45 protein-coding genes (2 of these 45 cut by a window edge) are annotated in these 57,671 nt (G+C 71.9%); 22 read left to right on the top strand and 23 right to left on the bottom strand.

The annotated features are described in order from the left end of the window. The 3 genes from AB0D29_RS15680 to mce all read right to left on the bottom strand — a co-directional run. Positions 1–120 carry the 5' portion of a cellulose-binding protein gene (locus tag AB0D29_RS15680; RefSeq protein ID WP_030708181.1) on the bottom strand. 819 nt of this gene lie to the left of the window's left edge, so 120 of the gene's 939 nt are visible here — the first part of the coding sequence; the start codon lies at positions 118–120; its stop codon lies off the left edge, out of view. A 196-nt stretch (positions 121–316) separates the two neighbouring features. Beyond that, positions 317–4,873, bottom strand: a complete 4,557-nt coding sequence (gene scy, locus AB0D29_RS15675) for a polarized growth protein Scy (RefSeq protein WP_362854576.1) — start codon at positions 4,871–4,873, stop codon at positions 317–319. Between the two features lie 193 nt (positions 4,874–5,066). Next, on the bottom strand, positions 5,067–5,495 hold the full coding sequence (mce, locus tag AB0D29_RS15670) for a methylmalonyl-CoA epimerase (protein WP_008738238.1): 429 nt from the start codon (positions 5,493–5,495) through the stop codon (positions 5,067–5,069). Between the two features lie 135 nt (positions 5,496–5,630). Here mce and AB0D29_RS15665 point away from each other — a divergent pair, with 135 nt between their 5' ends. Further along, a complete protein-coding gene (locus AB0D29_RS15665; RefSeq protein WP_362854574.1) occupies positions 5,631–6,830 on the top strand; it encodes an acetyl-CoA C-acetyltransferase in 1,200 nt (399 codons plus the stop codon). An 86-nt stretch (positions 6,831–6,916) separates the two neighbouring features. Beyond that, the gene (meaB, locus tag AB0D29_RS15660; protein WP_030708186.1) at positions 6,917–7,879 is read left to right on the top strand and encodes a methylmalonyl Co-A mutase-associated GTPase MeaB; all 963 of its coding nucleotides are present in this window, start codon (positions 6,917–6,919) and stop codon (positions 7,877–7,879) included. A gap of 85 nt (positions 7,880–7,964) precedes the next feature. Here the strand turns inward: meaB and AB0D29_RS15655 are convergent, their stop codons facing one another. The 5 genes from AB0D29_RS15655 to AB0D29_RS15635 all read right to left on the bottom strand — a co-directional run bounded on the left by AB0D29_RS15655 (position 7,965) and on the right by AB0D29_RS15635 (position 11,345). Continuing rightward, complete coding sequence (locus AB0D29_RS15655) at positions 7,965–8,552, bottom strand: PepSY domain-containing protein (protein WP_362854572.1); 588 nt, start codon at positions 8,550–8,552, stop codon at positions 7,965–7,967. A gap of 121 nt (positions 8,553–8,673) precedes the next feature. Next, positions 8,674–9,177: a MarR family transcriptional regulator gene (locus AB0D29_RS15650; protein ID WP_362854713.1), complete on the bottom strand. Its 504-nt coding sequence runs from the start codon at positions 9,175–9,177 to the stop codon at positions 8,674–8,676. Positions 9,178–9,241: 64 nt separating this feature from the next. Continuing rightward, positions 9,242–10,045: an AIM24 family protein gene (locus AB0D29_RS15645; RefSeq protein WP_362854711.1), complete on the bottom strand. Its 804-nt coding sequence runs from the start codon at positions 10,043–10,045 to the stop codon at positions 9,242–9,244. Positions 10,046–10,056: 11 nt separating this feature from the next. Beyond that, positions 10,057–10,707, bottom strand: coding sequence for an AIM24 family protein (locus AB0D29_RS15640; protein ID WP_362854571.1), 651 nt, complete (start codon positions 10,705–10,707; stop codon positions 10,057–10,059). Then, on the bottom strand, positions 10,707–11,345 hold the full coding sequence (locus AB0D29_RS15635; RefSeq protein ID WP_030009698.1) for an AIM24 family protein: 639 nt from the start codon (positions 11,343–11,345) through the stop codon (positions 10,707–10,709). Before AB0D29_RS15635 ends, AB0D29_RS15640 begins: the two co-directional genes overlap by 1 nt. Positions 11,346–11,533: 188 nt before the next feature. Here AB0D29_RS15635 and AB0D29_RS15630 point away from each other — a divergent pair, with 188 nt between their 5' ends. After that, complete coding sequence (locus tag AB0D29_RS15630) at positions 11,534–11,878, top strand: DUF3817 domain-containing protein (protein WP_362854570.1); 345 nt, start codon at positions 11,534–11,536, stop codon at positions 11,876–11,878. Beyond that, positions 11,875–12,171, top strand: coding sequence for an MTH1187 family thiamine-binding protein (locus AB0D29_RS15625; RefSeq protein WP_362854568.1), 297 nt, complete (start codon positions 11,875–11,877; stop codon positions 12,169–12,171). The genes AB0D29_RS15630 and AB0D29_RS15625 overlap by 4 nt, the downstream gene beginning before the upstream one ends. Before the next feature lie 220 nt (positions 12,172–12,391). Here the strand turns inward: AB0D29_RS15625 and AB0D29_RS15620 are convergent, their stop codons facing one another. Further along, positions 12,392–13,411, bottom strand: coding sequence for a glycoside hydrolase family 6 protein (locus AB0D29_RS15620; protein WP_362854566.1), 1,020 nt, complete (start codon positions 13,409–13,411; stop codon positions 12,392–12,394). A gap of 71 nt (positions 13,412–13,482) precedes the next feature. Then, positions 13,483–14,481 (bottom strand): DUF5937 family protein, encoded by a 999-nt coding sequence (locus tag AB0D29_RS15615; protein ID WP_362854565.1) that lies wholly within the window; start codon positions 14,479–14,481, stop codon positions 13,483–13,485. 93 nt (positions 14,482–14,574) lie between these two features. On the opposite strand from AB0D29_RS15615, the gene AB0D29_RS15610 reads away from it, so the two are divergent. The 4 genes from AB0D29_RS15610 (at position 14,575) to AB0D29_RS15595 (ending at position 18,555) form a co-directional block, all read left to right on the top strand. Next, the gene (locus AB0D29_RS15610) at positions 14,575–15,831 is read left to right on the top strand and encodes an MFS transporter (protein ID WP_362854564.1); all 1,257 of its coding nucleotides are present in this window, start codon (positions 14,575–14,577) and stop codon (positions 15,829–15,831) included. Positions 15,832–15,852: 21 nt separating this feature from the next. After that, positions 15,853–16,362, top strand: coding sequence for a MarR family transcriptional regulator (locus AB0D29_RS15605; protein WP_351304292.1), 510 nt, complete (start codon positions 15,853–15,855; stop codon positions 16,360–16,362). A gap of 75 nt (positions 16,363–16,437) precedes the next feature. Next, positions 16,438–16,767 (top strand): DUF3817 domain-containing protein, encoded by a 330-nt coding sequence (locus tag AB0D29_RS15600; protein ID WP_030708204.1) that lies wholly within the window; start codon positions 16,438–16,440, stop codon positions 16,765–16,767. 87 nt (positions 16,768–16,854) lie between these two features. Beyond that, positions 16,855–18,555, top strand: a complete 1,701-nt coding sequence (locus AB0D29_RS15595; RefSeq protein WP_362854563.1) for a methylmalonyl-CoA mutase family protein — start codon at positions 16,855–16,857, stop codon at positions 18,553–18,555. Between the two features lie 72 nt (positions 18,556–18,627). Here the strand turns inward: AB0D29_RS15595 and AB0D29_RS15590 are convergent, their stop codons facing one another. After that, a complete protein-coding gene (locus AB0D29_RS15590; RefSeq protein WP_361754978.1) occupies positions 18,628–19,248 on the bottom strand; it encodes a TetR/AcrR family transcriptional regulator in 621 nt (206 codons plus the stop codon). A gap of 272 nt (positions 19,249–19,520) precedes the next feature. On the opposite strand from AB0D29_RS15590, the gene AB0D29_RS15585 reads away from it, so the two are divergent. The 4 genes from AB0D29_RS15585 to AB0D29_RS15570 all read left to right on the top strand — a co-directional run bounded on the left by AB0D29_RS15585 (position 19,521) and on the right by AB0D29_RS15570 (position 23,721). Further along, positions 19,521–20,525, top strand: coding sequence for a tetratricopeptide repeat protein (locus tag AB0D29_RS15585; RefSeq protein WP_362854562.1), 1,005 nt, complete (start codon positions 19,521–19,523; stop codon positions 20,523–20,525). 593 nt (positions 20,526–21,118) lie between these two features. Then, a complete protein-coding gene (locus tag AB0D29_RS15580; RefSeq protein ID WP_362800959.1) occupies positions 21,119–21,766 on the top strand; it encodes a DUF6230 family protein in 648 nt (215 codons plus the stop codon). Between the two features lie 109 nt (positions 21,767–21,875). Continuing rightward, entirely contained in the window at positions 21,876–22,454 is a 579-nt protein-coding gene (locus AB0D29_RS15575; protein ID WP_362854561.1) for a DUF6114 domain-containing protein, read from the top strand. Continuing rightward, positions 22,444–23,721: a hypothetical protein gene (locus AB0D29_RS15570; protein ID WP_362854560.1), complete on the top strand. Its 1,278-nt coding sequence runs from the start codon at positions 22,444–22,446 to the stop codon at positions 23,719–23,721. The genes AB0D29_RS15575 and AB0D29_RS15570 overlap by 11 nt, the downstream gene beginning before the upstream one ends. Before the next feature lie 137 nt (positions 23,722–23,858). On the opposite strand, the gene pyk is transcribed toward AB0D29_RS15570, so the two are convergent. From pyk to pta, 3 genes are all read right to left on the bottom strand, one after another. After that, a complete protein-coding gene (pyk, locus tag AB0D29_RS15565) occupies positions 23,859–25,292 on the bottom strand; it encodes a pyruvate kinase (protein ID WP_362854559.1) in 1,434 nt (477 codons plus the stop codon). Between the two features lie 61 nt (positions 25,293–25,353). Continuing rightward, positions 25,354–26,562 carry an acetate kinase gene (locus AB0D29_RS15560; RefSeq protein WP_362854558.1) on the bottom strand — a complete coding sequence of 403 codons (1,209 nt, stop codon included), beginning with the start codon at positions 26,560–26,562 and terminating at the stop codon, positions 25,354–25,356. Between the two features lie 58 nt (positions 26,563–26,620). Next, positions 26,621–28,711, bottom strand: coding sequence for a phosphate acetyltransferase (gene pta / locus AB0D29_RS15555; protein WP_362854557.1), 2,091 nt, complete (start codon positions 28,709–28,711; stop codon positions 26,621–26,623). Positions 28,712–28,935: 224 nt separating this feature from the next. Between pta and AB0D29_RS15550 the strand changes: the two genes are divergently transcribed. Together AB0D29_RS15550 and AB0D29_RS15545 are read left to right on the top strand one after the other, a co-directional pair. Next, positions 28,936–29,961, top strand: coding sequence for an ATP-dependent 6-phosphofructokinase (locus AB0D29_RS15550; RefSeq protein ID WP_362854556.1), 1,026 nt, complete (start codon positions 28,936–28,938; stop codon positions 29,959–29,961). A 240-nt stretch (positions 29,962–30,201) separates the two neighbouring features. Next, positions 30,202–32,220, top strand: coding sequence for a hypothetical protein (locus tag AB0D29_RS15545; protein ID WP_362854554.1), 2,019 nt, complete (start codon positions 30,202–30,204; stop codon positions 32,218–32,220). 26 nt (positions 32,221–32,246) lie between these two features. Here the strand turns inward: AB0D29_RS15545 and AB0D29_RS15540 are convergent, their stop codons facing one another. Then, positions 32,247–32,936, bottom strand: coding sequence for a helix-turn-helix transcriptional regulator (locus tag AB0D29_RS15540; protein ID WP_362854553.1), 690 nt, complete (start codon positions 32,934–32,936; stop codon positions 32,247–32,249). 330 nt (positions 32,937–33,266) lie between these two features. On the opposite strand from AB0D29_RS15540, the gene AB0D29_RS15535 reads away from it, so the two are divergent. Then, a complete protein-coding gene (locus tag AB0D29_RS15535; RefSeq protein WP_362854552.1) occupies positions 33,267–33,659 on the top strand; it encodes a MerR family transcriptional regulator in 393 nt (130 codons plus the stop codon). 13 nt (positions 33,660–33,672) lie between these two features. Next, positions 33,673–34,020 carry a thioredoxin domain-containing protein gene (locus tag AB0D29_RS15530; RefSeq protein ID WP_362854550.1) on the top strand — a complete coding sequence of 116 codons (348 nt, stop codon included), beginning with the start codon at positions 33,673–33,675 and terminating at the stop codon, positions 34,018–34,020. On the opposite strand, the gene glgB is transcribed toward AB0D29_RS15530, so the two are convergent. From glgB to AB0D29_RS15510, 4 genes are all read right to left on the bottom strand, one after another. Beyond that, complete coding sequence (glgB, locus tag AB0D29_RS15525; protein ID WP_362854548.1) at positions 34,010–36,298, bottom strand: 1,4-alpha-glucan branching enzyme; 2,289 nt, start codon at positions 36,296–36,298, stop codon at positions 34,010–34,012. The two genes, AB0D29_RS15530 and glgB, sit on opposite strands and share 11 nt — an antisense overlap. Next, positions 36,295–37,746 (bottom strand): maltokinase, encoded by a 1,452-nt coding sequence (locus AB0D29_RS15520; protein ID WP_362854547.1) that lies wholly within the window; start codon positions 37,744–37,746, stop codon positions 36,295–36,297. The genes glgB and AB0D29_RS15520 overlap by 4 nt, the downstream gene beginning before the upstream one ends. 155 nt (positions 37,747–37,901) lie before the next feature. After that, complete coding sequence (treS, locus tag AB0D29_RS15515) at positions 37,902–39,632, bottom strand: maltose alpha-D-glucosyltransferase (RefSeq protein WP_362854545.1); 1,731 nt, start codon at positions 39,630–39,632, stop codon at positions 37,902–37,904. After that, positions 39,629–41,623, bottom strand: a complete 1,995-nt coding sequence (locus tag AB0D29_RS15510) for an alpha-1,4-glucan--maltose-1-phosphate maltosyltransferase (protein ID WP_362854543.1) — start codon at positions 41,621–41,623, stop codon at positions 39,629–39,631. The genes treS and AB0D29_RS15510 overlap by 4 nt, the downstream gene beginning before the upstream one ends. Positions 41,624–42,259: 636 nt before the next feature. On the opposite strand from AB0D29_RS15510, the gene glgP reads away from it, so the two are divergent. Further along, on the top strand, positions 42,260–44,896 hold the full coding sequence (glgP, locus tag AB0D29_RS15505; RefSeq protein WP_362854541.1) for an alpha-glucan family phosphorylase: 2,637 nt from the start codon (positions 42,260–42,262) through the stop codon (positions 44,894–44,896). 19 nt (positions 44,897–44,915) lie between these two features. On the opposite strand, the gene AB0D29_RS15500 is transcribed toward glgP, so the two are convergent. Next, a complete protein-coding gene (locus AB0D29_RS15500; RefSeq protein WP_362854710.1) occupies positions 44,916–45,926 on the bottom strand; it encodes an AsnC family transcriptional regulator in 1,011 nt (336 codons plus the stop codon). Positions 45,927–46,062: 136 nt separating this feature from the next. Between AB0D29_RS15500 and AB0D29_RS15495 the strand changes: the two genes are divergently transcribed. Together AB0D29_RS15495 and AB0D29_RS15490 are read left to right on the top strand one after the other, a co-directional pair. Further along, entirely contained in the window at positions 46,063–47,613 is a 1,551-nt protein-coding gene (locus AB0D29_RS15495; protein ID WP_362854539.1) for a DHA2 family efflux MFS transporter permease subunit, read from the top strand. 172 nt (positions 47,614–47,785) lie between these two features. Beyond that, positions 47,786–48,562: a hypothetical protein gene (locus AB0D29_RS15490; RefSeq protein WP_362854538.1), complete on the top strand. Its 777-nt coding sequence runs from the start codon at positions 47,786–47,788 to the stop codon at positions 48,560–48,562. A gap of 62 nt (positions 48,563–48,624) precedes the next feature. On the opposite strand, the gene AB0D29_RS15485 is transcribed toward AB0D29_RS15490, so the two are convergent. Together AB0D29_RS15485 and AB0D29_RS15480 are read right to left on the bottom strand one after the other, a co-directional pair. Continuing rightward, the gene (locus AB0D29_RS15485) at positions 48,625–50,124 is read right to left on the bottom strand and encodes a nitronate monooxygenase (protein WP_362854537.1); all 1,500 of its coding nucleotides are present in this window, start codon (positions 50,122–50,124) and stop codon (positions 48,625–48,627) included. A 226-nt stretch (positions 50,125–50,350) separates the two neighbouring features. Next, on the bottom strand, positions 50,351–52,624 hold the full coding sequence (locus AB0D29_RS15480; RefSeq protein ID WP_362854535.1) for a M4 family metallopeptidase: 2,274 nt from the start codon (positions 52,622–52,624) through the stop codon (positions 50,351–50,353). A gap of 382 nt (positions 52,625–53,006) precedes the next feature. Here AB0D29_RS15480 and AB0D29_RS15475 point away from each other — a divergent pair, with 382 nt between their 5' ends. Next, complete coding sequence (locus AB0D29_RS15475) at positions 53,007–54,482, top strand: sugar transferase (protein ID WP_362854534.1); 1,476 nt, start codon at positions 53,007–53,009, stop codon at positions 54,480–54,482. A 30-nt stretch (positions 54,483–54,512) separates the two neighbouring features. Here the strand turns inward: AB0D29_RS15475 and AB0D29_RS15470 are convergent, their stop codons facing one another. Further along, positions 54,513–55,457 (bottom strand): GDP-L-fucose synthase, encoded by a 945-nt coding sequence (locus AB0D29_RS15470; RefSeq protein WP_362854533.1) that lies wholly within the window; start codon positions 55,455–55,457, stop codon positions 54,513–54,515. Between the two features lie 251 nt (positions 55,458–55,708). Here AB0D29_RS15470 and gmd point away from each other — a divergent pair, with 251 nt between their 5' ends. Both gmd and AB0D29_RS15460 read left to right on the top strand, forming a co-directional pair. Next, the gene (gene gmd, locus AB0D29_RS15465; protein ID WP_362854532.1) at positions 55,709–56,722 is read left to right on the top strand and encodes a GDP-mannose 4,6-dehydratase; all 1,014 of its coding nucleotides are present in this window, start codon (positions 55,709–55,711) and stop codon (positions 56,720–56,722) included. Between the two features lie 244 nt (positions 56,723–56,966). Then, positions 56,967–57,671, top strand: the 5' end (the start) of a protein-coding gene (locus tag AB0D29_RS15460) for a LamG-like jellyroll fold domain-containing protein (RefSeq protein ID WP_362854531.1). Its footprint extends 2,073 nt past the window's final position; only the first 705 of its 2,778 coding nucleotides appear in the window; it begins with the start codon at positions 56,967–56,969; its stop codon lies off the right edge, out of view.

Raw genomic sequence — 57,671 nt, 5'->3', positions numbered from 1 at the left:
GATACGTCCAAGGGCGCTGTCGCGGTCGGAGACCAGCTTGGTAATGCGGTCGTCCACCTGACCACGGTCGTAACCACGCCGCACGAGCTCGAAGCCGAAGGGGGAGGAAGTGTCGCTCATGGGGTTCCTGTCGAATGAGACCGATGAGGTGCTACGTGAGGTGTTAAGGGGAATCCTAGGCGCCCGAGCGGCGTGTCATCGAGTCAATCCGCGTTTGATCTGGACAATGACACCCCTTTTGAGTGGCAAGGCGACAGAATGCTTGTCACTCGTTCGCCTGAACCTCCATCAGGTGGACACATCCCCGTCGCGTTTGCTAGCCCTCTGACGTCTTGCCACCCGAACGAGTGGATCCTGCGGTCACGCCGGCCTTCACGCCCCCCGCGCCCTGGCCGCCGACCGTCGGCTTCCCGCCGCCCGAAGGCGCCTCGAATGATTCCAACGCCTCAAGAACGTCCTGGACACGGGAAATCTCCGCCTGAATGTCCTCGCGCCGACGCACCAGGACCTCCAGCTCACGGCGGCCCTCGTCGACGAGGCGTTCGGCTTCCGCCTTCGCCTCCGCGAGGGCGCTCTCGGCCTCCCGGGCCAGCTCCGCCTTCTTCTGCTCGGCCTCCTTGAGCAGGGCCTCCGCCTTGCGGACCGCCGCGATGCGCACCTTGCTCGCCTCGCTGCTCGCGTCCGACACCAGGGCCTTGGCCTTCGCCTCGGCCTCGACGCTCTGCTCGGTCGCCGCCCGCACCAGCTTGTCCACGCGCTCGCCGGCCGACTTCATCTGCTCGGCCGACTCCCGGCGGGCCCGCTCGTGCAGCTCCTCGACCTCGCCCTCGACGCGGCCGCGCAGCTCCTCCGCCCGCTCCCTTATGGCAGCGGCGTCCGTGCGCGCGCCGACCAGCAGCTCGTTCGCGTCCGTACGGGCCTTCTCCACCATGGAGTTGCCCTCGACGGTCGCCTCCGAGGTGATCCGCGCCGCCTCCTTGCGGGCCGCGTCGACCATCGCGTCGGCCTGCTCCTCGGCCGCCGTGGTGGCGGCGAGGGCCTGCTGCTGCGCGTCGCCCGTGAGCTTGTCGGCCTCCGCGGAAGCCTCCGTGATGAGCCGGTCGACCTGCTCCGCCGCCTCGCTGCGGCGCTTGTTGGCCGCCTCGCGGGCCTCGTCCAGCAGCCGCTCCGACTCCGTACGCGCCTCCGCGCGGATGCGCTCCGCCGCGGTCGCCGCCTCCGCCTTGACCCGCTCGGCCTCCGAGCGGGTACGGGTCGCGTGCTCCTGCGCCGAGGACAGCGCCTCCGACGCGTCCGCACGCAGCCGCTCGGCCTCGCCGGCCGCCTCGCCGACCGTGCGCTCGTTGTCCTTGCGGGTCCGCTCGGTGAGCTTCTCGGCCTCGGACGCGGCCTCGGCGATGAGCCGGTCCGCCTGCTCGGCCGCCTCGGTGCGCAACCGGTTCGCCTCGGCGCGCGCCTCGTCGAGCGTCTGCTCGGACTCCCGCTCCGCACTCGCCAGCGTCTCGTTGGCCGCGACCGTGACGCGGTCCGCCTCCGCGGTGGCCTCGCCGATGATCCGGCCGCCGTCCGCGCGGGCGTCGTCCAGGACCCGTGCCGCCTCGGCGCGCAGCCGCTCGGCTTCCGCCGCCGCCTCGCCGACCGTGGCCTCGTTGGCGGCCCGGGTCTCCTCGATGAGCCGGTCGCCCTCGGCGCGCGAGTCGAGAATGATCCTCGCGGCGTCGCGTTCGGCGCTCGCCAGGGTCTCCGCCGCCTGCGCCTTGAACCGTGCCGCGTCGGCGCCCAGCCGCTCGGCCTGCGCCGTCGCCTCGCCCACGGTGACCTCGTTGGCCGCCCGGGTCTCCTCGATGAGCCGGTCCGCTTCCGACGAGGCCTCGGTGATGAGCCGGTCGACCTGCTCCGCGGCCTCGGTCCGCAGCCGGTTGCCCTCGGCGCGGGCCTCGTCCAGGGTGCCGGCGGCCTCGACGCGGGCGGCCTCCGCCGCCTGCGCCGCCTCGGTCGTGATCCGCGAGGCCTCCGCCTCGGCCTCGGTGACCGTGGCCGCGTTCGCCGCGAGGGTCTCCTCGGTGAGCCGCTCGGCCTCCGCCGTCGCCTCGGCCGTGATCCGGGCGCCCTCGGCGCGCGCGGCCTCCAGGGACTCCGCCGCCTCGCCGCGGATGCGGTTCGCGTCGTCACGGGCATCGGCGCGGGTGCGCGCCGCGTCCCGCTCGGACGCGGCCAGCGCGTCCGTGGCCTCCGTACGAAGGCGCTGCGCGTACTCGGCGGTGTCGCCGCGCAGTTGCTCCGCCTCGGCGATGGCCTCGCCGACCGTCCGCTCCGCCAGCGCCTTCGCCGCGTCCGTCTCGGCCCGCGCCTCGCTGCGGATCCGGTTGGCGTCCTCGGTGGCCCGCTCCCGTTCCGCGTAGGCGTCGGAACGGACCCGGCCGGCCTCTTCCTCGGCCTCCGTCTTCGTACGCTCCGCCGCGTGCTCGGCGGCGTTGCGCAGCCCGGCGATCTCCTCCTCGGCCTGCTCGTGCAGACCGGCCACGGCGTCCCGCACCTGCTGGGCGGTGGCCTCCGCCGCCGACACCAGCTCCGACGCGCGGCGCTCGGCCTCCTCGGTCAGGCGGGCCGCCTCGGCCTGCGCCTCCTCCGAGCGGCGGCGGGCCGCCGCCAGCAGTTCCTCGCTCTGCTCGCGGGCCTGCGCCCGCTCCTGCTCCGCGTCGGTCCGGGCCGACGCCAGGGTCTCCTCGGACTCCCGGCGGCGCCGGGCGGCTTCCTCCTGCGCGGCGGCCAGGGCCTCCGCGGCCTCCTCGGCGACCCGCTCGGCCGCCGCCTTCGCCTCGGCGCGCAGCCGGTCCGCGGTCTCCTGCGCCTCCGAGCGCACCCGCTCCGCCTCGGCCTCGGCCTCGCCGCGCAGCCGTACGGCGACCTGCTCGGCCTCCGCGCGCACCCGCCCGGCGTCCTGCGCCGCTTCGGTGCGCAGCTGGTCGGCCTCCGCCTCGGACTGCGACTGCAGGGTGCGGATCCGCTCGGCCGCCTCGGCGCGCAGCCGGTCCGTCTCCTCCGCGGTCTCCCGGCGGATGTTCTCCGCCGCCCCGCGGGCATCGCGCAGCGTCTGCTCGGCCGTCGTCAGCCGGCTCTCGGCGTCGGTGTGCAGCCGTACGAGCTCCTCGTCGGCCTCCGCGCGCCGGGCGGCCACCGCCTGCTCGGTCTCCTCGCGCCGCGCGAGGGCGGCGGCGTCCGCCTCGGCCCGTACGGCCTCGGCGCGCTCCTCGGCCTCGTCGCGCAGCCGCTCGGCCTCGGCGCGGGTCCGCTCCAGGGTCTCCTCGGCCTGCTTGCGCAGGTTGCCGGCCCGCTCGACGGCCTCGGCGCGGACCCGCTCGCTCTCGGCGGTCGCCCCGCCGCGCAGCTCGTCCGCGTCCGCCTTGGCCTTGCCGAGCAGCTCCTCGGCGGTCCGGGCCGCCTCCTCGATCTGCTGGACGGCCTCGCGGCGGGCCTCGCCGCGGATCCGCTCGCCCTCGGCGACGGCCTCGGCGCGCAGCTGCTCGGCCTCGCCGCGCAGCCGCCGGGCCTCTTCCTGGAGTTCGACCGTGCGGGCCCGGTACTCCTCGGTGTCGTCCTTCGCGGCGCCCTTGAGCTCGTCCGCCGTGGCCGCGGCCTGCAGGCGCAGCCGGTCGGCCTCGGACTCGGCCTCGCGGCGGATCCGCTCGGCCTCCTCGGACGCGGCCCGGGTGGTGGCCCGGGCGTCCTCCGAGGCCTTGTTCAGTACGTCCTCGGCGGTGCGGGCGGCCTTCGCCAGCTGCGCCGCCATGTCCTCGGCCGCGGCCGTACGGGCCTGCTCGCCGGCCTCGGTACGCTGCCGCTCGGCGTCGGCGCGGGCGTCGGCCAGGGCCTGCTCGGCCTCCGTCTTGAGGGCCTCGGCCTCCTTGGTGGCCTCGCCGACCAGCCGGGCGACCTGCTCCTTGGCGGTGCGGGTGCGCTGCTCGTTGACGGACTCCGCGGACGCCAGCTGGCGGGCCGCGCTCTCCTTGGCCTCGGCGAGGACCCGTTCGGCCTCGGCCCGGGCCTCGCGCAGCGCGGACTCGGCCTCCTGCGCGCGGGACTCGGCCACCCGGCCGAGGTCCATGGTCTGCTGCCGGGTCTGCTCGGCCTCGGCGGAGGTGGTGGAGCGCAGCCGCTCCGCGTGCTCGGTGGCCTCCTGGGCCTGCGCGGAGGCGGCGGTCAGCAGCCGCTCGGCCTCCTTGCGGGCGCGCAGCAGGGTGGCCTCGGTCTCCGAACGGGCGGCCTCCGCGTCGGCGGCCATCCGGCGCCGGGTCTCCTCGGCGACCCGGGCGGCCTCGGCGCGGGCGGCGTTCAGGGACTGCTCGGCCTCGGCGCGGGACTCCTCCATGAGCCGGCGCGCCTGGGACTCCGTACGGGCGCGCAGCTGCTCGGCCCACGCCACGTTCTCGTTGACGTGCGCCTCGACGGTCTGGCGGCGCTCGTTGAGCTCCTGGTCCAGCCGCTGGCGGCGGTTGACGGCCTCGGCGTGCAGCTCCGCCTGCAGGCGCGCCTGGTGCTCGGCGTGCTCCTGGAGGATGCGCTGGGTCTGCGCCCGGGCGTCGCGCAGCTCGCGCTCGGCGTCGGAGCGCATCTGGTCGGCCTGGATCTGGGCATTGCGGAGCAGCTGCTCCGCCTGGTAGCCCATGTCCGCGCCGTCGTAGGCGGGGCGGGACGCCAGAGATCGGCGTACCTCGTGGAGCTTGGCGCGCAGCACCTCGACCTGGTATCCCAGGTCCTCAGCGTGCTGGACGGCCTTCCCGCGCTCCTTCTTCAGCCGCTCCATCTCGGCTTCGAAGCGCGAGAGATGGTCGGCCCCGGCCTGATGGCTCTCCTGGCTTTCGTAGCCCCGCACAGCGCGGTCCCATCCGTCCCCTGGTCGCAAGCTCACTCCCAAATGAGCATCGCTCGCCCGCTGAACGACGCCCCCGGGGGAATGGTGTCAGATACCGGGGCAGGGGTCACAGGCCCCGACCCCGTCTCCGCACCGAACCCCGGCCGAGCCATGGCCACTCTACCGGCCGGGGAATCGGGCCATCAGTGGTCCATCAGTGCTCGGGGTTGGAGGTGACCAGTTCGGTGAGGACGCCGTGGCAGTCCTTGGGGTGCAGGAAGGTGATCGAGGAGCCCATCGAGCCGGTGCGGGGCTGGTCGTAGAGGACGCGGACGCCCTTGCCGCGGATGGCCTCCGAGTCGCCCTGGACGTCCTCGGTGCCGAAGGCGATGTGGTGGACCCCCTCGCCGTTCTTGGCCAGCCACTTGCCCACCGCGGAGTCCTCGCGGGTGGGCTCCAGCAGCTGGAGGTAGGAGGCGCCGCCGTCGGACGTCTCGTTGATCTTCAACATGGCCTCGCGGACACCCTGCTCCTCGTTGACCTCGGAGTGGAACACCTCGAAGCCGTACGTGGCACGGTAGAACTCGACGGTTTTGTCCAGGTCGAAGCAGGCGATCCCGATGTGGTCGATTCTTGTCAGCATGGTGACAGTGCACCGCCGAAGGGGGCGGTCACGCAACGTGCGCGCGATCACACCGGCAGCCCGGTGACCGCTGCGGTACCGCCCAGTACATTCACGTAAACCCTCGTTCACTCCTCATCCAAGGGGCTGTGCCTCATGTCCGGATCGAACAACACCACTTCTGTGATCGTCGCCGGGGCCCGCACGCCCATGGGGCGGCTGCTCGGCTCGCTCAAGTCCTTCTCGGGTGCCGACCTCGGCGGCTTCGCCATCAAGTCCGCGCTGGACCGGGCCGGCATCTCCGGCGACCAGGTGCAGTACGTGATCATGGGCCAGGTGCTGCAGGCCGGCGCGGGCCAGATCCCCGCCCGTCAGGCGGCGGTCAAGGCCGGCATCCCGATGAACGTCCCCGCCCTCACCATCAACAAGGTGTGCCTCTCGGGCCTCGACGCCATCGCGCTCGCCGACCAGCTGATCCGCGCCGGTGAGTTCGACATCGTGGTCGCGGGCGGTCAGGAGTCCATGACCAACGCCCCGCACCTGCTGCCCAAGTCCCGTGAGGGCTTCAAGTACGGCGCCATCGAGATGCTCGACGCGATGGCCTACGACGGCCTGACCGACGCCTTCGAGAACATCGCGATGGGCGAGTCGACCGAGAAGCACAACACCCGCCTCGGCATCGAGCGCGCCCCGCAGGACGAGTTCGCCGCCGCCTCGCACCAGCGGGCCGCGGCCGCGCAGAAGAACGGCGTGTTCGAGGCCGAGATCACCCCGGTCGAGATCCCGCAGCGCAAGGGCGACCCGGTGATCTTCTCGGCGGACGAGGGCATCCGCCCCGAGACCACCGTGGAGTCCCTGGGCAAGCTGCGCCCCGCCTTCGCCAAGGACGGCACGATCACCGCCGGCACCTCCTCCCAGATCAGCGACGGCGCGGCCGCCGTGGTCGTGATGAGCAAGGCGAAGGCCGAGGAGCTCGGCCTGGAGTGGATCGCCGAGATCGGCGCCCACGGCAACGTGGCCGGTCCCGACAACTCCCTCCAGTCGCAGCCGTCCAACGCGATCCTGCACGCCCTGAAGAAGGAGGGCCTGGAGGTCTCCGACCTGGACCTCATCGAGATCAACGAGGCCTTCGCGGCGGTCGCCGTGCAGTCAATGAAGGACCTCGGCGTGACCCCGGAAAAGGTGAACGTCAACGGTGGCGCCATCGCCCTGGGCCACCCGATCGGCATGTCCGGTGCCCGTGTGGTGCTGCACCTGGCGCTGGAGCTCAAGCGCCGCGGCGGCGGGATCGGCGCGGCCGCGCTGTGCGGTGGCGGTGGCCAGGGCGACGCCCTGATCGTCCGCGTCGCCAAGTAGGCACCGCCGGGCCCCGATCGCGGGCGCCCGGCGGCCCGACCGTACCCGCACCCGTACCTGTACGAGAACCGAGGAGCGCAGCACGTATGACGGCGGTGGACGTCCCCCAGCTGGTGGCCCAGGCGCGCGAGGGCCGGCCGAGAGCGGTGGCCCGGCTGATCTCGCTGGTCGAGGGGGCGTCCCCGCAGCTGCGGGAGGTGATGGCCGCGCTGGCCCCGCTGACGGGCGGGGCGTACGTGGTCGGGCTGACGGGATCGCCCGGCGTCGGCAAGTCGACGTCGACCTCGGCGCTGGTGTCCGCGTACCGCAAGGCCGGGAAGCGCGTCGGCGTCCTCGCCGTCGACCCGTCGTCGCCCTTCTCGGGCGGCGCGCTGCTCGGCGACCGCGTGCGGATGTCGGACCACGCCTCCGACCCCGGGGTCTACATCCGCTCCATGGCCACCCGGGGGCACCTGGGCGGGCTGGCGTGGGCCGCCCCGCAGGCGATCCGGGTGCTGGACGCGGCCGGCTGCGAGGTGATCCTGGTCGAGACGGTCGGGGTCGGGCAGTCGGAGGTGGAGATCGCCTCGCAGGCCGACACCTCGGTGGTGCTGCTGGCCCCCGGGATGGGCGACGGGATCCAGGCCGCGAAGGCGGGGATCCTGGAGATCGGTGACGTGTACGTGGTGAACAAGGCGGACCGGGACGGCGCGGACGCGACGGCCCGGGAGCTGAACCACATGCTGGGGCTGGGCGAGGCGCGGGGCCGGGAGGACTGGCGGCCGCCGATCGTCAAGACGGTGGCCGCGCGCGGGCAGGGCATCGACGAGCTGGTCGAGGCGCTGGAGAAGCACCGGGCGTGGATGGACGAGCGGGGGGTGCTGGCCGAGCGGCGCGCGGCGCGGGCCGCCCGCGAGGTGGAGACCATCGCCGTGACGGCCCTGCGGGCGCGGATGGCGGACCTGCGCGGAGACGCGCACCTGGACGCGCTGGCCGCCAGGGTCGCCGTGGGCGAGCTGGATCCGTACGCGGCGGCGGACGCGCTGCTGGCGACGCTGACGGAGGCCTGAGAGCCCCGGCAGCGGCACGTGCGGCGCCGCTGCCGGGGCTCTGGCCGGGTCGAGGCCGGGCCGGGTCGAATTCGGGCCGGGACCGTCAGGAGTTCTGGTCCTGGTCCTCGTCGTTCGAGTCGGAGTCAGAGTTCGAGTCGGGCTGTGCGGTGACCTTGCCGGTCGTGGGGTCCACGGAGGCGTCCCACGTCTTGCCGTCGGAGCCCCTGACCTCGACGTGCCAGTACGGGGCCTGGCCGTTGTCGTCGTCGGAGTCCCACTCGACGGTCCACGTCGTGCCCGGGTGGGCGGCCACGGCGGCCTTGGCGGCCTGCGCCGCGGTGATCTTGGCGGCGAGCAGGGCCTTGTGCTCGGAGGGAGTCTCGTCCGTGTCCACGTTCTCCCGGGTGACCTTGCCCGTGGAGGCGTCCACCTCGAGCTCGGCGTGGCCCTTGCCGTCCTTGGTGATCACGTCGACGTGCCAGACGTTGCCGTCCCGGTCGAGGGTCTCGACGACGCCCGGGTAGTTCTTGAGGGCGGCGGCGACGGCCTGCTCGGCCGTGACGTCGACCCGGGCGGCGGCCGCGTGGGCGGTTCTCGCCGTGTCGGCCGTGGCCGCGGCGGCGGTCGCCACGGGACCTGCCGCCACCAGGACCACGGACACGGCTGCTGAGACGAACACGTTGCGCTTCATAGGCTGGACCTCCTCAGGCCGGCCCGACGGGCACAGGGCCGGCAGCGAGCGTTCCCAGCCATTGTGAGGCCGATCACCGTCCGGGGCGCGACGAGAGCGCGCGGCCCGGACGGTCCCGGTCTCAGACCTTGCCGCGGGTGCCGCGCAGGTGCTCCGCGACCGGGGTCAGCGAGGCGCGCAGCGCCGCCAGGGCCTCCGGCGGCAGCAGGTCGATGAAGTGCTGGCGGACGGACGCCACGTGGTGCGGGGCGACCTTGCGCATCGTCTCCATGCCCTCGTCCGTGAGCACCGCGTACAGGCCGCGGCGGTCGGACTCGCAGTTCACCCGACGCACGAGGCCAGCCGTCTCCATGCGCGTGATCTGGTGCGACAGTCGGCTCTTGGACTGCAGGGTGGCGGTGGCGAGGTCGCTCATCCGCATCCTGTGGTCCTGCGACTCCGAGAGGTTCACGAGGATCTCGTAGTCGTTGTTGGTGAGTCCGAAAGGCTGGAGATCCTTTTCCAGCTGGTGCATCAGCAGTCTGCTGACGTCCAGGTGGGTGCGCCATGCGCACTGCTCGGCGTCGGTCAGCCAGGGGGTCCCCCCGGACGGAGTCTGGGGGAGGGTGGCCGTCTCGGTCTCCATGGTCTCCATGAATGAACTCTACCTAAAAAGTTGAATTACGTACAAAAATCGGAAGTCCTGATTGTCACAGTCCGAAGCGGCGCTGGAGATCACCCAGCTGTCCCGGCATCCGCGGCACGCCCAGCTGACCCAGCGGGCCCTGGCCGGCCCCCGGAACGCCCTGCGCGTTGCCCGTGGCCGCACCCGCGCCGACCGCGCCGACCGCCTGCTCCGCCATCAGCATCTCCGACGACTGCAGCAGTACCGTCCCGGCTCCGACGAACTCGAACTGGTGCTCCTCGCCCGAGCTGCCCCCGATGCCGGTCAGCGAGCGCAGGCCGCCCAGCACGCCCGACATGTAGCCGTGGTCGTAGTGGTGGCACGGCGAAGGGCAGTCCGCCCAGCCCACCAGCGCCTGCGGGTCCACGCGCAGCGGCGGCTCCATGAACACCACCGGCCCGTTGGACGCCGCCACGAACTTCCCGGTTCCGATCAGCGTCAGGAAGCCCGGGACGATCGACTGCTTCAGCGCCAGCGAGGGCTGGTAGGCGAGCAGGTTGCCCGACCGGATCGTCAGGTTGCCGTTGTCCAGGTCGTACGAGTTCACGTCGAAGGCCCGGTCGGCCAGCAGCATCTTGCCCGAGCCCTCGGCGACCACCCAGTCGCTCGCGTGCAGCGGGGAGTGGAAGCTGGTCCGCAGCAGGCGGTCGAAGCGCCCGTTGCCGATGCCGTTGAACTCGATGTGCCCGTAGTACGAGATCATCTTGCCCTTCTGCAGGAACCACTGGCTCCCCTTGAGCTCCACGCAGAAGGTGTAGGCGTTCACGTTGTCGTCGGAGGGCAGCGTGTACGGGTCGAAGACCGTCGGGCCGCCCGGTCCGCCGGTCACAGGGCCAAAGTTCACAGCTTCTCCTCGGAGGCCTGTACGTACACCGCGCCCTGGCCGGACAGCTCCAGCTGGAACGCCTCACCCGAGCCGCGCCCCACCATGTCCCGCCAGCCCAGCGCGGTGGAGAGCTTGTTGCGCACGTCGCCGTGGTGGGCGACGTACGCCTGCGGGTCCACGTGGATCGGGCGCTGAGGGGTGATGGGGAGCTCGATGACCCCGCCGTGGGCCATCACGGCGACCGAGCCGTGGCCCTTGAGGGTGGTGGTGAACAGGCCCTGGCCGGTCACCTGGCCGCGGACCATGCCCATGGCCCCGCCCTGGGAGCCCATGAACATCGTGCCCTGCTGCAGGGAGCCGTCGAAGGCGAGCAGCCGGTCGGCCTCGACGTAGAGGGTCTCGCCGGTCAGGTTGATCACCTGGATGTGGTGGCCGCCGTGGCCGAACATCACGGTGCCGCTGCCCTCGACCGTCATCAGCGGGGTCTGCTCGTTCGCCACCCGGCGCCCGATCATGCCCATGACCCCGCCCTGACCGCCCGTCAGGCTCGGGGTGAAGGAGACCTCGCCGCGGTACGCGAGCATGGCGCCGCGCTGGCTGAACATCTTCTGGCCCGGCGCGACCTGCGCCTCGACCATCTTCGAGTTGATCTCGCGGAACGGCATCAGATGTCGCCCCCGACGGTGTTGCGCTCGCTGGGCTGCACGTACACCAGGCCCTCGCCCTCGAACCGGATCTGGAACGCCTCGCCGGAGCCCTCGCCGATCAGCGTGCGGAAGTTCACGCCGGACTGGAAGGACTGCTGGAGGTTGCCGGTGTGCGCGATGTACGCCCCCGGGTCGACGGAGAGCGGGTATTGGGCGCTCACGCGCAGCACCACCGCCGGACCGTCGGACATGATGGCCGCCTGGCCGGAGCCCTCGACGGTCGTGGTGAAGAGACCGTTGCCCGTCGTCGCGCCGCGCAGGCCGGTGAAGGTGGTGCCGGTGCGCAGACCGGCGTCGGTGCACAGCAGGTTGCTGGACTCGACGTAGAGCTTCTCGCCGCGCAGATTGACCAGATTGATCTCGCTGGCGCGGTCGGCGAAGAAGCAGGTGCCGTGCCCCTGTACCTCCATCACCGTCATCTGTTCGCCGGTCAGCCGGCGGGTCACCATGCCGCGGAGGCCTTCGCCACCGCCGGTCATCTTCTTGAAGGCCATCTGCCCGTCGTACGCGACCATGGAGCCGTTCTTCGCTTTCACGGCATCCCCGGTCAGGTCGACGGCCAGCACCTTGCTGCCTTGGAGTCGGAACTGAGCCACGGGATGACGTTATCGGCAGCGGGCGAACCCGAACAGAGCCCCGTGGCCGATATATGCCACACCTGGTCGATATGGGGGCGATGCCGGGGCGGTCCGGGCCCGCCGCGGAGGGGGAGGGGCCGGGTCAAGATCCCGCAAAGCGGCTGAGACACTGGATCCGACCCAGGCCTCCACCCCGAAGGTTGAACGTGGACATCAAGACCGCCTCCGCCCTGCACCGTCTGCGACTCATCTCCGTTCCGGAGGCGCTGTCGTTCCCGGCCCTGCTGATCTTCGGCTCCCTGCTGAGCCGGATCTCGGACATCGACTACCTGATGATGCCGCTCGGCGCCATCCACGGGATCCTCTTCCTCGCCTACCTGGTCCTCCTGCTGGACGTCTGGACCAAGGCGAAGTGGCCGGTGAAGCGGGTCCTGCTGTTCTTCGTCCTCTCGCTGGTGCCCTTCGGCGGGCTGTACGGCGACAAGCTGCTCAAGCGTGAAGAGGCCGACAGCGTGATGGCGGCCCGCGCGCGACAGGTGGCGGAAGCGTGATCGTCGCGTTCTCGGTGACCCCGCTCGGGGTCGGTGAAGAGGTCGGCGAGTACGTCGCCGACGCGGTCCGGGTGGTCCGCGAGTCGGGGCTGCCGAACCGTACGGACGCCATGTTCACGACCATCGAGGGTGAGTGGACCGAAGTCATGGACGTGGTCCGGCGTGCGGTGGCCGCGGTCGAGGAGCGGGCGCCGCGGGTCTCGTTCATCCTCAAGGCCGACATCCGGCCGGGCGTGAGCGACGGGATCACGTCGAAGGTGGAGACGGTGGAGCGGCACCTCGCCGGGGGCTGATGCGCCGCTGGCCTCCCGGCTGGGGGTGCCTTCGTGTGTGCGGGCCCGGTGGTGGGGCCCCGGGCTGCGCCCGGGCTTCCTGGGGCTCCGCCCCAGACCCCGCGCCTCAAACGCCGGCGGGGCTGAAAGAGCGCCTCAAACGCCGGCGGGGCTGAAAGAGCGCCTCAAACGCCGGCGGGGCTGGATCGGGCGGCGGGGCTGGATGGGGTGCGCCTGGTGTCTACTCCGTGGCGCGGCGGGCCAGGCCCAGGGCGTAGGAGGGCCACCAGGTGCCGGCCGGTGGGCCGCCGTGGCAGGGGCCGTCGGATTCGCCCGGTGGTTTGATCCACAGGTACGCGTCGACGAGCGGGTCGGTCGTGCGGTCGGTCGGCGGGGTGCCGAGGGCGCGGCCCGGCGGGTTGCACGAGGCCTGGGCGCGGTCGCCCGGTGGCGGGCCGTCGCCGCCCCGGCCGGTGTCGATGACGAAGTGTTTGTTCCCGGTCCGCTCGGAGATCCTGGCGCCGTAGGCCCGGGCGGCCGCGTCGGGCTGGAAGCCGGAGACGTTGACGGCGAAGCCGTCCGCGTGCTCCAGGCCGGCCTTCGAGAGCGGGGTCACGAGGTCCGTCGGGTTCTTGACCGAGGCCGGATCGCCCGCGTCCAGGTAGACCTTGGTGTTCCGGTTCCGCTTGAGCCGGTCGACGGCCTCGGAGAGCAAGCGGTAGCGCTCCGCGTGGTGTTCGGCCCGGGTGCAGCCGTCGACGGTGTGCGCGAGCGCGCCCGGCTCCAGGATGACGACGGCCCGGGTGGTCCCGATGCCGTCGGCGAAGGCGCCGATCCAGTCGCGGTACGCCCGGGCGTTCGCGGCGCCGCCGGGGCGCGGCCCGCCGCAGTCGCGGTACGGGATGTTGTGCGCGGCGAGCAGCAGGGTCCGCCCGGCGGCCCGGGCCCCCGCCCCGGCCCGGCGGATCTCGGCCCCCGGGTCACCGCCGGGTCCCCACAGGGCCGTCGGCCGGTCCGCGATCCTGCGCAGCACCTGGGCGTCGCTGTTGCGGCCGGCCGCCTCCCAGGCGGCGACCTGCCGGGCGGCCTTGCTCCCCGGGTCCACCCAGTACGGGGACTCGGCGGCGGGCGCGCCGGGCGAGGGGGCCGCGGGGGAACCGGGTGCGGGCGGGGGTCCGTCGGAGCAGGCCGGGGCGGCGGCGAGCAGCAGGAGGAGGCCGAGGACGGAGTGGAGGCGGCGTCTGGGGGCGGCGGAGGGCATCCGGCTTCCTCGGGACGAAGGGTCGGGCAGCGGACCGGGATATCGTGACATAACGGTCAGTTGTCGTCCCCTTACGACACCGTGGGGTCGCCGCTCGCGAGGGCGATGGCCAGCGGGGTGCGCTCGTAGAGCACCTGGTGGCCGTGGCGGGCGGAGATGAGCAGGCCCGCCGCGTGCAGGGTGCCCAGATGCGCCGAGACCGTGGACGGGGCGAGGCCGAGCCGGTGGGCCAGCGCCGTGGTGGAGGACGGTTCGTCCAGCGCGCACAGCACGTCGGCCCGGGCCCGCCCCAGCAGGCGGGCGAGCGCGGCCGGGGTGTCCTCCCGTACCGGGGTCCACAGGGCGCCGATGCCGCGGGCCGGATAGACCACGGTCGGCTGCCAGGGCGGGTCGAAGCCGCCCGCGATCTGCGGCCAGACGAAGGCGCTCGGCATGAGGACGAGGCCATGGCCGCCCAGGACGCGTTCGTGGTGCGACGGCCGCTCGATGGTCAGGGTCAGGGAGGCGGCGTCCCACGAGAGGTCGGGGTGCAGACCGTCGAAGAGCGACTCCAGGCCGCCGGCCGCGAGGCGGCGCGTGTGGAAGAGGACGTCGGCCTCCAGCAGGGCCCGCAGCCGCGGCCAGTGCGGCTCGACCAGGACGCTCCAGGCCCGTTCGATCAGATCGGCCAGCTCCTGCACCGACCGCGCCGGATCGGCGAGCAGGGCCCGGCCCGCTTCGCTGTCGAGCGCGCCCGGCGTGCAGGCCAGGGCCTTGCGCATGTCCTCGCGCGCCGCGGCCGGATCGGCCGCGCGGATCAGCGCGAGCTCCTCCTCGAAGGTGACTCCGGGGCCGCTCGGCGGCGGACTGATGAAGTCCGTACTGTGCCCCCGGCGCGGCATCAGCAGCCACAGCGGCCGCAGGTCCAGCCCGTCGGCCGCGGCCCGGATCCGTCGCAGCCAGGGCAGGTGGTAGCCCTGCCGGTCCGGGCGGTTCAGGGTGCGCACCGCCTCCTGCGTCTCCCACGCGGGCGACAGGGCGAACCGGCACCGCAGCAGGTCCCGGTGCCCGAAGCGATGGTGCAGGCCCATCCCCGCTCCTTTCCTCACACGTGTGCGCCACCTCAATATTCGGGTACGGACGAATCTCTGGGGCGCCGCACCCCGGGCGCGGACGCTGGGCCCATGCCAGCCGACACCCAGACGCCCGAGCGGTCCACGCCGTCACCGGGCTACCGCTCCGTCTTCCGGACCCGCGAGTTCCGTCCCGTCTTCGCCGCCCACCTGCTGTCCGTGCTCGGTGTCGTCGTCGCCGAGATCTCCCTCACCGTGCTCGTCTACCGCGCCACCGGCTCACCCCTGATGAGCGCGCTCACCTTCGCCCTGGGCTTCCTCCCGTACGCCCTCGGCGGGACCCTGCTCGCCGGGATGGCCGACCGCCACCCCGCCCGGCGGGTGCTCGTCGTGTGCGACCTGGTCTGCGCGGCCTGCGCGACGGCCATGATCCTGCCGGGCACCCCCGTCGCCGTGCTGCTCGTCCTGCGCTGCGCGATGGCCTTCGTGGCACCGCTCTTCCAGGGCACGCGCAACGCCTCCCTCGCCGACATCCTCGGCCCCGGCGACACCTTCGTCCTGGGCCGCTCGCTGATGCGCATGGTGGCCCAGAGCGCCCAGCTCGTCGGCTTCGGCCTCGGCGGGCTGCTGCTCACCGTGCTCGCGCCGCGCGGGGCCATCGCCCTCACCGCCGCCGGATTCCTCGCTTCCGCCCTGCTGTTGCGCCTGGGCACCCGCAGCCGGCCCGCCCGTACGCGCACCCGTACCTCCCCGCTCGCCGGACTGCGCGCCGTCCTCGGCCGGCGCCGGCTGCGCGCGCTCACCCTGCTGTTCTGGCTGCCGCCCGTCTTCGTCGTGGTGCCCGAGGCGCTGCTCGCCCCGTACGTCGACGGCATCGGCGCCGGCACCGCCGTCCTCGGGCTGCTGATGTGCGCGATGCCCGTCGGCACCATCGCCGGCGAACTCTGGGCCGGCTCCGCCCTCACCGCCCGAACGCGATCGCGGATCGTGGCCCCGCTCGCCGCCGCCGGTCTGCTGCCGCTCCTGCTCTTCGCCGCCCGGCCGGGCGTGCCCCTCGTCCTGGCCGCGCTGCTGCTCGCCGGGCTCGCCCACGCCTACACCCTCGGGCTGGACCAGTGGTACGTCGACGCCGTGCCCGAGGAGCTGCGCGGACAGGCGATGACCCTGCTCAGCACCGGTCTGATGACCCTCCAGGGCGTGGGCATGGCCCTGGCCGGCCTCGCCGCCGAGTTCCTGCCGGTGCACGCGGTCGTCACGGGATCCGGGATCCTCGGCACGGCCGTCGTCCTGCTGCTCCTCGCCGAACTCCGGGCAGCCGCACGCGAGGAGGAGGGACTGAAGGATGAGACGCCCCTCGCCGCGAAGTGACCTCCCGGTAGGGTCGGACCCGTGCCCAAGCCGCTCAGCCTTCCCTTCGATCCCATCGCCCGCGCCGACGAGCTCTGGCAGCAGCGCTGGGGGCCCGTGCCCTCGATGGCCGCGATCACCTCGATCATGCGCGCGCACCAGATCCTGCTCGGCGAGGTCGACGCGGTGGTCAAGCCCTACGGGCTGACCTTCGCGCGGTACGAGGCCCTGGTGCTGCTCACCTTCTCCAAGGCCGGGGAGCTGCCGATGTCGAAGATCGGCGAGCGTCTGATGGTCCACCCGACCTCGGTGACGAACACCGTGGACCGGCTGGTGAGGTCCGGGCTGGTCGACAAGAGGCCCAACCCGAACGACGGCCGCGGCACCCTCGCCTCCATCACGGAGAAGGGCCGCGAGGTGGTCGAGGCGGCCACGAAGGACCTGATGGCGGTCGAGTTCGGCCTCGGCGCCTACGACGCGGAGGAGTGCGCGGAGATCTTCGCGCTGCTGCGCCCGCTGCGGGTGGCCGCCGCGGACTTCGAGGAGTCCTGAGGCGGACCCTGGGCCGTCCCGCGATCACCGGGGCCGCGTCAAGATCGAGCAAAACGGACGGTTAGGCTCGTCCGCATGAAACGAAGCGTGCTGACCCGCTACCGCGTCATGGCCTACGTGACCGCGGTCATGCTCCTGATCCTCTGTGCCTGCATGGTGGCGAAGTACGGCTTCGACACCGGCGCCGGCCTGACCTTCGCGGTCTCGCAGGCCCACGGCGTCCTCTTCATGATCTACCTGGTCTTCGCCTTCGACCTGGGCTCCAAGGCCAAGTGGTCCTTCGGAAAGCTGCTCTGGGTGCTCGTGTCGGGCACGATTCCGCTGGCCGCCTTCTTCGTCGAGCGCAAGGTCCGCGCCGAGGTGGAACCGCTGGTCAGCGACTCGCTGGCGACCGCGAAGGCCTGATACGAGGCGAACGTCACCCACCCCCGGGGCGGGTCCCCGGGGGTTTGCCATCGACATTTACTAGGACGTCCTAGTAAATTCATGGGTATGGACGCTGACGCCATCGAGGAGGGCCGCCGTCGCTGGCAGGCCCGGTACGACAAGGCCCGCAAGCGCGAGGCCGATTTCACGACGCTCTCCGGAGATGACGTCGACCCCGTCTACGGGCCCCGGCCCGGCGACGCGTACGAGGGGTTCGAGCGCATCGGGTGGCCGGGGGAGTACCCGTACACCCGGGGGCTCCACGCCACCGGCTACCGCGGGCGGACCTGGACCATCCGGCAGTTCGCCGGGTTCGGCAACGCCGAGCAGACCAACGAGCGCTACAAGATGATCCTGGCCGCCGGCGGCGGCGGGCTCTCCGTGGCCTTCGACATGCCGACCCTCATGGGGCGCGACTCCGACGACCCCCGCTCGCTGGGCGAGGTCGGGCACTGCGGGGTCGCCATCGACTCCGCCTCCGACATGGAGATCCTGTTCAAGGACATCCCGCTCGGTGACGTCACGACCTCGATGACGATCTCCGGCCCCGCCGTGCCCGCCTTCTGCATGTACCTGGTCGCCGCCGAGCGGCAGGGCGTGGACCCCGCCGTGCTCAACGGCACGCTCCAGACCGACATCTTCAAGGAGTACATCGCCCAGAAGGAGTGGCTCTTCGAACCCGAGCCGCACCTGCGCCTCATCGGCGACCTCATGGAGTACTGCACGAAGGGCATCCCGGCCTACAAGCCGCTGTCCGTCTCGGGCTACCACATCCGCGAGGCCGGGGCCACGGCCGCGCAGGAGCTCGCCTACACCCTCGCCGACGGTTTCGGGTACGTGGAGCTCGGCCTCTCGCGCGGCATGGACGTGGACGCCTTCGCTCCCGGCCTCTCCTTCTTCTTCGACGCGCACCTCGACTTCTTCGAGGAGATCGCCAAGTTCCGCGCCGCCCGCCGTATCTGGGCGCGCTGGATGAAGGAGGTCTACGGGGCGAAGAGCGAGAAGTCGATGTGGCTGCGGTTCCACACCCAGACCGCCGGCGTCTCCCTGACCGCGCAGCAGCCGTACAACAACGTCGTGCGCACCGCGGTGGAGGCGCTCGCGGCCGTCCTCGGCGGCACCAACTCCCTGCACACCAACGCCCTCGACGAGACCCTCGCCCTGCCGAGCGAGCAGGCGGCCGAGATCGCCCTGCGCACCCAGCAGGTGCTGATGGAGGAGACCGGCGTCGCCAACGTGGCGGACCCGCTGGGCGGTTCCTGGTTCGTGGAGCAGCTCACCGACCGCATCGAGGCCGACGCCGAGAAGATCTTCGAGCAGATCAAGGAGCGCGGCCTGCGCGCCCACCCGGACGGGCAGCACCCCATCGGGCCGATCACCTCGGGCATCCTGCGCGGCATCGAGGACGGCTGGTTCACCGGGGAGATCGCCGAGTCCGCCTTCCAGTACCAGCGGTCGCTGGAGAAGGGCGACAAGCGGGTCGTCGGCGTCAACGTCCACCACGGGTCGGTCACCGGGGACCTGGAGATCCTCCGGGTCAGCCACGAGGTGGAGACCGTCCAGGTACGGGAGCTGACGGCGCGCAAGGACCGGCGCGACGACGCCAAGGTCACCGCCTCCCTGAAGGCGATGCTCGACGCCGCCCGGGACGGGTCGAACATGATCCCGGCCATGCTGGACGCGGTGCGCGCCGAGGCCACGCTGGGCGAGATCTGCAACGTCCTGCGCGACGAGTGGGGCACCTACACGGAGCCGCCCGGCTTCTAGCCCCTTCCCGCACGGTGTGAAACGGCCGGCCGAGGTGCCCAGTACGGGCGCCGCGGCCGGCCGTTTCGTCGCTCAGGCCGCGGCGGGGCCGCGGAGGCCGTGCATCAGGAGGGCCGTGAAGGTGGCCACCCAGAGTTCGTCCACCGGCTCGGAGCTCACCAGGGCGCGGTGCACCACCGTGCCCGCGATCACGTCGAAGATCAGGTCCGTGGTGCGGCCCGCGAGGGACTCGTCCTCCTCGTACGGGAGTTCGCCGCGGGCCTGGGCCCGTTCGCGACCCAGTACGACGAGACGTTTCTGCCGGTCCACGATCGCCGATCGGATCCGGTCGCGCAGGGCCTCGTCCCGGGTGGACTCGGCGACGACCGCCATCAGGGCCGTACGGGCCTCCGGGCGCCGCAGCAGCGCCGCGAACTGCAGGACGACGTTCTCGATGTCGGCTTCGAGGGAGCCCCGGTCCGGGAGTTCGAGCGCGTCGAAGAGCTCCGCCACCGCGTCCACGACCAGCTCGTTCTTGCCCGCCCAGCGCCGGTAGAGGGTGGTCTTGGCGACCCCCGCGCGGGCCGATACGTCGCCCATCGTCAGCTTCGACCAGCCCAGCTCCACCAGTGCGTCCCGGGTCGCGGCGAGGATGGCGGCGTCCGCTGCGGCGCTGCGGGGACGACCGGTGCGGCCGGGGCTGGGGTTGCGCATGGCCGAGACCATACCCGCCGGTAGCCGGGGCGGCCGCTGTGGTTCAGATCACGGGCCGCGAAAGGACCCGGACGGCCGCCGGGAGAGTTACGCTACGGCTCGTAGCGTAAGAGCGACAACCACGCGAAGGGCTACAGGCGCCAGGTGGGGACCCGGCGCCGATCAACACCACGACCAGTATCACGACCAGCACCACGATCGCGACGGACGCCGCTACGGCCAATTCACGCGATCTTTTTCGTCGGCGCGCGCACACGGGGGAGGATGTACGCATGCAGCCCAGAAACATGTCCATGAGCGGCGTCGTCGACCTCGCCGCGGTGAAGGCGGCCGGCGAGGCCAAGGCCAAGGCCGAGCAGGCCCGCGCCGAAGCGGCACGCCAGGCCGGCCAGGGTGGCGGGGCGGGCCCGTCCGCCGGTGCGGTGCCGCCGTCCGCGCTCGTCATCGACGTAGACGAGGCCGGCTTTGAACGCGATGTGCTCCAGCTCTCCGCCGAGGTTCCGGTCGTCCTGGACTTCTGGGCCGAGTGGTGCGAGCCGTGCAAGCAGCTCAGCCCGCTGCTGGAGCGTCTGACCGTCGAGGCGAACGGCCGCCTCGTGCTGGCCAAGGTCGACGTCGACGCCAACCAGATGCTGATGCAGCAGTTCCAGATCCAGGGCATCCCGGCCGTCTTCGCCGTGGTCGCCGGTCAGGTCCTGCCGCTCTTCCAGGGAGTGGCGCCCGAGCAGCAGATCCGCGACACCCTGGCCCAGCTGGTGCAGGTCGCCGAGGAGCGCTTCGGGATCATCGGCATCGAGGTGGACCCGAACGCGGAAGGGGCCGCTCCGGCCGCCGCCGTCGAGGCCGAGGCCCCGGCCGGCCCGTACGACGCCCTGCTGGAGGCGGCCGTCGTCGCGCTGGACGCCGGTGATCTGGGCGGCGCGGTGCAGGCGTACAAGAACGTGCTCGCGGACGACCCGGCCAACACCGAGGCCAAGCTGGGCCTGGCCCAGGCCGAGCTCCTCGCCCGCGTTCAGCACATGAACCCGCAGGCGGTGCGTGCCGCGGCGGCCGAGAACCCGAAGGACCCGGCGGCCCAGATCGCCGCGGCCGACCTGGACCTGGTCGGCGGTCACGTGGAGGACGCCTTCGGTCGTCTGGTGGACACCGTCCGCGTCACGTTCGGTGAGGACCGCGATGCCGTGCGGCTGCGGCTGCTGGAGCTGTTCGAGGTCATCGGCGCCGACGACCCGCGGGTGTCCGCGGCGCGTACGGCGCTCGCGCGGGTGCTCTTCTAGGCCCGATCTGGCCCGATCCGGCCCGCTCCGGGTGGCCGACGATTTGTTGACACGTAGATAAACAGCGGCCGCGCTTTACCAAAACTTGGTAATCGCGGCCGCTGTTACTCGTAGTAAATCGAACCCCGTGAACTGTCCGGAGTGTTCACCATTCCACCGTTCTGTCGTGGCCCTGGGTAACACCCTGTGTTGCTGCCCGACCGCGGCAGGTCGCACTCAGGTTATCTGGCCGTTACCCGCCAGTAACGAACCCCCTTGTGCCCCGGCCGGGAATGGACCACGATCGGCGACGCTCGGTCCTTCCCGCAGAGCCGCTCACTCGGAGCCGCGGTGAAGGGTCCCCACCGAGCCGGCCTGTGGCAGTGGCACCGGCCGTGGGACAGGGGGGTCTCTGCCACTCCGGCGGGGCCTGTCCTCCAGGTTGCGCGAACGCGTGGCCCAGTGGTTGTCGCTCGGGGGTGATCGCCGGTGTATCGGACGTGGCACAGCCGCGGCCCGGCCGCCTGCGCTTCTTCCCGAGGACGTAGCACTTCTCCCATCCCAGGACGGGCACGGCCCGGACCGGAGATGTACGTCCGAGAAGGAGGAACGAAATGAGTTCTCAGGTTCGTGGCGGGACCAGATGGAAGCGCTTCGCGCTCGTCATGGTGCCGAGCATCGCGGCCACGGCCGCGGTCGGTGTGGGTCTGGCGCAGGGTGCCCTCGCGGCGTCGTTCAGCGTCTCCGGCCAGGACTTCAAGGTCTCGGCCGACAAGCTCGACGGTCAGAACCTCATTCAGTACGGCGGTATCGCCGAGGGTCACGACCTCAAGGGCAACCCGCAGCACCACCCGGTCACCATCTCCGGGTTCAGCAACGCCAAGATCACCAACATGTGCCAGTCCCTGGTCACCCCGACTCCGCTGGGCAACATCACGCTCCAGCTGAAGACCGGTCACAAGGGCACCCCGGCCGAGGCGACCAACATCTACCTGGATGTGGCCGAGCTCGACACCGACGCCGAGTTCACCAACCTGGACATCGGTGTCGCGGTCGGCGACCCGAGCCACAAGACCAAGCCGCAGGCCGGCACGGTCGCCAGCCCGTACGCGTTCTCGCAGCGCGCCGACCGGGCCATCCTGACGAACGTCAAGCAGAAGGCGTGGGCGACCACGGCGGGCACCTTCAAGCTGCCCAACCTGAAGCTGCGCCTGCTGGGCGGCGACCAGCCGTGCTACCAGGACAAGGACGTCCAGGACTGACCGTCCTGATGCGTGACCGCAAGGCCGGGCGGCGACGGCTGCCGTCGCCGCCCGTACTTGCGGGCTCCACAGATTTCTCCGTACCACCGTTTCCAGGGAGCTGTTGTCCATGAACCCCCAGGCCCCGGTTTACGTTCGCTCAGAAGACGACGCCTGGCTCACCGTGGTGTACTACCACTTCCATGCCTGGAGCGGTCGCCGTCCCTTCTGGGCCGGGCTGTTCACGCTCCTCGGTGGCTTCCCGATCGCGTACTTCCCGTACGCGGACCTCCGGCTGGGCAACGTCAGCCTCGCGATGGCCACCACGGGTGGCGCGGGCGCACTGATCATCGGTGTACTGCTGATCACGCTGGGCCTCGCCCTGTGGTTCCAGCAGACCATCCGCGTCTTCGCCGGTGTGGCCGCGATCCTGCTGGCCCTGGTGTCCCTGCCGGTCTCCAACCTCGGCGGCTTCGGGGCGGGATTCATCCTCTCCCTGCTCGGCGGCGCGCTCGCGCTGTCGTGGGCCCCCGGGCAGCCGGCGGACGAGGAGCCGGCCGGCCAGCAGCCGGCCGCGGCCGCCGTGGACCTGGGCAAGGCGGAGGCGCCGGCGGGCATCCACGGCATTCCGGGACCCCGCGAGACGGATACGGCACACGCGAGCGAGACGACTGCCCACGCCGATGGCGGGAGGAACAGTGCGGGGTGACGAGACGCAGCGGGGCGTGGCCCCAGGCGCAGAGTCCCGTGAGACCAAGGGGCCGCGCCACGCGGCGCCCAGGAAGTCGCTGCTGAACAAGATCCAGATACCCGTCGGCAAGACGATGGCGCTCGCGGCGATGCCGACGGCCGTGTTCGTCGGGATGGGCATGGCGCCGAAGCTCGCCGTGGCCGACGACAAGGAGATCCCCTTCGCGCCCGGCCCGTGCGTCACGCGGTCCGACGAACCCGCGGAGTCCGAGTCGAAGTCGCCGTCCCCCACGCCGTCGACGACGCCTTCAGCGAGCACCTCGCCCAGCGCGACGCCCTCGCCGTCCGCGTCGGCGGCCGCGAAGCCGAAGCCGAAGACGAGTGCCTCGCCGTCGGCGACCAAGCCCCCGGCGAAGCAGGAGACGGCTCCGGCCGCCACCCCGACGCCGACCAAGAGCACGAACCCGCTGGACCCGCTGGGCGTCGGCGACGCGCTCAAGGGCCTCGTCGACGAGCTCGGCCGGCCGCTCAAGGACGGCCTGCCGAAGACGACCCCGACGCCCACTCCCACGCCCTCCACGACCGCCAAGCCGACCCCGGACCCGGCCGCGGACGCGATCCGGGACGCGGCGAAGCAGGCGGGCGTCGATGTCTCGGAGCTGTCCGACGAGGTCAAGGACACCGCGAAGACCCCGAAGGACGAGACGGGCAAGGCGGGCGAGCGCGAGAACAAGGACAAGGGAGAGGACGAGGACGAGGCCAAGCCCGAGGAGTCGAAGGACCCGGACGGGAAGGAACCCTTCCCCTGCCCGACCTACGACGCCAAGGCGCTGGCCGACGCCGAGCTGGAGCAGGGCATCCCGCTCCTGCCGGACGAGCCCTGGTACCTCGACAGCTCGCTGCTGACCCTCTACGGCCTGGACTACCACGGCATCGTCGAGGTGAAGACCGGCAGCGGCAAGATCAAGAAGGTCCTGAAGTTCACCGCGGACTCGCTGGACATCAAGGACCTGTACCAGACGGTCGGCAAGGACGGGAACGTCGCCCACCTGAAGTCCCGTCCGGGCTCCACGTCCAAGATCCGCGGCGGCACGGTGACGATGTACACCGAGAGCCTCAAGGGGAACCTCTTCGGACTGATCCCGATCGAGTTCACCCCGAACAGCCCGCCGCCCCTGAACGTCCCCTTCGCGTTCTTCACGAACGTCAAGGTCGTCCAGGCCGGCCAGTTCGGCGGCACCCTGACCGTCCCGGGCCTGAAGAACTACATCGGCCCGCCGGAGTAGTCCCGTACGGCAGCCGTCACCCGGCACACGGTCACCCGGAAACACACCGAGGGCGGCACCGCGGATCCCGATCGGATCCGCGGTGCCGCCCTCGGTCTCTGTGCGGCAGAGTTCAGGCTTCAGGCGGCGCGGCGACGTCAGTCGCGGCCGGCGTCGCCGCCCAGGTGGTGGACCCGGACCATGTTGGTCGTGCCCGGGACGCCGGGGGGCGAGCCGGCGGTGATGACCACGGTGTCGCCCTCGTTGTAGCGGCCGAGCTTGAGCAGCTCGCCGTCCACCAGGTCGACCATCGCGTCGGTGTTGTCCACGTGCGGGACGACGTACGACTCGACGCCCCAGCTCAGCGAGAGCTGGTTGCGGGTGTTCACGTCCGTGGTGAAGGCCAGGATCGGCTGCGTGGAGCGGTAGCGCGACAGACGGCGGGCGGTGTCCCCGGACTGGGTGAAGGCGATGAGCGCCTTGCCGTCGAGGAACTCCGCGATCTCGCAGGCCGCGCGGGCGACGGAGCCGCCCTGGGTACGGGGCTTCTTGCCCGGGACCAGCGGCTGGAGGCCCTTGGAGAGGAGCTCCTCCTCGGCCGCCGTGACGATCTTCGACATCGTCTTGACGGTCTCGATCGGGTAGGCGCCCACCGAGGACTCGGCGGACAGCATGACCGCGTCCGCGCCGTCCAGGATCGCGTTGGCGACGTCGGAGGCCTCGGCGCGGGTCGGGCGGGAGTTGGTGATCATCGACTCCATCATCTGGGTCGCGACGATCACCGGCTTGGCGTTGCGGCGGCACATCTCGATGAGCCGCTTCTGGACCATCGGGACCTTCTCGAGCGGGTACTCGACGGCCAGGTCGCCACGGGCCACCATGACCGCGTCGAAGGCGTCGACCACGGCCGCCATGTTCTCGACGGCCTGCGGCTTCTCCACCTTGGCGATGACGGGGACCCGGCGGCCCTCCTCGTCCATGACCTTGTGGACGTCCTTGACGTCGTTGGCGTCGCGGACGAAGGACAGGGCGACCATGTCGCAGCCCATCCGCAGGGCGAAGCGGAGGTCGTCGACGTCCTTCTCCGACAGGGCGGGGACGTTCACGGCGGCACCCGGCAGGTTGATGCCCTTGTGGTCCGAGATGACACCGCCCTCGATGACGATGGTCCGCACCCGGGGGCCCTCGACCTCGGTCACCCGGAGCTCGACGTTGCCGTCGTTGATCAGGATCTGGTCACCCTTGGCGACGTCGCCCGGGAGACCCTTGTAGGTGGTGCCGCAGATGGACTTGTCGCCCGGGACGTCCTCGGTGGTGATGGTGAACTCGTCACCGCGCACCAGCTCGACGGGACCCTCGGCGAAGGTCTCCAGACGGATCTTCGGGCCCTGGAGGTCGGCGAGGACGCCGACGGCGCGCCCGGTGTCCTCGGAGACCTGCCGGACGCGGTCGTACCGCTCCTGGTGTTCTGCCTGGGATCCGTGGCTGAAGTTGAATCGGGCCACGTTCATACCTGCCTCGATGAGCGCTTTCAGCTGCTCATACGAGTCGACGGCGGGGCCCAGCGTGCAGACAATTTTGGAACGGCGCATGACTGGATCCTATCGGTTTGTTTCGTAGCGGAATATTCCGTCTGGTGGAAAGTCCAAGTGACTACTGAGTAACGAGTGCGTACGCCTGGGTGGCGATCTCCAGTTCCTCATCCGTCGGGACCACCGCCACGGCCACCCGTGCATACTCCGCCGAAACCAGCCGCGGCTCCGGGGAGCGCGCCGCGTTGGCCTGCAGGTCCAGCGCCAGGCCCAGCTCGGCCAGGCCGTCCAGCGCGGCCTCGCGGACCTGGTGGGCGTTCTCGCCGACCCCGGCGGTGAACGCCACCGCGTCCACCCGCCCCAGGACCGCCGAGTAGGCGCCGATGTACTTCTTCAGCCGGTGGACGTACGCGGCGAAGGCGAGGCTCGCCGCCTCGTCGCCCTCGCCCGCCCGCCGGAGCACCTCGCGCATGTCGTTGTCGCCGCACATGCCCAGCAGACCGCTCTTCTTGTTCAGGAGCGAATCGATCTCATCCACCGAGAGGCCCCCCACCCGCGCCAGGTGGAAGACGACCGCCGGATCGAGGTCGCCCGAACGGGTCCCCATGACCAGACCCTCCAGCGGGGTCAGGCCCATGGACGTCTCCACGCACACCCCGCCCCGGACCGCGGAGGCGGAGGCGCCGTTGCCCAGGTGCAGCACGATCACGTTCACGTCCTCCACCGGCCTGCCGAGCAGCGCGGCCGTCGCCCGGGAGACGTAGGCGTGGGAGGTGCCGTGGAAGCCGTACCGCCGGATGGAGTACGCGTCGGCCGTCGCGGCGTCGATCGCGTACCGCGCCACGTACTCCGGCATCGTCGAGTGGAAGGCGGTGTCGAAGACGGCCACCTGCGGGAGGTCCGCGCGCAGCGAGCGCGCCACCTCGATGCCGGTCACGTTCGCCGGGTTGTGCAGCGGAGCCAGCGGGATCAGGTTCCGGATCTCCGCGAGCACCTCGTCGTCGATCACCGTCGGCTGGGTGAACCGAGTCCCGCCGTGCACCACCCGGTGCCCCACCGCCGCGAGTTCCGGGGAGTCCAGGCCCATCCCGTCGGCGGCGAGCTCCGCGGCCACCGCCTTCAGCGCGGCCTCGTGGTCCGCGATCGGGCCGAGCTGCTCGCGCTTGCCGCCGGCGGGTCCGGTCAGCGGCTCGTGCACCAGCCGCGAGGTCTCCTCGCCGATCCGCTCCACCAGGCCGACCGCGAGCCGGGACCGGTCCGCCATGTCGAGGAGCTGGTACTTCACCGACGAGGAGCCGGAGTTGAGGACGAGTACGCGCGATGCGGTCACGATGAGGGTCTTTCCTTGTCTCGGGCGGTGGGGTGCGGGAGAGGGGGAGCGGGGAGGGTCAGACGGTGGCCGCGGGCGCCGGCCCGCCCTGCGCCTGGATCGCGGTGATGGCCACGGTGGTGACGATGTCCTGGACGAGCGCGCCGCGCGAGAGGTCGTTGACCGGCTTGCGCAGACCCTGGAGCACCGGGCCGACCGCCACCGCGCCCGCCGAACGCTGCACCGCCTTGTACGTGTTGTTGCCGGTGTTGAGGTCGGGGAAGATCAGCACCGTCGCGCGGCCGGCCACCTCCGACCCGGGCAGCTTGGTCGCGGCGACCGAGGGCTCCACGGCCGCGTCGTACTGGATCGGGCCCTCGATCTGCAGGCCGAGGGCCTGCTCGCGGACGATCTCGGTGGCCTTGCGGACCTTGTCCACGTCCGCGCCCGAACCGGAGGTGCCGGTCGAGTACGAGAGCATCGCGATCCGCGGGTCGACGCCGAAGGCGGCGGCGGTGGCGGCCGACTGGACGGCGATGTCGGCGAGCTGTTCGGCGTTCGGGTCCGGGTTGACGGCGCAGTCGCCGTAGACGAGGACCCGGTCGGCCAGGCACATGAAGAAGACCGAGGAGACGATGGACGCCTCCGGCTTGGTCTTGATGATCTCGAAGGCCGGGCGGATGGTCGCCGCGGTGGAGTGCACCGAACCGGAGACCATGCCGTCGGCCAGGCCCTGCTGGACCATCAGCGTGCCGAAGTAATTGACGTCGGTGACCACGTCGTTGGCGAGCTCGACGGTCATGCCCTTGTGGGCGCGGACCTGCGCGTAGTACTCGGAGAAACCTTCCCGCAGGGGGGAGGTCGCCGGGTCGATCAGCTGCGCGCCCGAGATGTCGAGGCCGAGGTCGCCGGCCTTCTTCAGGATCGCCTGCTCGTCGCCCAGCAGGGTCAGGTCGCAGACGCCCCGGCGCAGCACCACGTCCGCGGCGCGCAGCACGCGCTCCTCGGTGCCCTCGGGCAGCACGACGCGGCGGCGCTCCGAGCGGGCCCGCTCCAGCAGCTCGTGCTCGAACATCATCGGGGTGACCCGCTCCGAGCGGGCGACCGAGAGCAGGTCGCGCAGCTCGCCGGTGTCCACGTGGCGCTCGAAGAGGCCGAGCGCGGTCTCCAGCTTGCGCGGGGTCGCGGAGTTCAGCCGGCTCTGCAGCGAGAAGAGTTCGGCGGCGGTCGGGAAGCTGTTGCCGGCCACCGACACCACGGGCGTGCCCGGGGCCAGCTTCGAGGCCAGCGTCAGGACTTCCTTGCTCGGGCGCTCGTTCAGGGTGAGCAGCACGCCGGCGATCGGCGGGGTGCCCGAGGTGTGCGCGGCCAGCGCGCCGACGACCAGGTCGGAGCGGTCGCCGGGGGTCACCACCAGGCAGCCGGGGGTCAGGGCGTTCAGGAAGTTCGGCAGCATGGCGCCGCCGAAGACGAAGTCCACGGCGTCGCGGGCCAGCCCGGCCTCGTCGCCGAGGAGCACCTCGCCGCCGAGCGCCCGGGTGATCTGGGCGACGGTCGGGGCGGAGAGCGACTTGTCGTCCGGCAGTACGTAACAGGGCACGGGGAGCCGGGCGGCCAGCCGCTCGGCTATGAGGTCACGGTCCTCCGGGGCCACCCGGTTGACGACCATCGCGACGACGTGGCAGCCCAGGGTCTCGTACGCGCGGTAGGCGTTGCGGGCCTCGGCGCGCACCGCCTCGGCGTGGTGCTTGGTGCCGCCGACGACGGGGACGACGACCGCGCCGAGCTCGTTGGCGAGGCGGGCGTTGAGCGCGAGCTCGTCCGGGAGGTTGGTTTCCGCGTAGTCGGTGCCGAGGACGAGCATGACCTCGTAGTCGCGGGCCACCCGGTGGTAGTGGTCGACCAGCCGGGAGACGAGCTCGTCGGTGCCCTTCTCGGCCAGGATCGCCGAGGCCTCCTGGTACTCCATCCCGTACGCGGTCGAGGAGTCCTGGTCGATCCGGTAGCGGGCCTTCAGGAGCTCGAAGAGCCGGTCCGGTCCGTCGTGGAGCAACGGACGGTAGACGCCGACCCGGCCCGTCTGCCGGGTCAGGAGCTCCATGATCCCCAGCTCGACGACCTGGCGGCCGTCGCCCCGCTCGATACCGGTCACGTACACGCTGCGCGTCACGCCCGCACTCCGTCCCATGCTGTGGATGTCTGTTTGGTCTGGCTTGACCCCTTGACAATACCTCTGCCAATAGATAGGGCGCCCCCCGGGAAAGGGCCTGGCCAGGAGGGTCGAAAGGCCCGGGAACCGGAGCGGCGCACAACGCGCGGCACCCCGGGCCCGTGGAACAATCGGACAGGCTTCACCATTACGCCCTTCATATGTACGGCAGGAGACACAGCACGATGCGTATCGGAGTTCTCACCGCAGGCGGCGACTGTCCGGGGCTCAACGCTGTCATCCGGTCGGTCGTACACCGCGCCCTGGTCGGGCACGGGGACGAGGTCATCGGTTTCGAGGACGGGTTCAAGGGCCTCCTCGACGGCCACTTCCGCCCCCTCGACATCAATGCCGTCAGCGGCATTCTCGCCCGCGGCGGCACGATCCTCGGCTCGGCGCGCATGGAGCGCGCCCGCCTGCACGAGGCCGCCGAGAACGCCAGTGAGCTGGCGACGCGCTACGGCATCGACGCCCTCATCCCGATCGGCGGCGAAGGCACCCTGACCGCCGCCCGGATGCTGTCGGACGCCGGGATGCCGGTCGTCGGCGTGCCCAAGACCATCGACAACGACATCTCCTCCACCGACCGCACCTTCGGCTTCGACACCGCCGTCATGGTCGCCACCGAGGCCATCGACCGCCTCAAGACCACCGCCGAGTCCCACCAGCGCGTGATGGTCGTCGAGGTGATGGGCCGCCACGCGGGCTGGATCGCCCTGGAGTCCGGCATGGCCGGCGGCGCCCACGGCATCTGCCTGCCGGAGCGTCCCTTCGAGGTGGACGCCCTGGTGAAGATGGTGGAGGAACGATTCGCCCGCGGTAAGAAGTTCGCCGTCATCTGCGTCGCCGAGGGCGCGCACCCGGCCGAGGGTTCCATGCCGTACGAGAAGGGCGCCATCGACCAGTACGGTCACGAGCGCTTCGCCGGCATCGGCAACCGCCTCGCGATCGAGCTGGAGCACCGCCTCGGCAAGGAGGCCCGCCCGGTCATCCTCGGCCACGTCCAGCGCGGCGGTGTGCCCACCGCGTACGACCGCGTGCTCGCGACCCGCTTCGGCTGGCACGCCGTCGAGGCCGTCCACCGCGGCGACTACGGCAACATGACCGCCCTGCGCGGCACCGACATCGTCATGGCCCCGCTCGCCTCCGCGACCACCGAGCTGAAGACGGTCCCCGAGGAGCGCATGTACGAGGCGGAGTCCGTCTTCTGACCCACCCGGCCAGGACCTGCGGCCCTGCCGGGCCGGGACCTTCGGCCCGACTTTCCCGCCGGACGGCCCCGGAGCCGGCGCTCCGGGGCCGCTCCGTTCCTCCGCGCCCGCGTGCCCCGGTCCCGGCTGGTTAGGATTCCGGCCGGGGGATCGGCCGGCCGAGTCGTGTGACGGACCGGGCCCGCACACCGGGCCCCCTCCTCCGCTCGCACGCACTCGATGGAAAGGTGCCCCACTCCAGTGGCGACCAGCTCCGCCGTCCGGACCGCCGAACCGGTCGAGAACCGACCGGGCCCCCGGCGCACCGGCCCCGCCGCACGGCGCAGCCCCACCGTCCTCGCCGCGGCCCTCGCCGCGTCCTGGGCGGTGCCGCTGCTGCTCCACGCGGCCGCCCTCGACGTGCTGCTCCTCCCCGTCCTGGTCCTGACGGTCGCCGCCCTGGTCCGGGTGGGCGGCGGACTGCTCGACCGTCTCGTGGTCGCGGCCTTCCTGCTCTGCGGCGCCGTGATGGGCTTCGGCCTGCTCATTTCCGTCTGGCCGTGGGGCCTGGCCCCCGTGCCCGGGGCCGGCCTGCTGCTGACGGTCGCCTCCGTCGCCGGCTGGCTGGCCCGCCGCCGGCCCCGCATCCCGCTGCGGCTGCGCGGCTCGGACGCGCTGGTCGCCGGCACCGTCGCCGTGGTCTGGCACTACGTCCACCACCCGGTGGCCGGCAAGTCGGCCGCCGACCGGCTGGCCTACTTCGTCACGTCCGAGGACCGGATGGGGCACTTCTCGTACTTCACCGGCATCCGGCAGGTCGGCGGCTACGCCTTCCTCCACCAGGACGCCGCCCGGACGTACATGATGACGCCCTCCGAGGCGGTCTACCCGCAGGGCTCCCACTTCCTGCTGGCCTGGGTCGACGCCCTGGTGACGTCCTCGGCCGAGGCGGGCTCCGCCCTCGCCATGACGAACCGGTACTTCCTCTACGTCCTGGCCGCCTACGCGCTGTTCTGCGGGGCGCTGGTCTGGGCCGCCCGCTGGATCGGCGGCCCCCGCCTGCGCGGCTGGCGCGCGGCCGCGGTCTGCGCCACCGCCGCCGCGGTGATGATGTCCGGATCGATGGCGGAGCTGATCGAGCGGGGCTTCGACTCCGAGACCATCGGTCTGCTGTTCCTGGCCGTCGCCCTGGCCCTGCTGGTGCGGCCCGCGGCGGGCCGCACCGAGTTCGTCCTCCTCGCGGCGGCCGGCCTGATCGCCGTCACCTACGTATACAACCTCTACGGCGCCCTCGTCGGCATCGCCCTGGTCGCGGTGCTGCTCGTCCACCGCCGCCGGTTCGCCGGCCGGTGGCTCCCGGTCCTCGGCGCACTGGCGGCCGCCACCCTCGTGGCGGGACTGCCCAGCGCCTTCTCCGTCCTCACCAAGCTGGACGTCGCCAAGACCTCGAACCTGGCCGGCCCGATGGTCATCCCCGACCGCCCGGTGTTCATCGGGCTCGGACTGCTCGCCGTGGTCGCGGCCACCCTCCCGGTGAACCGCCGGACGGTCACCGGGCGGACGCTGCTCGCCCTCGTCCTCGGCGGGGCCGCGCTGATCGGCGTCTTCGGCGCCTGGCAGAAGCACACCATCGGCTACTACTCGTACTACTTCGAGAAGCTGACCGCCGCCGGGCTGGTGATCGCCCTGCTCTCGCTCGGCCTGATCGGGCTGATGCTGCCGCCCGCCGGCGGGACCACGGGCACCGCGCTGCGCCGCCGCGCGGACCTGCTGCTGCGCTCCTGCCTCGCGGCGGCCGCGGCGCTGGCGCTGTTCGGCGGCGTCCAGTGGGGCGTGCCCTCCGGCTGGGGCCACCCCTCGGCCTGGTACGGCAGCCCCATGCTCAAGTGGAGCCGGGGCGAGGCGAAGAGCGGCGACATCGGCCCGCCTGCCGCCGCCCTCACCGGGCGCGACCTGCCCGGCGTCACCTCCCCGGTGATCGCCCTGTACGGCAACGACGCCTACCTCAACCTGAGGTCGACCTTCCTCGCCCAGATCCTCACCCACCAGGGCGGCAACATGGTCGGGCTGTACGAGGTCTTCTACGTCAAGGTCGGCGGACCCGCGACGGTCGGGGAGGAGGAGTACCAGGCCTCGCTGGGCCACCTGAAGACCGCGATCGCCTCGTGCCCGGCCCCGCCGACCGTCCTCGTGGGCGACCGGAAGACCGCCGACCGGCTCAGGAGCGACCTGGCGGCCGCCGGCAGCGCGGCCACCGTGGTCCACGCCCCGCTGCCTTAGCGACGGCCTACTGCCTCGGGGACGGCCTACGAGGCGCCGCCCGCGAGCTCCCAGAAGCGGTCCACGATCTCGAGGAGGAACTCGCGGCCGGCGTCGCCGCTGCCGGCCTGGCCCCCGCCGCCCCAGCTGAGCGTCGCCACCATCCGCGACTGGTAGTCGCCGTGCAGCTGCTCCAGCACCCACTCCAGGTTGGCCTTGGGGATCGGCAGCAGCTTGCCGAGCGGCTTCACGTACGCCTGCCAGCGCGTGGTCACCGCACTGCGCAGCAGCTCGGCCAGCTCGTCGTGTTTGCCGGTGGCCGTCACGAACTGGGCCAGCGTCAGACCGAGCACCGAGGCGAGGGCGGCGGACTGCCGTTCGTTGCCCCTCCAGCGCCCGGTGTCCTCCATCTTCTGGTACGAGCTCGTCTCCAGGCCGATCCGCCGGGCCAGTTCGTCCGCGGCGAGCCCCCGGGACATCCGGTGCTCCCGCAGGGTGACCGGCTCGGCGAGCAGCTCCCCGGGCGCGCACCAGAGCACCCCCGCGAGCGCGGTGAGTTCGACCGAAGACGGCGATATCTCGCCACGCTCCCAGGCCATCACCGTCTCGGGCGCGACGACGAGTCCGTACTGGGCGCGCAGGCCGTAGGCGACATGTCCGGGAGCCATGCCCAGGGCCGCGCGCAGACGACGCGCGGCGGGGGCATTGAAAGGTGGGCTGGAGTGCACACCGCACACCGTAGGAGTGGCCGGGCGACGGCGCCTACAGACCAAACAAACAAGCCCATACCTCGTAGGAAAGTCCTATGGAGATAAGGGCTTTCGCCGGGTTTCCGGGCGACTGTCCGGTAATCGGTGAGCTCGAAGATCCTTTGATAGGGGTACGGTTCCAGCCAACGCCCGCCGACGCAAGAGTCGTCACACCCTCCACACAAGATGAACCGGACACCTATTCCGTACGTGGTTCTCTGAGGGGCCCTCGCCCACGGGGGTGGCGAGGGCCCCGTACCGCTCCCTCCCCGTTCCGTCCCTTGCCTTGACGTCGGCGTCAAGGACTACGGTCGCTCCATGCGCATCGGCGAACTGGCGGAGCGGGCCGGGACCAGCACCCGGACGCTGCGGTACTACGAGTCGCGCGGGCTGCTCCCCGCACGACGGGCCGGCAACGGCTACCGGACCTACGACGAGGACGACCTGCGGCTGCTGAGCCAGATCCGCGTCCTCCAGGACTTCGGCTTCGAGCTGGAGGAGACCCGGCCCTTCGTGGACTGTCTGCGGGCCGGCCATCCGGCCGGAGACTCTTGCCCGGCCTCGCTGGCCGTCTACCGCCGCAAGCTCGCCGAGCTGGACGGCCTGATCGGCCAGCTGGCCGACGTACGGGAGCAGCTGGCGCGGCAGCTGGCCGATGCGGAGGCGGCCGCCGGAGAGGCGGCCGTACCGAAGTGCGAGATGACCGGATGAGAGGGATGGGGACATGAGGGCTCACGGCGTGGCGGAAGTGACCGACGCGGATCTCGCGGCAGAGGTGCTCGCGGAGCGCGGGCGGCCGGTCCTCCTGGAGTTCACCGCGGACTGGTGCGGCCCCTGCCGCCAGATCGCGCCCGTGCTGTCCGCGGTCGCCGCCGAGGAGGCCGACCGGCTCAAGGTCGTGCAGATCGACGCGGACCGCAACCCCGCCGCCGTCACGCGGTACGGGGTGCTGTCCCTGCCGACCCTGCTCCTCTTCCGCGACGGCGAGCTGGTGAAGCAGATCGTCGGAGCCCGGCCCAAGCGCCGGCTCCTCCAGGAGCTGGAGGAGGAGCCGGCACCTCTCAGGGCCTGAGCCAGACCGTCGCCAGCGGCGGGAGGGTCATGCGCAGGCTGGCCGGGCGGCCCTGCGCCGGCACCGGCTCCGCCCGCAGCGGCTGCGTGTGGTGGACGCCGCTGCCGCCGTAGACCTGGAGGTCGGTGTTGAGGACCTCCCGCCACAGCGGCACCTCCTCCGGCACGCCGATCCGGTAGCCGTGCCGGACCACGGGCGAGAAGTTCGACACCGCCAGCAGCTGCGAACCGTCCTGCGCGTACCGCAGGAAGGCGAACACGTTGTCCTCCGCGGCGTCCGCCTCCACCCAGGCGAAGCCCTCCGGCACGGTGTCCCGCTCCCACAGGGCGGGCGCCGCCGTGTACGTGCGGTTCAGGTCGCGCACCAGGGTCCGTACGCCCCGGTGGTCACCGGCCGCCGCGTAGGAGTCGTCCAGCAGCCACCAGTCCGGACCGTACACCTCCGACCACTCCGAGCCCTGGGCGAACTCCTGACCCATGAACAGCAGTTGCTTGCCCGGGTGGGCCCACATGAAGCCGAGGTACGCCCGGTGCGCGGCCCGCTTCTGCCACCAGTCCTCCCCGGGCATCTTGGACACCAGCGAGCCCTTGCCGTGCACCACCTCGTCGTGCGAGATGGGCAGCACGTAGTTCTCGCTGAAGGCGTAGATCATCCCGAAGGTCATGTCGTGGTGGTGGTACTTGCGGTGCACCGGCTCCTTCGACATGTAGCGCAGGGTGTCGTGCATCCAGCCCATGTTCCACTTCAGGCCGAAGCCGAGACCGCCGGAGTCCGTCGGCCGCGTCACGCCGTCCCAGGCCGTGGACTCCTCCGCGATCGTCACCACCCCCGGGCAGCGCCGGTACACGGTCGCGTTCATCTCCTGGAGCAGCGCCACCGCGTCCAGGTTCTCCCGCCCGCCGTGCTCGTTGGGCGACCACTCGCCCTCCTTGCGCGAGTAGTCGAGGTACAGCATCGAGGCCACCGCGTCCACGCGCAGCCCGTCCACGTGGAACTCCTCGCACCAGTACACGGCGTTGGCGACGAGGAAGTTGCGGACCTCCTTGCGGCCGTAGTCGAACTCCAGCGTCCCCCAGTCCGGGTGCGCGGCCCGGCGCGGGTCCTGGTGCTCGTACAGCGGCCGCCCGTCGAACTCCGCGAGGGCCCAGTCGTCGCGCGGGAAGTGCGCGGGCACCCAGTCGACGATCACCCCGATCCCGGCCCGGTGCAGCGCGTCCACGAGGAAGCGGAAGTCGTCCGGGGTGCCCATCCGCGAGGTCGGCGCGTAGAAGCCGGTGACCTGGTAGCCCCAGGAGCCCCCGAAGGGGTGCTCGGCGACAGGCATCATCTCCACGTGCGTGAAGCCCAGCTCCTTGACGTACGCGGGGAGCTGCTCGGCGAGCTGCCGGTACGAGAGCCCGGGCCGCCAGGACGCCAGGTGCAGCTCGTACACCGAGAAGGGAGCCTGGTGCGGGGGCCGCTCGCCGCGCCGTGCCATCCACTCCGCGTCCTGCCACACGTGGCCGGAGGCGGTGACCACCGAGGCGTTCGCCGGCGGGACCTCCGCGGACCGGGCCATCGGGTCGGCGCGCAGGGTGTGACTGCCGTCCGGGCGCGTGATGTCGTACTTGTAGAGCGCACCGGCGCCCACGCCGGGCAGGAACAGCTCCCACACGCCGCTCGCGCCGAGCGAGCGCATCGGGTAGGCGACGGAGTCCCAGTACGAGAAGTCCCCGCTGACGCGGACCCCCTGGGCGTTCGGCGCCCACACGGTGAACCGGGTGCCGGCCACGCCCTGGTGCTCCATCGGCTGGGCGCCGAGTGCCGTCCACAGCTGCTCGTGGCGTCCCTCGCCGATCAGGTGCAGGTCCAGCTCGCCGAGGGCGGGCAGGAACCGGTACGGGTCGTGGACCTCGATCTCGTCGCTGTCGTACGTCACCAGGAGCCGGTACTCCGGCACGCCGGTCAGCGGCAGCAGCCCGGAGAACAGCCCGTCGCCCTCGTCGAAGAGCTCGGCCCGCAGCCCCTTGGCGACGATCGTGACCGCCTTGGCGTAGGGGCGCAGCACGCGGAAGGCCACCCCGCCCCGCGCGGTACGGGCGCCCAGCACCCCGTGCGGATCGTGGTGGCGGCCCTCCAGCAGCCGGGCCCGTTCGTCACCGCCGAGTGCGGGCGCCGGCCGGACCCCGCGCGCAGGGGTGGCGCGGCGGGCCCGGGGCGCGCGGGGCTTCTTCGCCGCCGCCGGGGCGGGTACGGCTTCGTCGCGGACGGTCGGTGACGGCTGTCGTGCGGCGCTCACGCGAGCGGCCTCCTCGGGGGCTTCGGGCGGGGGTGGGGATGCGGGGAGATGGAACCGGGGGCGGGCGGGTTCGGCGGCACGCGGTGCGCGGGTCGCGAGGGTTCCGAGAGCCGCCGGATCGCGGCCATCGGGACGTGCAGCCAGTCGGGGCGGTGCCGGGACTCGTAGCGGGCCTCGTACACCGCCTTGTCGGTCTCGTACGCCCGCAGCAGGACGGGATCCTCGCGGGGGTCCCGGCCGGTGGTGCGGGCGTAGCCCTCGCAGAACGCGGCCCGGCAGTCGTCCGCCCAGGCGGGGGCGAACGGCCGGTGCGAGCGGGCGGCGTAGTCGAAGGAGCGCAGTATCCCGGCGATGTCGCGGACCGCCGGTTCGGGACGGCGCCGGTCGGCCAGTGGCCGGGCCGGCTCGCCCTCGAAATCGATCAACGACCAGCTGCCGTCGAGGGTGCGCAGGGTCTGACCCAGATGGAGGTCCCCGTGGATCCGCTGGGCGGGCACGCCCGCGCCCCGGGAGGCGGCCAGCGCGTCGAAGGCTCCCCGCAGCCCGGCCTCGTAGGGCCGCAGGGCGGGTACCTCCCGGGCGGTCGCGGCCAGCCGGGCGGTCATCCCGGCGGCCAGCCGGGCGGTCTGCTCCGGGCCGAGCGCGACGGTGGGCAGCGCGGCGGCGAGCGCGCTGTGCACCTCGGCGGTGGCCCGGCCGAGCGCGTGCGCCTCGGCGGTGAAGTCGGCCCCGGCGCCGAGCCGGCGCAGCGCGAGCTGCCAGCCGTCGTCGGAGCCGCGCAGGTACGGCTGGAGCACGCCCAGGGTCAGCGGCTCGCTCCCGGGAGGCTCGGCCTCGTACCAGGCGACGGGGGCCGGGACGCGGGCGCAGCCCGCGGCGGCCAGGGCCCGGGGCAGCTCCAGGTCCGGGTTGACCCCGGGGCCGACCCGGCGGAACACCTTCAGGATGAACGAATCTCCGTAGATCAACGAGGAGTTGGTCTGCTCTCCGGAGAGCGGCCGGGGCGCGAGCCCCGCCGGGATCGGCGTGGCCGGGTCCCGGTCGAAGCGCAGCGGGCCGAGCACCCCGGGGGAGCGCAGCCGCTCCAGCAGCATGGCCGCGAGCCGCGGGTCGCCCAGCGCCTCGTAGACCGCCCGGCCGGCGTACGGCCCGTCCTCGGCATGGCCGATCAGGGTGGGCGCGAGCGCGGGCGGCAGGGACGGGCGGATGCCCAGCAGCAGTTGGTAGCAGTCCCCGTCGACATCGAGGAGCAGGTGCAGCATCCCGGGGGTGGATCCCGGCGGCAGGAGCTCGGCCGCCGAGACGGTCCTGAGCCTGCTGATGGTGCGGCCCTTGCCCGCGAACCAGCGCTGTGCGGGCAGCCAGGCCCTCAGCATCGGTTCCAGCGGAGCGATCCCGGCGGCCCTGTCGGCCGTCAGTCGGCTCCGGGCGGATGCAGCCTCCGACATGGCGTCGCGTCCTTTCCCCGGGCCGTCACAGAATGCGCAGAGTGTCCCGGATGCGCGGCAGTTGCTTCTCCGGCATGTGCGAGTGTCGGGTCAGGATGGTCCGTACAGGGGCGGGCGATTGACCCATTCGAGCTGCCCGCCCCTCCGCCGGCCCGTCAACCGTCGCGTTGCTCGCCGCGTAGCTCGCCGCGCTGTTCGGTCCGCAGCCGGAACCAGTAGAAGCCGTGTCCCGCCAGCGTCAGCAGGTACGGCCACTCACCGATCGGCGGGAAGCGCACGTCGCCCGTGAGCTCCACCGGGACCCGTCCGTTGAACGACCGAAGATCCAGCTCGGTGGGCTGCGCGAAGCGCGAGAAGTTGTGCACGCACAGCACCAGGTCGTCCCCGTACTCGCGGAGGAACGCGAGCACCGCCGGGTTGGACGACGGCAGTTCGGTGTACGAGCCGAGTCCGAAGGCCGGGTTGGCCTTGCGGATCTCGATCAGCCTGCGGGTCCAGTGCAGCAGTGAGGAGGGCGACGCCATGGCCGCCTCGACATTGGTGACCTGGTACCCGTGGACCGGGTCCATGATGACCGGCAGGTTCAGCCTGCCCGGATCGCACGAGGAGAAACCGGCGTTGCGGTCCGGGGTCCACTGCATCGGCGTGCGGACGCCGTCGCGGTCGCCCAGCCAGATGTTGTCGCCCATGCCGATCTCGTCGCCGTAGTAGAGCACCGGCGAGCCCGGCAGCGACAGCAGCAGGGCCGTGAACAGCTCCATCTGGTTGCGGTCGTTGTCCAGGAGCGGGGCGAGCCGGCGCCGGATGCCGATGTTGGCCCGCATCCGCGGGTCCTTGGCGTACTCGGCGTACATGTAGTCGCGCTCTTCGTCCGTGACCATTTCGAGGGTGAGCTCGTCGTGGTTGCGCAGGAAGATGCCCCACTGGCAGCGGTCCGGGATCGCCGGGGTCTTGGCCAGGATTTCGGAGACGGGGTAGCGCGACTCTCTTCGTACGGCCATGAAGATGCGCGGCATGACGGGGAAGTGGAACGCCATGTGGCACTCGTCCCCGCCCTTGGCGAAGTCCCCGAAGTAGTCGACCACGTCCTCGGGCCACTGGTTGGCCTCGGCGAGCAGCACGGTGTCGGGGTAGTGCGCGTCGATCTCGGCCCGTACCCGCTTCAGGAGCCGGTGGGTGCGGGGGAGGTTCTCGCAGTTGGTGCCCTCCTCGGCGTACAGGTAGGGCACCGCGTCGAGTCTGAAGCCGTCGATCCCGAGGTCCAGCCAGAACCGCAGCGCGGAGATGATCTCCTCGACCACGGCCGGGTTCTCGTAGTTGAGGTCCGGCTGGTGCGAGAAGAAGCGGTGCCAGTAGTACTGCTTGCGCACCGGGTCGTACGTCCAGTTGGAGGTCTCGGTGTCGACGAAGATGATGCGGGCGTCCTGGTACTGCTTGTCGTTGTCGGCCCACATGTAGTAGTCGCCGTACGGGCCGTCCGGGTCCTTGCGCGACTGCTGGAACCACTCGTGCTGGTCGCTGGTGTGGTTCATGACGAAGTCGATGATCACCCGCATGCCGCGGGTGTGCGCCGCGTCCACGAACTCCACGAAGTCGGCGAGGTCACCGAACTCCGGGAGCACGGAGGTGTAGTCGGAGACGTCGTAGCCCCCGTCGCGCAGGGGCGAGGCGAAGAACGGCGGCAGCCACAGGCAGTCGACGCCGAGCCACTGGAGGTAGTCCAGTTTGGCGGTGAGCCCCTTGAGGTCCCCGACGCCGTCGCCGTTGCTGTCGTGGAAGGAGCGGACGAGGACCTCGTAGAAGACGGCCCGCTTGAACCAGTCGGGATCGCGGTCCTTGGCGGGGGTGTCCTCGAAGGTGTCGTGGACGGGATCGTTGATCATCATGTGGTGGGTGACCCTCCGGTGGGCGGGGACGGTCGCAGAGCGGCCAGTACGTGCGCGGGCGTTCGGCCCGGCTCTAGGCGCACGTAGTTCGCCCTGCCCCAGTGATAGGTCTCGCCGGTGAGCTCGTCGCGCACCGCGAGGGACCCGTGCCAGTCGAGGCCGAGTACCGGCATGTCCAACGAGACCGTCGCCTCCTGGGTGTGGTGCGGATCGAGGTTGACGACCACCAGTACGGAATTGGCTCCGGCGTGCTTCGAATAGGCGATCACCTGTTCGTTGTCGGTCGAGTGGAAGTGGATGTCGCGCAGCTGCTGGAGCGCGGGGTTGCGGCGGCGCATCCGGTTCAGGGCGGTGATCAGCGGGGCGATGGTGCGGCCCTCGCGGTCGGCGGCCTCCCAGTCGCGGGGCCGGAACTCGTACTTCTCCGAGTCCAGGTACTCCTCGCTGCCGTGCCGGACCGGGGTGTTCTCGCAGAGCTCGTAGCCGGAGTAGACCCCCCAGGTGGGGGAGAGGGTGGCCGCGAGGACCGCCCGCACCTCGAAGGCGGGACGGCCGCCCTCCTGCAGGTACTCGTGGAGGATGTCCGGGGTGTTCACGAAGAAGTTCGGCCGCATGACGGAGGCCGAGGTGGTGCCGGACAGCTCGGTCAGGTACTCGGTCAGCTCGGCCTTCGTGTTGCGCCAGGTGAAGTACGTGTACGACTGCTGGAAGCCGACCGCGGCGAGCGCGCGCATCATGGCGGGACGGGTGAAGGCCTCCGCCAGGAAGATCACGTCGGGATCGGACTTGTTGATGTCCGCGATCACCTTCTGCCAGAAGACCACCGGCTTGGTGTGCGGATTGTCGACGCGGAAGATGCGGACCCCGTGGTCCATCCAGTACCGCAGGATCCGGCAGGTCTCCTCGACGATGCCGGCCATGTCGGTGTCGAAGTGGATCGGATAGATGTCCTGGTACTTCTTCGGCGGGTTCTCCGCGTACGCGATCGTCCCGTCGGCCCGGTGGCGGAACCACTCCGGGTGCTTCTCCACCCACGGGTGGTCGGGGGAGCACTGGAGGGCGAAGTCCAGCGCGATCTCCAGACGCAGCTCGCGGGCGCGCGCGACGAACGCGTCGAAGTCCTCGATGGTGCCGAGCTCCGGGTGGACGGCGTCGTGCCCGCCCTCGGTCGACCCGATGGCCCAGGGCACGCCCGGATCCCAACTCCCCGCGGACAGGGTGTTGTTCGGGCCCTTGCGGAACGTGCTGCCGATCGGGTGGATCGGCGGCAGGTAGACCACGTCGAAGCCCATCGCGGCGATCGCGGGCAGCCGCTCCGCGGCGGTCCGGAAGGTGCCGCTGACCGGAGCCTCGCCGGGCTCCAGCACCGCCCCTTCCGAGCGCGGGAACATCTCGTACCAGGACCCGAAGAGGGCCCGCTTGCGCTCGACGAGCAGCGGCAGCGGCTTGGAGGCGGTGACCAGCTCCCGGTACGGGCGCTTGGCGAGCGCCGCGTCCACGGCGGGGTCGAGGGCGGCGGCGTGCCGTTCGGCGGCCGGCCGGTCCTCGTCGCGCATGATCGCGGCGGCGGCCAGCACGGCCTCGCGGCCGTCGCGCTTGGTGATCCGGGCCCCGGCCCGCTCGTAGAGCTCGGCGCCCTCCAGCAGCATCAGCCCGCTGTCGATGCCGGCCGGGATCTTGATCGCGGCGTGGGCCCGCCAGGTGGCCACCGGGTCGCTCCACGCCTCGACGGTGTACGTCCACCTCCCCTCGGCCTCGGCGGAGACGCGGGCCCCCCACCGGTCGGTGCCGGGGGCGAGCTCGCTCAGCGGTACGGGGGGCCGCAGCCGCCCGCTCGGATCGCGCAGGACGATGTGTGCGGCAACGGCGTCGTGTCCCTCGCGGAACACGGTGGCCGAGATCTCGAAGACCTCGTCCACGACCGCCTTGGCGGGTCTGGCGCCGCAGTCGACGGCGGGGCGGACGTCCAGCACGGGAATGCGACCGATCATGATGGGATCACCTGGGGGCAGTTCGCAGGGCTCGGTGACAACAGGCCAGTCGGAGTCACGACTGGTAGTGCACGCTCTGTTCGCTCTGTTTCTAGCCGCTCGGAAGACGGCTGGGCTGCGGGCATGGCCGCTCCTGTCCGCGTTCACTCGGGTGGCGGGGAGAGGGTTTGTGGGCGGGTGCCTCGTGCTGTACGACGTGTACCCGGGGAGCCCTTCCCACTCTCGTCCGCCCCAATCCGCGCGCTCGGTTAACTACTCGTACGTAGTGGAACGGGCAATACCAAGCCCTGGATCGACTTCCCGGAAGGGCTCCGTCAAGTCGGCCGGTACTAGGTGACGTAGGGCCGACACCACCCGTCACACAGGTCTCTCGGGCCCCTCCCGGACCGCCCGAACGAGTGGCCGGGAGACAGGGCCTCTGGTCGCGGATACCCCGCCGAACGGCGTGTGCACGACGGAGGAGGGGCCCGACCGGACCCGCAGGCCCCGGCCGGCGCGGGAAGCGGGGGCGGCCGGCCGCCGCCGGAGGCGCCATGGCCGGAAGACGCGGCCCTCGCTAGCCTTCCCGGGGTGATGCGCGGGTGCACAGCGTGGTGCGGCCGCTCCGATCCGCAATCCCCTGCGAAGGTGGAACGTGTGAAGGCTATCCGTCGATTCACCGTGCGCCCCGTCCTCCCGGAATCCCTGCTGCCGCTCACCGACCTCGCGCGCAATCTGCGCTGGTCATGGCATGCCGAGACCCGTGAACTCTTCCAATCCGTCGACCCCGAGGGCTGGCAGGCCGCCGGCGGCGATCCCGTCCGGCTGCTCGGCGCCGTCTCCGCCGCGCGCCTCGCCGAACTGTCCGCGGACCGCCGCTTCCTGCGCCGGCTCGCCGTCGCCGCCGCCGACCTCGACGACTACGTCAACGGCGGGAGGTGGTACCAGAGCCATGAGAACGGCGCGGAACTGCCCGCCGCCATCGCCTATTTCTCCCCCGAGTTCGGGATCACCGCCGCCCTGCCGCAGTACTCCGGCGGCCTCGGCATCCTCGCCGGGGACCACCTGAAGGCCGCCAGCGACCTCGGCGTCCCGCTCATCGGGGTGGGACTGCTCTACCGGCACGGCTACTTCCGGCAGTCGCTGTCCCGCGACGGCTGGCAGCAGGAGCACTACCCCGTACTCGATCCCAACGAACTCCCGCTCGGCCTGCTCCGCCAGGAGGACGGGACCCCCGCCCGGGTCTCGCTGACCCTGCCCGGCGGCCGCGCCCTGCACGCGCACATCTGGCAGGCCCGCGTCGGACGGGTGCCGCTGCTGCTCCTGGACTCCGACGTCGAGGACAACGACACCGTCGCCCGCGAGGTGACCGACCGGCTCTACGGCGGCGGCAGCGACCACCGGCTGCTCCAGGAGATGCTGCTCGGCATCGGCGGTGTCCGTGCCGTCCGGCTGTACTGCGGGCTGAGCGGCCACCCCGCCCCCGAGGTCTTCCACACCAACGAGGGCCACGCCGGCTTCCTCGGCCTGGAACGCATAAGGGAACTGGAACGGGAACAGGGGCTCGGTTTCGACGCCGCCGTCGAGGCCGTGCGCGCCGGGACCGTGTTCACCACGCACACCCCCGTCCCGGCCGGCATCGACCGCTTCGAGCGGGCGCTGGTCGCCCGGCACTTCGGGGACGGCGGGGAACTGCCCGGCGTCCCCGTCGAGCGGATCCTGGAACTCGGCGCCGAGACCTATCCCGGGGGTGACCCCGGGGTCTTCAACATGGCCGTGATGGGACTGCGGCTGGCCCAGCGGGCCAACGGGGTGTCCACCCTGCACGGCGCGGTCAGCCGGGAGATGTTCGCCGGCCTGTGGCCCGGCTTCGACCCGGCCGAACTGCCGATCACCTCCGTGACCAACGGGGTGCACGCGCCGACCTGGGTGGCCCCCGAGGTGGTCCGGCTCGGCGTCCGCCAGATCGGCGCGGGCCGCACCGAGGACGCCCTGTCGGTCGGCGGCTCCCACCGCTGGGACGCGGTCGCCGAGATCCCCGACCAGGACGTGTGGGACCTGCGGCGGGTGCTCCGGGAGCAGCTGGTGCAGGAGGTACGGGACCGGCTGCGGGCCTCGTGGCTCCAGCGCGGGGCCGCCGCAGCGGAACTGGGCTGGGTGGACTCCGTGCTCGACCCCGACGTGCTGACCATCGGCTTCGCCCGGCGCGTGCCCTCGTACAAGCGGCTGACGCTGATGCTGCGCGACCCGGACCGGCTGCGCAGGCTGCTGCTCGACCCGGACCGGCCGGTGCAGATCGTGGTCGCGGGCAAGGCGCATCCGGCCGACGACGGCGGGAAGCGGCTCGTGCAGGAACTGGTGCGGTTCGCGGACGACCCGCGGGTGCGGCACCGGATCGTCTTCCTGCCCGACTACGGCATGGCCATGGCGCAGAAGCTCTACCCGGGCTGCGACGTGTGGCTGAACAACCCGCTGCGGCCGCTGGAGGCGTGCGGGACGAGCGGGATGAAGGCCGCGCTGAACGGCTGCCTCAACCTGTCCGTGCTGGACGGCTGGTGGGACGAGTGGTTCGAGCCGGACTTCGGCTGGGCCATCCCGACCGCCGACGGGCTCGGCGCGGACGAGGACCGGCGCGACCACCTGGAGGCGAGCGCCCTCTACGAGCTGATCGAGGGCCGGGTCGCACCCCGCTTCTACGACCGGGCCGGGCGCACCGGGCTCCCGGTGAGGTGGATCGAGATGGTGCGGCGCACGCTCGTCTCGCTGGGGCCGAAGGTGCTCGCGGGCCGGATGGTGCGCGAGTACGTGGAGCGGCTGTACACGCCGGCCGCGCTCGCCCACCGGGCCCTGGACGCCGGGGCCGCACGCGACCTGGCGTGGTGGAAGGGGCGGGTCCGGGCGGCCTGGCCGCGGGTCTCGGTCGAGCACGTGGAGGCGCTGGCCGCGGCTCCCGTGAACGGCACCGCCGAGCTCGGGGCCACCCTCACCCTGCGGGTGCAGGTGTCGCTGGACGCCCTCGCGCCCGAGGACGTGGAGGTCCAGGCCTTCGCCGGCCGGGTGGACGCGCAGGACGTGATCCGGGACGGGCGGACCTTCCCGCTCAAGCCGGCCGCGGGGCCCGACCTGGAAGGGCGCTGGGTGTACGAGGGCCCCCTCGCCCTCGACCGCACGGGGCCCTTCGGCTACACGGTCCGGATCCTGCCGGCGCATCCGCTGCTGGCGACCCCGGCCGAACTGGGGCTGGTCGCGGCCCCGGTGGACACGGACGCGGGAGGCGGCGTACTGCTGCGGTAGGCACCGCCGCGGTACCGGTTCAGGGGGCGGGCGGCGGATCCACCAGCCGCTCGCCCTCCACGAGCATCCCGGCCCGTTTGACGCTGCGCAGGGCCGGGATCACCTCCACCTGCCCCACGCCGTCCACCGCGCCGATCCGCTCGGTCAGGTACGTGTAGAGCGCGTCGGTGTCCCGGCACACGACCACCGCCATCAGGGAGGCCGCCCCGGTCACGGCCGCCGCGAACGGCACCTCGCGGTGGCTCGCCAGCGCGGCCCCCACCTCCGCCAGCCGGGCCGGCGGGACGGTCAGCACCATCGTCGCCTCGGCCTCGTAGCCGAAGAGCGAGGGGACGAACTCCACGTCGAAGAAGAGCGCCCCGAGATCGCGCATCCGTTCCACCCTGCGGCGGGCGGTCGACTCCGACAGCCCGGTGGCGCGGGCCAGTTCCGGATACCCGGCGCGGCCGTCCCGGCCCAGCACCGCGAGCAGCGCGAACTCCGTCTCGTCCAGGGCGTACCGGTCCGGCCCGGGCGGGGCCGGGGGCCGTTGCAGGGCCGCGATCTGATCCGGGCGCAGCACGTCCACGCCCGCCCACGAGTCGGGCCCGCCGAAGAACTTCCGCAGGATGGTGTGGGCGCTGATGCCGGTCACCCGCCGGGTGCGCGGCAGCTTCTCCAGCAGCAGGGTGTCCCGGTCCCTGCGGGTACGGGCCCGCGTCATGCAGTGGACCTCGGTGCCGCCCGAGTTCAGGGTCACCCACGCGATGTCCGGGCGCCGGGCGAGCGCCTCGGCCACCGGGAGCGCCGCGTCGGGGGCGCACTGCACCCGCAGCCAGGACTCGAACAGGCCGACGCGGCTGCCCTGCGGCAGCCCGACCACCCGGACCAGACCGGTGGTCCGCAGCCGCCGGTAGCGGCGTACGACGGTCTGGTCGGAGACCTCCAGCACCTCGGCGAGCCGGCTGAAGGAGGCCCGGCCGTCGATCACGAGGGCGTGCACCAGGGACTGGTCGAGTGCGTCAAGCTCCGTGTCGTTCATGGTTTCCATCATGACAGGGGCTCCAATGACGGAAATCCGGCAGGAGCGGGCTGCTGGATCGGGGAAGGGCGGTGGGCGGTGGGACCTTGGGCTCACCGCGGACCCGCCCGCGACCTCGCCCCTCCGCAACCCGAGGAGAACTCCCATGCGCAAATGGCTGCCCCTGACGGCCGTCTGCCTCGGGGCTTTCATGCTCCTGGTCGACGTCACGATCGTGACCGTCGCCCTGCCCGACATGTCCGCCGACATGCACACGGGCTTCGCCGGCCTCCAGTGGGTGATGGACGTCTACGCCCTCGCGCTGGCCGCCCTGCTGCTGGGAGCGGGCTCGCTCGCCGACCGGATCGGCCGGCGCCGCGTCTACCTCATCGGGCTCGGGCTCTTCGCCGCCGCCTCGCTCGCCTGCGGGCTGGCCACCGGCCCGGCCGAGCTGATCGCCTTCCGCGCGGTCCAGGGCATCGGCGGAGCCGCCATGTTCGCCACCACCATGGCCCTGCTCAGCGCGTCCTACCAGGGCCGCGACCGCGGGGTGGCCTTCGGTGTCTGGGGCGCGGTCAACGGCGCCGCCGCCGCGGCCGGGCCGATCATCGGCGGGCTGCTCACCGAGAACTTCGGCTGGCGCTGGATCTTCTTCATCAACCTGCCCGTCAGCGCGCTGGCCGTGTACGTCACCCTCAAGGCGGTGGCCGAGTCCCGCAACCCGCACGCCGGCCGCCTCGACCTGCCCGGCATGGCCACCTTCACCGCGGGCGCCGCGGCCGTCACGTACGCCGTGATCCGCGTGGGCGAGAACGGCTGGGGCTCGCCCACCACCCTCGGCCTGCTCGGCCTGGGCGTGGCCGCCTTCGCCGCCTTCGTCCTCGTCGAACTGCGCAGCACCCGCCCGATGCTGGACCTCTCGCTCTTCCGCAGCCGCACCTTCGTCGCCGTCATGGCCGCCGGACTGCTGCTGTCGGGCGCCGCGTTCTCGTACCTCATGTACGTCTCCCTCTGGCTGCAGTCCGCCGAGGGGATGAGCCCGGTCGGCGCGGGCCTGGTGCTGCTGCCGCTCAGCGCGGCCGGCTTCGTCGTCGCCGCGGTGGCCGGACGGCTGCTGCACGGGGTCCCGCCCCGGCTGACCATCGGCGGTGGGCTGCTGCTGATCGGCGTCGGCGCGCTGCTCCAGGCCTGGATGCTGGACGCCGGGGACGGCTGGACCGCCCTGGTGCCCGGGTTGCTCGTGACCGGCGTGGGGGTGGGCGCCGCGACCCCGGCGCTGGCCGCCACGGCGATGGGGGCCGTGGCCCCGGCCCGGGCGGGCATGGCGGGCGGCGCCCTGAACACCGCGCGCCAGCTGGGCACCGCCCTCGGCATCGCCGTGCTCGGCGCGGTCTTCCACGCGGGGCTGCGCTCCGGGCTCGGTGAGGGCGGCCGGGGGCTGGCGGAGCCGCTGGCCGCCGGTGGCGCCGGGCAGGTGCTCGCCGAAGCCCCGGCGGGCGCGGCCCGGGAGGCGCTGACCGGGCTGGTGGAGGCCGCCTTCGCGAGCGGTCTGCGCGAGACGTTCCTGGTCTCGGCCGCGATGGGGCTGGCCGGTGCGCTGGCGGCCTTCCTCCTGCTGCGCGGCGGGACCTCGCCCGCCGCCGCTCCGCTCCCGCGGCCCCGCGCGGACTCCACCGCGGCTCAGGACCCGGCGGGGGCGCCGGCCGTACGGAACTGAGGCCGGACGGAGAGGCGACCGTACGGAGCCGAGACCGCACGGCTGGGACCTCACGGGTGAACCTTCGAACGCATTGGGCATGCCGAATCGTTTCGGCTACCTCCTCCGCTCCTACGCTGCCCGCGGATGCCACCGGACCCGGCATCCGCGGACCCGAGGAACGGATTCCCCCATGCGTCTTCGCACCACCGCCGCCGTGCTCGTCGGCGCGCTCGCGCTCGTCCTGCCCACCGCCGGCCCGTCGCTGGCCGACGATCACGGTGACCGCGCTCTCGGCACGCTGAACTACCGGTTCGTCAACGACGACGACGTCGAGGAGAACGGCCAGATCAGGCCCGCGGACAACCGCACCTGCTACGTGCTCACGCGGACCTCCCGGGACAGGCCGGCGGTCGCGGTGCAGAACAACACGACGTCGAGGGCGCATCTCTTCAGCAACCGCAGCTGCTCCGGCGAGGAGGTGGCGACGCTGAGGCCGGACGGGCGGGTGAACCGGGTGAGGGTCGTCTCGGTCTACTTCACGCCGGTGAACGAGGGCGACGAGGGCCGCGGTGACAACGAGGGCCGCGGCGACAACGACGGCCGCGGCGACTGGAACAACGGCGGTGACCAGGGTCGTGGCGACCAGGGCCGGGACGACGAGGCCCGCGACGACGAGGCCCGTGAGGACCAGGGCCGTGGCGACCAGGGCCGGGACGACGAGGCCCGCGAGGACCAGGCCCGCGAGGACCAGGCTCGTGAGGACCAGGGCCGTGGCGACCAGGGCCGCGACGACCAGGCCCGCGAGGACCAGGCCCGCGAGGACCAGGCCCGCGAGGACCAGGGCCGTGGCGACCAGGGCCGCGACGACCAGGCCCGCGAGGACCAGGGTCGTGGCGACCAGGCCCGCGACGACCAGGAAGAGGAGGAGGAAGACCTCCTCGAGAAGGTCTTCCGCGCCCTCGGCTGACCTGTCGGCCCGCTGACCCGGGAGCGGTCCGGCGCCCACGCGGCGGCCGGACCGCTTCCGCGTCAGGCAGGCCCCTCCACGGGACCGGCGCCCGCCGCCAGCCACTCCACCACGTCCGCCGCCGTGTAGGGCGCCGCGTCCGGAGAGAGCCGCGGCAGGAAGGACAGGTCCTTGCCGATCGTCACCAGCGGGGGCTCCACCCCGCCGCCGGGCCGCCGCTGCGCCAACCCGACGGTGGCCAGCAGGCCGTTGCACAGGCACTGCCGGCCCACCGCGTCGGCCGCGTCCCCGCCCTTGCGGACGTAGCTCGCCGACGGCTCGGCCGCGCACCGGTAGAGCAGACCGCGCGGGCCGCGTACCGGCGTGCGCAGGAAGCCCAGATCGCACACCCGGCGCCGGGCCGCCGCCACTTCGGGCTCGGAGACCGTCCCCGGCAGCTCCGCCACCTTGAAGGGGAACGAGGTCGGCGAGGCCCGGGGGTCGTTGCGGACCCTGAGGGTGCCGGCGTGGGCGCGGCCGCGCAGCTCCTCGCGCAGGTGCCGGGCCATCCCCGACTCCTCGCACAGGGCGAAGGCGCTGCCGACCTGCACCCCGGCCGCCCCCGCGGCGCGCGCCGCGGCGACCGCCTCCGGGTGGGCCTGGCCGCCGGCGAGCCAGAACGGCAGCCCCAGCGCTGCTATTTCGGCGAGATCCGGGTGGTCGCGCGGACCGTAGACCGGCTCGCCGTCCCCGTCGAGCCGCATCGGCCCGCGCGGCGGGGCACTGTGGCCGCCCGCCCGGCTGGTCTCGATCACGAAGCCGTCGGGGCGGGTCGACTCGTCCCGCGCGAGGTAGGCGGCCAGCACCGGAAGGGACACGATGGCCAGGACGTGCGGCCGGCGCAGCGGGCCGGGGTGGTGCCCGGCGAGCAGCGCCATCGGGTCGAAGCGATGGTCCAGCGGCTCCTCGTCGCCCACCACGGCGACCTTGGTCACGCAGGGTTCGCAGCGCGCCAGCCGCGAGGCGAGGGAAGGGATCTGACCCGGGACGCCCGCGCCCACGAGCACGTGGTCGACGCCTGCCAGGATCGCGCCGAACAGGGCGGGGGCGGTGGCCAGCTGGATCTTCTCCAGGTAGTTGACGCCGACGATGCCGTCATGTCCCTCCTTCGCGAGCCAGACCTCGACGAAGTTACCGAGGACGGTCAGGATTTCCGCCGCTGACCCGCCGGAGGCCCGCAGCCGGGGGGTCGTCCGCATCGGGACTCCCTCGCGGGTGCCGCCCTCGCGGAACCAGCAGTCGAGCGCGCCCTGCGCGAGCTCGGGCAGCGGGAAGGCGGCCAGTGCGCGGCGCGCGTGCCCGCCCGGGTCGCCGGTCTGCAGCACGCGGGCCAGGACCACGTCCAGCGCGGTGCCGGAGACCACGCCGAGCTGCCCCGCCGTGGACACGGCCCGGGCCAGCCGCCAGCCGGAGACCCCGACGCCCATGCCGCCCTGGATCAGCCAGGGCCGGGGCCGCGCTGCGGGGGCGGCCGGGCCGGCCGGGGACGGGACCGCCGGGGCGGTCGAGGGGAGCTGAGGCATGGGGCACGTCCGTCACTCGGTGGGTCACCCGGACCCACGCTTGCGCAGGTTCGCTCGGATCCAGTCTCTCCGTACGCCCGGACGCGGGGCGGCGGCGAAGGTCCCGGCCTTCGGGGCAACAGGTCCCGGCGCGGCGGGCCCATGGGACAGGGCCGCCCGGGGAGGTCTTCTCCCGGGCGGCCCCGTGTCTATCTGTTCAGCTCCTGCCCACGCTGGTCCGAGGGGATCAGAAGGTGAGCTTCCAGCTGTTGATGTAGCCGGTGTCCAGGCTGGCAGCGTCCCTGACGCGGAGCTTCCAGGTGCCGTTGGCGACCTCGGAGGAGGCGTTCACGGTGAAGGACTGGACGATGTTGTCCGCGCTGCCGCCGGTGCGGTTGCGCAGGTTGTACACGCTGCCGTCGGGGGCGACCAGGTCGACGACCAGGTCACCGACGTAGGTGTGGACGATGTTCACGTCCACCTTCAGCGTGCTCGGGGCGTTGCCCGAGCGGGTCACCGCGAGCGGGGACTCGACCGTGGCGTTGTCCGCGATCTGGTAGTCGTTCGTGTTCTCGAAGACGTTCTGCTGGCCGGTGCCGACCGTCCAGGTGAAGGACGCCGTCCCGGTCTTGCTCGCCGAGTCGGTCACGGTGACGGTCACGTTGGACGTGCCCGCGGTGGTGGCCGTGCCCGAGATCAGGCCGGTGGAGGAGTTGATCGACAGGCCGGCCGGCAGGCCGGTCGCCGCGTAGCTCAGCGCACCCGGGTTGGTGCTGGTGGCCTGGACCTGCAGGCTGACAGCGGTGTTGATCTGGGTGGTCTGGTTCGGGATCGCCGTGACCGAGACGCCGCTGGGCGCGGGGCGCGATCCGACGGCGATGGCCGCCCAGGCGTGGGCCACGTTGTTGTACGTGGCCGAGCCGGCGCCGTACAGGTCGGCCGCCGCCTGCAGGGTGGCCGTACGGGCCGCCGCGTAGTTGGTGTTCGACTTGAACAGACCGGTGGTCAGCGCGCGGAACCAGATCTTCGAGGCGGCGTCACGGCCGATCGCGGTGACGGGGAGGCCGTCGGCGGTGGGCGAGTCGTAGCTCACGCCGTTGACGACCTTGGCGCCGGAGCCCTCGGAGGCCAGGTAGTACCAGTGGTTGGCCGGGCCCGAGGAGTAGTGGACGTCGATGCCGCCGAGGCCCGAGTACCAGGAGTCCTTGGACGCGCCGTCCTTGCTCGGCTTGTCCATGTAGCGCAGCGGGCTGCCGTCGCCGTTGATGTCGATCTTCTCGCCGACCAGGTAGTCGCCGACGTCCTGCGGGTTGTTGGCGTAGAACTCGACCGCCGCCGCGAAGATGTCGGAGGTGGCCTCGTTCAGACCGCCGGGCTCACCGCTGTAGGTCATGTTGCCGGTGACCGAGGTCAGACCGTGGGTCATCTCGTGCGCCGCCACGTCGGTGGAGGTGAGGGGCTTGTTGTTGCCCTCGCCGTCGCCGTACGTCATGCAGAAGCAGGAGTCGCTCCAGAAGGCGTTCACGTAGTTGTTGCCGTAGTGGACCCGGCTGTACGGGGCCACGCCGTCGTTGCGCAGGCCGTTGCGGCCGTGCACGTTCTTGTAGTAGTCCCACGTGACCGCGGCGCCGTAGTGGGCGTCACCGCCGGCCGTCTCCAGGTTGGAGGGCAGGCCGTTGCCCCAGATGTCGTCCGGGCCGGAGAAGAGCGTGCCGGTGCCGGAGCCGGTGCCGTGGTTGAGGTTGTACGTCTTGTGGCTGCCGCGCGCGGCGTCGGTCAGGTTCCAGGTGCTGCCCGACTGGGTGGTCCCGAGGGTCACCTGGCCGCTGTACATGGTGTTGCCGGTGCCGGTCTCGATGGCCTGCCACTCGGTGATCTTGGCGCCGGTCTTGGCGTTGGTCACCACGTGCAGTTCGTTCGGGGTGCCGTCGTGCTGGAGGCCGCCGACGACGGTCTCGAACGCGAGCACCGGAACGCCCTCGGCCGCCCAGATCACCTTGCGGGCGTTCTTGGAGGCCTTGGCCTCCTTCGAGCCCTCGGCGTTGGCGGCGGAGACCGCCTGGCTCTCCGCGGCCGACGGGGTGACCGTGGCGTCGGTGTCGGCGACCTTGATCTCGTGGTTGGTCGCCTTGGTCACGCTCTTGGTGACACCGCCCTTGGCGTGAACGGTGAGGTCACCGCCGAGCACGGGGAGGCCGTCGTAGGTGCGCTCGTACGTCGTGTGCGTGGTGCCGTCCGCATCCTGGACGACATCGCGGACGACGAGCTTCTCGCCACTGCCGAGGCCGAGGGCCTTGGCGGCCTGCGCGGTGGTCGAGTTGGCCTCGGCGAGGAGCGTCGCACGCTCCGAAGCGCTGAGTACGCGGTTGGCCGCGCCCGGATTGGGCTGGGCGGCCTTGGGTGCCTGGGACGCGGTGGCGTCGGCGGTGGCGGTGCCGGTCTGTATGCCTACGGCGAGCAGGGCTGCCGCGGCAACGAGAGCGCCGGCCGCGGTGGCACGCCGCTGGGGGGTGGACCTCAACGCAGACTCCTTCTGCAAGGGGGGTTCCGGATGGCTGGGTGGGCCTCCGGGCAGAACAGGGCTGGTGCGATGAACGGTCGAAGATTGCCACTTGTCGGACTAGATGTCAGGGCCGCGTCAAAAGGTTGGCCGGAAACGGTTCGTTGTCCGAAGATACGTATCCGGTATTCGGACCATTCACCTTCGTGTGCACAGGAGGGCGTCCGGCATTCGGAACGGCTGATACCGGTTGCTAACACTTGCGCAACAAGAGGCTGCGTTGACCCAAACGGCATTTACCGTACGGGTGTTTGTCGTACTGTTTCCCGGTGCGGCAGATGTCCGTTGCCAGGGGAAGCCATGGACACCCGCCACTGTCATAGACCACGTGCCAGGGGGGCCCATGAGGCATGTCCATTTTCCTGCGCAAAGAGTGGCCGGGGCGGCCCATGAGTCCGTGGGCTCCGTCCGGCGCCACGGGGACAAGGCCCGCTGGTACCGCCCGGCCGCCGTCGCCGCCGACTTCTTCGGCGCCGCCGTTCCCGTAGGGCTCGTCTTCGATGCCGCACAGCAGGTCCGGCCCCTCTACTGCGCCCTCGCCGCCGCCGTGGCGTGGACCGGAGTGCAGGCGCTGCGCCGGCGGTACACGGCCCGCGCGCTCGGGGAATCGCGCGGAGTGCTGCCCGTCGTCCACGACTGGCTGATTCTCATCGGCGTGCTGGCCGTGGCCCGCGTGGTGACCGAAGAGGCCACCCCCCGCCTGTCCGCTCTCGGCGCCCTGCTGCCGGCCCTCCTCATCACCGTCGCCTGCCACAAACTGACCTACCGCCACCTCTCGGCGGCCCGCCGCGAGGCCCAGGCCGTCAGCCGGGTCCTCGTCGTCGGCGAACCCGACGCGGCCGAGGACGTCATCGCGCACCTCGCCGCCCGCACCGACCACCCGTACGTGGTCGTCGGCGTGGTCCCGGTCGGCTCCGGGGCGCTCTCCAGCGGGGTGCCCGTGGCGGCCCGCCTCGACGAGGGGATGCCCGAGGCCCCGGCCGGCGACTCCGCGGCCGTGCTCGGCGCCGTCGCCAGCCACCACGCCGACCTGGTGCTCGTCGCCCCCGGTGTGCGGATCACGGGGGAGCGGCTGCGCCGCGTCGCCTGGGCCCTGCACGACGCCGGGCTGGAACTGGCGGTCTTCCCCGGCCTGGTGGAGGTCTCCGTCAAGCGGCTGGAGACCCTGTCCGCGGGCGGGCTCGCCGTGCTCAGGGTCGCGCCGCCGGTCAGCCGCGGGATGCAGACCCTGCTCAAGTCGGCCCTGGACCGGGTGGGGGCCGCGGCCGGACTGCTGCTGCTCGCGCCGGTCTTCCTCGGGATCGTGCTGGCCATCCGCCTCGGCTCGCGCGGACCGGCCTTCTACCGGCAGCAGCGCATCGGCCGCCACGGTGTCCCCTTCGTCATGTGGAAGTTCCGCACGATGGTGATGGACGCCGACGCCCGCAAGGCCGAGCTGTCCGGGGCGAACGAGAACGACGGCCTGATGTTCAAGATGCGCCGCGACCCCCGGGTGACCCGGGTGGGCCGGCTGCTGCGCCGCACCTCGCTGGACGAACTGCCGCAGCTGGTGAACGTACTGACCGGCAACATGTCGCTGGTCGGCCCGCGCCCGCCGCTGCCGGAGGAGGTGGCCCAGTACGACGAGGTCGAACTGCGCCGGCTCACCGTGCGGCCCGGGATGACGGGGCTGTGGCAGATCAGCGGGCGGTCCGACCTGTCCTGGGACGAGACGATCCAGCTCGACCTGCAGTACGTCGACAACTGGTCCTTCACCAGCGACGTCGACGTGATGGGCCGTACGCTCCGCGCCGTCGTCGACGGACGCGGAGCGTACTGAGGCGCCCGAGAGCCGGGGCCGCCTGTGCGATCAGCTCTGCTCGCGCCACCACTTGTACGTGGCGGCGATCCCGTCCCGCAGCGGGACGGCGGGCTTCCAGCCGAGCGAGGTCAGGCGGCCGACGTCCAGCAGCTTGCGCGGGGTCCCGTCCGGCTTGGACGTGTCCCAGGCGAGGCGGCCGCGGAAGCCCGTCACCTCGGCGACGGTCTCGGCCAGCTCCTTGATGGTCAGGTCCTCGCCGCAGCCGATGTTGACGGGCTCGTCGCCGTCGTAGCCGGCGAGCAGCACGGCGCAGGCCGCCGCCAGGTCGTCCACGTGCAGGAACTCCCGCCGCGGGGTGCCCGAGCCCCACAGGGTGACCTCTTCGCGGCCCTCGGCGGCCGCCTCGTGGAAGCGCCGGATGAGGGCGGGCAGGACGTGCGAGGTCTCCAGGTCGAAGTTGTCGCCCGGGCCGTAGAGGTTCGTGGGCATCGCCGAGATGTACGAGGCCCCGTACTGCTTGCGGTACGACTGGACCTGGACGATGCCGGCGATCTTCGCGAGGGCGTAGGCCTCGTTGGTCGGCTCCAGCGGGCCGGTCAGCAGGGCGTCCTCGCGGATGGGTTGCGGGGCCAGCTTCGGGTAGATGCAGGACGAACCGAGGAACAGCAGCCGGCCCACCCCGGCGGCGTGCGCGCCGCCGATCACGCTGAGCTGGATCTGGAGGTTCTCCTCCAGGAACTGCACCGGGTAGGTGCTGTTGGCCATGATCCCGCCGACCTTGGCGGCGGCCAGCACGACGGCGTCCGGGCGGACGTCCTTCAGGTACGCACCCGTGGCGGCGGCGTCGCGCAGGTCGAGGTCGGCGCGGCCCCGGGTGAGCACCTCGTGGCCGTCGGCGGTCAGCCGCCGGGCGACCGCGGACCCCACGAGGCCGCGGTGGCCCGCGACGAAGACGCGGGCGTTCGGGGGCAGGAGCGGCTGCGAACTTGTCATACCGCCGATGATGCCAGTCCGCCCCCGCGGGGGTCGCAGTGGTCCGGCCCCCGGGCACGGGCCCGCCGCCCCGCTCCCGCACGGGCCCTGGTGGCGGGGGTGTGTGGGCCGTGTGCGAAGGGCGTGGAGGAATCCGCCGCAAAGGCGGCTGGACCGGGCGTGTACGGTACGCATCCAGTCCCCCGGGACCTCGAACGGGTGGGGGCGCCCCGCTCGTCACAACTGACCGAAACCATCCCCAGGGGGACCGCATGGGCAAGACCGCACTGATCACCGGCGTCACCGGGCAGGACGGCTCGTACCTCGCCGAGCTCCTGCTCTCCAAGGGCTACACGGTGCACGGGCTCGTCCGGCGGTCCTCCAGCTTCAACACGGAGCGGGTCGACCACATCTACCAGGACCCGCAGACCGCCAACCGGTCCTTCGTCCTGCACCACGCCGACCTCTCCGACGGCGTCGCGCTGGTGAACCTGCTCCGCGACATACGCCCCGACGAGGTCTACAACCTCGGCGCCCAGTCCCACGTCCGCGTCTCCTTCGACGCCCCGCTCTACACGGGCGACGTCACCGGCCTCGGCGCGCTGCGGCTGCTGGAGGCCATCCGGGCCAGCGGCGTCGACACCCGCATCTACCAGGCCTCGTCCTCGGAGATGTTCGGGGCGACCCCGCCCCCGCAGAACGAGGGCACCCCGTTCCACCCGCGCAGCCCGTACGGTGCCGCGAAGGTCTTCGCGTACTGGACCACGGTGAACTACCGCGAGGCGTACGACATGTTCGCCGTCAACGGGATCCTCTTCAACCACGAGTCCCCGCGCCGCGGCGAGACCTTCGTGACCCGCAAGATCACCCGCGCGGTCGCCCGCATCAAGGCCGGTCTCCAGGACCACCTCTACCTCGGCAACCTCGACGCGGTGCGCGACTGGGGCTACGCCCCCGAGTACGTGGACGCCATGTGGCGGATGCTCCAGCAGGACGAGCCCACCGACTACGTCGTCGCCACCGGTGTGGCCGCGACCGTCCGCGAGTTCGTCGAGTCCTCCTTCTCGCACGCCGGTCTCGACTGGGCCGAGCACGTGCGCTACGACCCCAAGTACGAGCGCCCCAGCGAGGTCGACGCCCTCATCGGCGACGCCTCGAAGGCCCATGACCTGCTTGGCTGGAAGCCGTCGGTCCTGGTGGCGGAGCTGGCGCAGATCATGGTGGACGCCGACATTCGGCAAGTCGAGGACCAACTGGCGGGCGTGACGGTCCGTATCGACCGCTGAGGCCTTATATTTCCCCTACGATTTGCCGTGTCCCGGTCATTCGCGCACTTCCCTGCGGGTATGGCCGGTTCAAACCTGTCATATGTCCGTTGTGCACCCTCGATGCTGAACCGTTGATTCCAAGTTGGTATGCAATGGGTCAAGAGGGGTGACCAGGCCCTCGCGTGAGCCCTAGTCTGCGCCCGTACATATGGCTGTTCGGATAGTTCCAGCCATCAAACCGGGCGATTGCCCTGGGGGGCTCATGCGTAGATCCAGAGGGCTGACTGCTGCCCTCGTCCTGTCACTGGCCGGTGCCGGCACCGGCATAGGCCTGGTGCTGATGCCTCAGGCGTCCGCCATCACGCCGCCAGTGGCATTCACCGCCGACGAGCTGCCCACGTGGCAGCCGGACGGCATCGTCTTTGCGATGGCCCAGGCGAACGGCACCGTCTTCGCCGGCGGTACCTTCTCGGCGGTCCGTCCGCCCGAGGGCGCCGCGGGCGCCGAGCAGGAGGCCGTGAACTTCGTGGCGCTCGACGCCGCGACGGGCAAGCCCACCTCCTGCAAGCTCGCCTTCACCATCGGCGACGGCACGGCGACCGTGCGCACCCTGGTCGTCTCCAAGGACAAGAAGACCCTGTACGCGGGCGGCTACTTCGGCGCCGTCAACGGCACCCCGGTCTCCAGCCTCGCGGCGATCGACATCGAGAGCTGCACCCCCAAGGCATCGTTCCACCCCGGCTTCCCCGCCACCGTGCGCGGACTCGCCGTCACCGACGACACCCTGTACGCGGCCGGAGACTTCAACGCCGTCGACGGGCAGACCCGCGAGCGGTTCGCCGCCGTGGACGCCGGCACCGGTGCGCTCAAGCCCTTCGTCGCCAACGTCGACGAGCCGGGCCGCGCGGTCGAGGTCACCCCCGACGGCAAGAACGTGCTGCTGGGCGGCGACTTCTTCACGGTCAAC

It is taken from the genome of Streptomyces sp. NPDC048424 (genome assembly GCF_040651555.1).
Classification (GTDB): domain Bacteria; phylum Actinomycetota; class Actinomycetes; order Streptomycetales; family Streptomycetaceae; genus Streptomyces.
The sequence above is the reverse complement of the archived record's forward strand: the minus strand, read 5'-3'. Positions and strand labels throughout refer to the sequence as shown.

Coding starts and splice junctions, on each gene's coding strand:
- AB0D29_RS15595 (WP_362854563.1), top strand. CDS start 16,855: ATGGACGCTGACGCCATCGAGGAGGGCCGCCGTCGCTGGCAGGCCCGG.
- AB0D29_RS15530 (WP_362854550.1), top strand. CDS start 33,673: ATGAGGGCTCACGGCGTGGCGGAAGTGACCGACGCGGATCTCGCGGCA.
- AB0D29_RS15575 (WP_362854561.1), top strand. CDS start 21,876: ATGAACCCCCAGGCCCCGGTTTACGTTCGCTCAGAAGACGACGCCTGG.
- AB0D29_RS15610 (WP_362854564.1), top strand. CDS start 14,575: ATGCCAGCCGACACCCAGACGCCCGAGCGGTCCACGCCGTCACCGGGC.
- meaB (WP_030708186.1), top strand. CDS start 6,917: ATGACGGCGGTGGACGTCCCCCAGCTGGTGGCCCAGGCGCGCGAGGGC.
- AB0D29_RS15520 (WP_362854547.1), bottom strand. CDS start 37,746: ATGTCGGAGGCTGCATCCGCCCGGAGCCGACTGACGGCCGACAGGGCC.
- AB0D29_RS15590 (WP_361754978.1), bottom strand. CDS start 19,248: ATGCGCAACCCCAGCCCCGGCCGCACCGGTCGTCCCCGCAGCGCCGCA.
- AB0D29_RS15640 (WP_362854571.1), bottom strand. CDS start 10,707: ATGCCGTTCCGCGAGATCAACTCGAAGATGGTCGAGGCGCAGGTCGCG.
- AB0D29_RS15500 (WP_362854710.1), bottom strand. CDS start 45,926: ATGGAAACCATGAACGACACGGAGCTTGACGCACTCGACCAGTCCCTG.
- AB0D29_RS15600 (WP_030708204.1), top strand. CDS start 16,438: ATGAAACGAAGCGTGCTGACCCGCTACCGCGTCATGGCCTACGTGACC.
- AB0D29_RS15485 (WP_362854537.1), bottom strand. CDS start 50,124: ATGCCTCAGCTCCCCTCGACCGCCCCGGCGGTCCCGTCCCCGGCCGGC.
- AB0D29_RS15470 (WP_362854533.1), bottom strand. CDS start 55,457: ATGACAAGTTCGCAGCCGCTCCTGCCCCCGAACGCCCGCGTCTTCGTC.
- AB0D29_RS15650 (WP_362854713.1), bottom strand. CDS start 9,177: ATGGAGACCGAGACGGCCACCCTCCCCCAGACTCCGTCCGGGGGGACC.
- AB0D29_RS15580 (WP_362800959.1), top strand. CDS start 21,119: ATGAGTTCTCAGGTTCGTGGCGGGACCAGATGGAAGCGCTTCGCGCTC.
- AB0D29_RS15655 (WP_362854572.1), bottom strand. CDS start 8,552: ATGAAGCGCAACGTGTTCGTCTCAGCAGCCGTGTCCGTGGTCCTGGTG.
- AB0D29_RS15535 (WP_362854552.1), top strand. CDS start 33,267: ATGCGCATCGGCGAACTGGCGGAGCGGGCCGGGACCAGCACCCGGACG.
- AB0D29_RS15620 (WP_362854566.1), bottom strand. CDS start 13,411: ATGCCCTCCGCCGCCCCCAGACGCCGCCTCCACTCCGTCCTCGGCCTC.
- gmd (WP_362854532.1), top strand. CDS start 55,709: ATGGGCAAGACCGCACTGATCACCGGCGTCACCGGGCAGGACGGCTCG.
- AB0D29_RS15490 (WP_362854538.1), top strand. CDS start 47,786: ATGCGTCTTCGCACCACCGCCGCCGTGCTCGTCGGCGCGCTCGCGCTC.
- AB0D29_RS15665 (WP_362854574.1), top strand. CDS start 5,631: ATGTCCGGATCGAACAACACCACTTCTGTGATCGTCGCCGGGGCCCGC.
- mce (WP_008738238.1), bottom strand. CDS start 5,495: ATGCTGACAAGAATCGACCACATCGGGATCGCCTGCTTCGACCTGGAC.
- AB0D29_RS15510 (WP_362854543.1), bottom strand. CDS start 41,623: ATGATCGGTCGCATTCCCGTGCTGGACGTCCGCCCCGCCGTCGACTGC.
- AB0D29_RS15615 (WP_362854565.1), bottom strand. CDS start 14,481: ATGGGCCTGCACCATCGCTTCGGGCACCGGGACCTGCTGCGGTGCCGG.
- pyk (WP_362854559.1), bottom strand. CDS start 25,292: ATGCGCCGTTCCAAAATTGTCTGCACGCTGGGCCCCGCCGTCGACTCG.
- treS (WP_362854545.1), bottom strand. CDS start 39,632: ATGATGATCAACGATCCCGTCCACGACACCTTCGAGGACACCCCCGCC.
- AB0D29_RS15495 (WP_362854539.1), top strand. CDS start 46,063: ATGCGCAAATGGCTGCCCCTGACGGCCGTCTGCCTCGGGGCTTTCATG.
- AB0D29_RS15475 (WP_362854534.1), top strand. CDS start 53,007: ATGAGGCATGTCCATTTTCCTGCGCAAAGAGTGGCCGGGGCGGCCCAT.
- AB0D29_RS15585 (WP_362854562.1), top strand. CDS start 19,521: ATGCAGCCCAGAAACATGTCCATGAGCGGCGTCGTCGACCTCGCCGCG.
- AB0D29_RS15550 (WP_362854556.1), top strand. CDS start 28,936: ATGCGTATCGGAGTTCTCACCGCAGGCGGCGACTGTCCGGGGCTCAAC.